This window comes from Paenibacillus sp. FSL R5-192, from assembly GCF_000517845.1.
Lineage (GTDB): Bacteria > Bacillota > Bacilli > Paenibacillales > Paenibacillaceae > Paenibacillus > Paenibacillus amylolyticus.
Window position 1 is genome coordinate 1 of the sequence record NZ_ASPR01000007.1, and the last position, 57,671, is coordinate 57,671.

General features: G+C 47.3%; 58 protein-coding genes and 1 riboswitch (1 of these 59 running past the window's edge). Of the genes, 3 read left to right on the top strand and 55 right to left on the bottom strand.

Going from position 1 to position 57,671, the window contains the following annotated elements; all coding sequences use genetic code 11:
- Nucleotides 1–252 precede the first annotated feature (252 nt).
- On the bottom strand, nt 253–804 hold the full coding sequence (locus C161_RS04320; protein WP_036668435.1) for a hypothetical protein: 552 nt from the start codon (nt 802–804) through the stop codon (nt 253–255).
- Between the two features lie 87 nt (nt 805–891).
- On the opposite strand from C161_RS04320, the gene C161_RS04325 reads away from it, so the two are divergent.
- Nucleotides 892–1,482 (top strand): TetR/AcrR family transcriptional regulator, encoded by a 591-nt coding sequence (locus tag C161_RS04325; RefSeq protein WP_036668480.1) that lies wholly within the window; start codon nt 892–894, stop codon nt 1,480–1,482.
- A gap of 86 nt (nt 1,483–1,568) precedes the next feature.
- On the opposite strand, the gene C161_RS04330 is transcribed toward C161_RS04325, so the two are convergent.
- The 38 genes from C161_RS04330 to pth all read right to left on the bottom strand — a co-directional run bounded on the left by C161_RS04330 (nt 1,569) and on the right by pth (nt 41,892).
- Nucleotides 1,569–2,906: a TrkH family potassium uptake protein gene (locus tag C161_RS04330; protein ID WP_036668437.1), complete on the bottom strand. Its 1,338-nt coding sequence runs from the start codon at nt 2,904–2,906 to the stop codon at nt 1,569–1,571.
- 204 nt (nt 2,907–3,110) lie between these two features.
- Entirely contained in the window at nt 3,111–4,622 is a 1,512-nt protein-coding gene (gene lysS, locus C161_RS04335) for a lysine--tRNA ligase (RefSeq protein WP_036606098.1), read from the bottom strand.
- A gap of 116 nt (nt 4,623–4,738) precedes the next feature.
- A complete protein-coding gene (greA, locus tag C161_RS04340) occupies nt 4,739–5,218 on the bottom strand; it encodes a transcription elongation factor GreA (protein WP_036606099.1) in 480 nt (159 codons plus the stop codon).
- 251 nt (nt 5,219–5,469) lie between these two features.
- A complete protein-coding gene (gene dusB / locus C161_RS04345; RefSeq protein ID WP_036606100.1) occupies nt 5,470–6,489 on the bottom strand; it encodes a tRNA dihydrouridine synthase DusB in 1,020 nt (339 codons plus the stop codon).
- Between the two features lie 96 nt (nt 6,490–6,585).
- The gene (locus C161_RS04350) at nt 6,586–6,744 is read right to left on the bottom strand and encodes a helix-turn-helix domain-containing protein (RefSeq protein WP_373865045.1); all 159 of its coding nucleotides are present in this window, start codon (nt 6,742–6,744) and stop codon (nt 6,586–6,588) included.
- Nucleotides 6,741–7,289, bottom strand: coding sequence for a 2-amino-4-hydroxy-6-hydroxymethyldihydropteridine diphosphokinase (gene folK, locus C161_RS04355; protein ID WP_036668440.1), 549 nt, complete (start codon nt 7,287–7,289; stop codon nt 6,741–6,743). The genes C161_RS04350 and folK overlap by 4 nt, the downstream gene beginning before the upstream one ends.
- Nucleotides 7,290–7,298: 9 nt before the next feature.
- The gene (gene folB, locus C161_RS04360) at nt 7,299–7,661 is read right to left on the bottom strand and encodes a dihydroneopterin aldolase (RefSeq protein ID WP_036606103.1); all 363 of its coding nucleotides are present in this window, start codon (nt 7,659–7,661) and stop codon (nt 7,299–7,301) included.
- A gap of 116 nt (nt 7,662–7,777) precedes the next feature.
- Entirely contained in the window at nt 7,778–8,641 is an 864-nt protein-coding gene (gene folP, locus C161_RS04365) for a dihydropteroate synthase (RefSeq protein WP_036668441.1), read from the bottom strand.
- Nucleotides 8,638–9,522, bottom strand: coding sequence for an aminotransferase class IV (locus C161_RS04370; RefSeq protein WP_036668443.1), 885 nt, complete (start codon nt 9,520–9,522; stop codon nt 8,638–8,640). Before C161_RS04370 ends, folP begins: the two co-directional genes overlap by 4 nt.
- 1 nt (nt 9,523) lies before the next feature.
- On the bottom strand, nt 9,524–10,099 hold the full coding sequence (gene pabA / locus C161_RS04375; protein WP_036606106.1) for an aminodeoxychorismate/anthranilate synthase component II: 576 nt from the start codon (nt 10,097–10,099) through the stop codon (nt 9,524–9,526).
- 50 nt (nt 10,100–10,149) lie between these two features.
- Complete coding sequence (locus C161_RS04380) at nt 10,150–11,763, bottom strand: anthranilate synthase component I family protein (RefSeq protein ID WP_036668446.1); 1,614 nt, start codon at nt 11,761–11,763, stop codon at nt 10,150–10,152.
- A 140-nt stretch (nt 11,764–11,903) separates the two neighbouring features.
- Entirely contained in the window at nt 11,904–12,842 is a 939-nt protein-coding gene (cysK, locus tag C161_RS04385; RefSeq protein WP_036668448.1) for a cysteine synthase A, read from the bottom strand.
- A gap of 343 nt (nt 12,843–13,185) precedes the next feature.
- The gene (locus C161_RS04390) at nt 13,186–14,136 is read right to left on the bottom strand and encodes a peptidyl-prolyl cis-trans isomerase (protein WP_036668450.1); all 951 of its coding nucleotides are present in this window, start codon (nt 14,134–14,136) and stop codon (nt 13,186–13,188) included.
- Between the two features lie 23 nt (nt 14,137–14,159).
- Nucleotides 14,160–15,050: an Hsp33 family molecular chaperone HslO gene (hslO, locus tag C161_RS04395; protein WP_036606110.1), complete on the bottom strand. Its 891-nt coding sequence runs from the start codon at nt 15,048–15,050 to the stop codon at nt 14,160–14,162.
- 103 nt (nt 15,051–15,153) lie between these two features.
- Nucleotides 15,154–15,924, bottom strand: a complete 771-nt coding sequence (locus C161_RS04400) for a type III pantothenate kinase (RefSeq protein ID WP_036606111.1) — start codon at nt 15,922–15,924, stop codon at nt 15,154–15,156.
- Nucleotides 15,925–15,930: 6 nt separating this feature from the next.
- Entirely contained in the window at nt 15,931–16,797 is an 867-nt protein-coding gene (nadC, locus tag C161_RS04405) for a carboxylating nicotinate-nucleotide diphosphorylase (protein WP_036668452.1), read from the bottom strand.
- Nucleotides 16,794–18,428: an L-aspartate oxidase gene (nadB, locus tag C161_RS04410; RefSeq protein WP_036668454.1), complete on the bottom strand. Its 1,635-nt coding sequence runs from the start codon at nt 18,426–18,428 to the stop codon at nt 16,794–16,796. The genes nadC and nadB overlap by 4 nt, the downstream gene beginning before the upstream one ends.
- 35 nt (nt 18,429–18,463) lie before the next feature.
- Nucleotides 18,464–19,402 carry a quinolinate synthase NadA gene (gene nadA / locus C161_RS04415; RefSeq protein WP_036606114.1) on the bottom strand — a complete coding sequence of 313 codons (939 nt, stop codon included), beginning with the start codon at nt 19,400–19,402 and terminating at the stop codon, nt 18,464–18,466.
- Between the two features lie 299 nt (nt 19,403–19,701).
- Nucleotides 19,702–21,747 (bottom strand): ATP-dependent zinc metalloprotease FtsH, encoded by a 2,046-nt coding sequence (ftsH, locus tag C161_RS04420; RefSeq protein WP_036606115.1) that lies wholly within the window; start codon nt 21,745–21,747, stop codon nt 19,702–19,704.
- A gap of 100 nt (nt 21,748–21,847) precedes the next feature.
- Nucleotides 21,848–22,387, bottom strand: coding sequence for a hypoxanthine phosphoribosyltransferase (gene hpt, locus C161_RS04425; RefSeq protein ID WP_017691352.1), 540 nt, complete (start codon nt 22,385–22,387; stop codon nt 21,848–21,850).
- Nucleotides 22,388–22,439: 52 nt separating this feature from the next.
- Nucleotides 22,440–23,879, bottom strand: a complete 1,440-nt coding sequence (tilS, locus tag C161_RS04430; RefSeq protein WP_036668456.1) for a tRNA lysidine(34) synthetase TilS — start codon at nt 23,877–23,879, stop codon at nt 22,440–22,442.
- A 44-nt stretch (nt 23,880–23,923) separates the two neighbouring features.
- Nucleotides 23,924–24,871 carry a serine/threonine protein kinase gene (locus C161_RS04435; protein ID WP_036668459.1) on the bottom strand — a complete coding sequence of 316 codons (948 nt, stop codon included), beginning with the start codon at nt 24,869–24,871 and terminating at the stop codon, nt 23,924–23,926.
- Entirely contained in the window at nt 24,855–25,607 is a 753-nt protein-coding gene (locus tag C161_RS04440) for a VWA domain-containing protein (protein WP_036668461.1), read from the bottom strand. The genes C161_RS04435 and C161_RS04440 overlap by 17 nt, the downstream gene beginning before the upstream one ends.
- 85 nt (nt 25,608–25,692) lie before the next feature.
- A complete protein-coding gene (spoIIE, locus tag C161_RS04445) occupies nt 25,693–28,200 on the bottom strand; it encodes a stage II sporulation protein E (RefSeq protein WP_200869394.1) in 2,508 nt (835 codons plus the stop codon).
- Between the two features lie 472 nt (nt 28,201–28,672).
- Nucleotides 28,673–29,203 carry a S1 domain-containing RNA-binding protein gene (locus C161_RS04450; RefSeq protein ID WP_017691357.1) on the bottom strand — a complete coding sequence of 177 codons (531 nt, stop codon included), beginning with the start codon at nt 29,201–29,203 and terminating at the stop codon, nt 28,673–28,675.
- A 198-nt stretch (nt 29,204–29,401) separates the two neighbouring features.
- Entirely contained in the window at nt 29,402–29,737 is a 336-nt protein-coding gene (locus tag C161_RS04455) for an FtsB family cell division protein (RefSeq protein ID WP_017691358.1), read from the bottom strand.
- Nucleotides 29,738–29,748: 11 nt separating this feature from the next.
- On the bottom strand, nt 29,749–30,318 hold the full coding sequence (yabQ, locus tag C161_RS04460; RefSeq protein WP_036668463.1) for a spore cortex biosynthesis protein YabQ: 570 nt from the start codon (nt 30,316–30,318) through the stop codon (nt 29,749–29,751).
- The gene (yabP, locus tag C161_RS04465) at nt 30,315–30,599 is read right to left on the bottom strand and encodes a sporulation protein YabP (protein ID WP_036606119.1); all 285 of its coding nucleotides are present in this window, start codon (nt 30,597–30,599) and stop codon (nt 30,315–30,317) included. The genes yabQ and yabP overlap by 4 nt, the downstream gene beginning before the upstream one ends.
- Before the next feature lie 172 nt (nt 30,600–30,771).
- On the bottom strand, nt 30,772–31,050 hold the full coding sequence (locus C161_RS04470; RefSeq protein WP_036606120.1) for an RNA-binding S4 domain-containing protein: 279 nt from the start codon (nt 31,048–31,050) through the stop codon (nt 30,772–30,774).
- On the bottom strand, nt 31,050–31,322 hold the full coding sequence (locus C161_RS04475; protein ID WP_017691362.1) for an HU family DNA-binding protein: 273 nt from the start codon (nt 31,320–31,322) through the stop codon (nt 31,050–31,052). The genes C161_RS04470 and C161_RS04475 overlap by 1 nt, the downstream gene beginning before the upstream one ends.
- Nucleotides 31,323–31,629: 307 nt before the next feature.
- Nucleotides 31,630–33,123 carry a nucleoside triphosphate pyrophosphohydrolase gene (gene mazG / locus C161_RS04480; RefSeq protein ID WP_036668465.1) on the bottom strand — a complete coding sequence of 498 codons (1,494 nt, stop codon included), beginning with the start codon at nt 33,121–33,123 and terminating at the stop codon, nt 31,630–31,632.
- Nucleotides 33,124–33,270: 147 nt separating this feature from the next.
- Entirely contained in the window at nt 33,271–35,019 is a 1,749-nt protein-coding gene (locus C161_RS04485; RefSeq protein WP_036668466.1) for a putative polysaccharide biosynthesis protein, read from the bottom strand.
- Between the two features lie 167 nt (nt 35,020–35,186).
- Nucleotides 35,187–35,729, bottom strand: a complete 543-nt coding sequence (gene spoVT / locus C161_RS04490) for a stage V sporulation protein T (RefSeq protein WP_036606123.1) — start codon at nt 35,727–35,729, stop codon at nt 35,187–35,189.
- Between the two features lie 330 nt (nt 35,730–36,059).
- Nucleotides 36,060–37,220 carry a peptidylprolyl isomerase gene (locus C161_RS04495; RefSeq protein WP_036668467.1) on the bottom strand — a complete coding sequence of 387 codons (1,161 nt, stop codon included), beginning with the start codon at nt 37,218–37,220 and terminating at the stop codon, nt 36,060–36,062.
- On the bottom strand, nt 37,204–40,731 hold the full coding sequence (gene mfd, locus C161_RS04500) for a transcription-repair coupling factor (protein ID WP_036668468.1): 3,528 nt from the start codon (nt 40,729–40,731) through the stop codon (nt 37,204–37,206). Before mfd ends, C161_RS04495 begins: the two co-directional genes overlap by 17 nt.
- Nucleotides 40,732–40,752: 21 nt before the next feature.
- Nucleotides 40,753–40,902, bottom strand: a complete 150-nt coding sequence (locus tag C161_RS32905) for a hypothetical protein (RefSeq protein WP_235193733.1) — start codon at nt 40,900–40,902, stop codon at nt 40,753–40,755.
- A 101-nt stretch (nt 40,903–41,003) separates the two neighbouring features.
- Complete coding sequence (locus C161_RS04505) at nt 41,004–41,234, bottom strand: anti-sigma-F factor Fin family protein (protein ID WP_017691368.1); 231 nt, start codon at nt 41,232–41,234, stop codon at nt 41,004–41,006.
- Between the two features lie 97 nt (nt 41,235–41,331).
- A complete protein-coding gene (pth, locus tag C161_RS04510) occupies nt 41,332–41,892 on the bottom strand; it encodes an aminoacyl-tRNA hydrolase (RefSeq protein ID WP_036668469.1) in 561 nt (186 codons plus the stop codon).
- Between the two features lie 139 nt (nt 41,893–42,031).
- Between pth and C161_RS31900 the strand changes: the two genes are divergently transcribed.
- On the top strand, nt 42,032–42,232 hold the full coding sequence (locus C161_RS31900; RefSeq protein ID WP_024633712.1) for a hypothetical protein: 201 nt from the start codon (nt 42,032–42,034) through the stop codon (nt 42,230–42,232).
- Between the two features lie 105 nt (nt 42,233–42,337).
- Here C161_RS31900 and C161_RS04515 read toward each other — a convergent pair whose 3' ends face one another.
- From C161_RS04515 to C161_RS04580, 14 genes are all read right to left on the bottom strand, one after another.
- Nucleotides 42,338–43,291 carry a ribose-phosphate diphosphokinase gene (locus tag C161_RS04515; protein WP_017691370.1) on the bottom strand — a complete coding sequence of 318 codons (954 nt, stop codon included), beginning with the start codon at nt 43,289–43,291 and terminating at the stop codon, nt 42,338–42,340.
- A 101-nt stretch (nt 43,292–43,392) separates the two neighbouring features.
- Entirely contained in the window at nt 43,393–44,784 is a 1,392-nt protein-coding gene (glmU, locus tag C161_RS04520) for a bifunctional UDP-N-acetylglucosamine diphosphorylase/glucosamine-1-phosphate N-acetyltransferase GlmU (protein WP_442789424.1), read from the bottom strand.
- 77 nt (nt 44,785–44,861) lie between these two features.
- A complete protein-coding gene (locus tag C161_RS04525) occupies nt 44,862–45,056 on the bottom strand; it encodes a hypothetical protein (RefSeq protein WP_124118801.1) in 195 nt (64 codons plus the stop codon).
- An 83-nt stretch (nt 45,057–45,139) separates the two neighbouring features.
- Entirely contained in the window at nt 45,140–45,424 is a 285-nt protein-coding gene (gene spoVG, locus C161_RS04530) for a septation regulator SpoVG (RefSeq protein ID WP_017691372.1), read from the bottom strand.
- Between the two features lie 188 nt (nt 45,425–45,612).
- The gene (gene purR, locus C161_RS04535; RefSeq protein WP_017691373.1) at nt 45,613–46,440 is read right to left on the bottom strand and encodes a pur operon repressor; all 828 of its coding nucleotides are present in this window, start codon (nt 46,438–46,440) and stop codon (nt 45,613–45,615) included.
- Between the two features lie 97 nt (nt 46,441–46,537).
- Nucleotides 46,538–47,392, bottom strand: a complete 855-nt coding sequence (ispE, locus tag C161_RS04540) for a 4-(cytidine 5'-diphospho)-2-C-methyl-D-erythritol kinase (protein WP_036668482.1) — start codon at nt 47,390–47,392, stop codon at nt 46,538–46,540.
- 149 nt (nt 47,393–47,541) lie between these two features.
- On the bottom strand, nt 47,542–47,718 hold the full coding sequence (locus C161_RS04545) for a small, acid-soluble spore protein, alpha/beta type (RefSeq protein WP_017691375.1): 177 nt from the start codon (nt 47,716–47,718) through the stop codon (nt 47,542–47,544).
- A 257-nt stretch (nt 47,719–47,975) separates the two neighbouring features.
- Nucleotides 47,976–48,251: a biofilm formation stimulator Veg gene (gene veg, locus C161_RS04550; protein ID WP_017691376.1), complete on the bottom strand. Its 276-nt coding sequence runs from the start codon at nt 48,249–48,251 to the stop codon at nt 47,976–47,978.
- Nucleotides 48,252–48,404: 153 nt separating this feature from the next.
- Complete coding sequence (gene yabG / locus C161_RS04555; RefSeq protein ID WP_017691377.1) at nt 48,405–49,301, bottom strand: sporulation peptidase YabG; 897 nt, start codon at nt 49,299–49,301, stop codon at nt 48,405–48,407.
- Nucleotides 49,302–49,360: 59 nt separating this feature from the next.
- Nucleotides 49,361–50,263 carry a 16S rRNA (adenine(1518)-N(6)/adenine(1519)-N(6))-dimethyltransferase RsmA gene (gene rsmA / locus C161_RS04560; RefSeq protein WP_100528122.1) on the bottom strand — a complete coding sequence of 301 codons (903 nt, stop codon included), beginning with the start codon at nt 50,261–50,263 and terminating at the stop codon, nt 49,361–49,363.
- A 4-nt stretch (nt 50,264–50,267) separates the two neighbouring features.
- Nucleotides 50,268–50,813 carry a ribonuclease M5 gene (gene rnmV, locus C161_RS04565; protein ID WP_036668473.1) on the bottom strand — a complete coding sequence of 182 codons (546 nt, stop codon included), beginning with the start codon at nt 50,811–50,813 and terminating at the stop codon, nt 50,268–50,270.
- A gap of 155 nt (nt 50,814–50,968) precedes the next feature.
- Nucleotides 50,969–52,153: a 3D domain-containing protein gene (locus C161_RS04570; RefSeq protein ID WP_036606128.1), complete on the bottom strand. Its 1,185-nt coding sequence runs from the start codon at nt 52,151–52,153 to the stop codon at nt 50,969–50,971.
- A 273-nt stretch (nt 52,154–52,426) separates the two neighbouring features.
- Nucleotides 52,427–52,680: riboswitch (cyclic di-AMP (ydaO/yuaA leader) on the bottom strand.
- Between the two features lie 241 nt (nt 52,681–52,921).
- A complete protein-coding gene (locus C161_RS04575; RefSeq protein WP_179087975.1) occupies nt 52,922–53,692 on the bottom strand; it encodes a TatD family hydrolase in 771 nt (256 codons plus the stop codon).
- Nucleotides 53,693–54,024: 332 nt separating this feature from the next.
- Nucleotides 54,025–55,302, bottom strand: a complete 1,278-nt coding sequence (locus C161_RS04580; protein WP_036606129.1) for an HD domain-containing protein — start codon at nt 55,300–55,302, stop codon at nt 54,025–54,027.
- A gap of 317 nt (nt 55,303–55,619) precedes the next feature.
- On the opposite strand from C161_RS04580, the gene C161_RS04585 reads away from it, so the two are divergent.
- Nucleotides 55,620–55,874: an AbrB/MazE/SpoVT family DNA-binding domain-containing protein gene (locus C161_RS04585; protein ID WP_024633700.1), complete on the top strand. Its 255-nt coding sequence runs from the start codon at nt 55,620–55,622 to the stop codon at nt 55,872–55,874.
- Nucleotides 55,875–56,156: 282 nt separating this feature from the next.
- On the opposite strand, the gene rsmI is transcribed toward C161_RS04585, so the two are convergent.
- Both rsmI and C161_RS04595 read right to left on the bottom strand, forming a co-directional pair.
- On the bottom strand, nt 56,157–57,041 hold the full coding sequence (gene rsmI / locus C161_RS04590) for a 16S rRNA (cytidine(1402)-2'-O)-methyltransferase (protein WP_036668474.1): 885 nt from the start codon (nt 57,039–57,041) through the stop codon (nt 56,157–56,159).
- A protein-coding gene (locus C161_RS04595; protein WP_036668475.1) for a tRNA1(Val) (adenine(37)-N6)-methyltransferase crosses the window boundary here: on the bottom strand, nt 57,042–57,671 show its 3' portion. It continues 150 nt past the right edge of the window; the window shows 630 of its 780 coding nt (coding positions 151–780); its start codon lies off the right edge, out of view; it ends in the stop codon at nt 57,042–57,044.

Genomic DNA, 57,671 nt, shown 5'->3' on the forward strand with positions numbered 1-57,671 from the left:
GCAACTTTTATATCTTATCACATCCGAACCAACTTTGCAAGCTCTTTTTTTTAAGTTTCTTTCGAAGCTTATTTCATTTGCTTGCCGCACCGTGTAAACCATGTTTTCTTGGCCGGAATTAGAATATACCATGTACAGATATTGAATGCAAGTCTTTTTTTGAAACTATATTAACAATCGGATTGATCTAATACGGACGTACATATGGTATTCTCCCAACTTAGCAAGTTCATACGCACGTCCATTTTCACTTTAACGTTTAACATTCCTAGCAGGAACCTTTCTTGGCCATAAACTGTAACTAAAACTTATCAGAAAATCGATACCGAGTATCAATCCCCACACTCTGATCAAATTATTGAAGACAGCTGTACGTTCAGCATCTCCAATCCACCATATCATGGCCAATAAAAAAGCACTTCCTATAGCCCAAGCCAATAGATGTCTAAACCATCCACTACGCTCACGACTCGCATGTTCTCTACCATATAACTTGTTACTACGAGGGTTTTCTCCACCTTTGAACCAATATAGGAAATATCGATCCGCCCAAGCGATCATCTGGTGACCATAGGCAATGCTTACTCCTATATACACCGCAGCTATACCATGAATCATACTTGCTGTAGCTCCTCGCTGTAGATCCATAACTGTAGCTACCAGCAATACCAGATCGATAACCGGCGTCGCCATTAACAAACCGATGCCTATTCGCTTCATGCCAAGGAGATACCTGACACTCAGACCTGCGAACACAAACACCCAAAAGGCAATCTCACAACCTATAATGAAATAACCAATCATTTCAGCCTCTCCTTTTTTTGATACAAATGTATTAAATATAATTTAGCACGTGTGTACTATAATAATCAACAGTGATATAATATGCCTATGCCTAAACTTGTTGATCACGATAAACAGCGCGTGCTCGTGGCCGAGGCAGCTTGGCGTATTATACGAAGAGATGGCATGGAACAGGCCTCTGTTCGGAATATTGCTGAAGAAGCTGGAGTTTCGGTTGGTTCGATGCGTCACTACTTTTCTACTCAATCGGAACTACTACGATATGCCATGAATTTGGTATCTGAACGGGTGTCTCGTCGAGTCCAAAAAATGTCCTTTACCGGCTCTCCCATGGACAATATGAAATGCCTATTGCTCGAATTCTTACCAAACACGGAAGAAAAACTGGCCGAAATGGAGGTGTGGTACGCTTTTACAGCCAGAGCGAATACCGATCCTACACTCAAAGAACTTGCTAATACCGTATATGATGAACTCAGACAAGCTGTAGGTTCTGTTATCAACTACCTGATAAAGCACGACCTCTCCAGACCCGATCTGGACAAAGAACTGGAGATCGAGAGATTGTATGCACTGGTAGATGGCTTAGGCATACATACCGTGCTTAGACCGGATCAGATGAATGCCAAGCTCATGGACGATGTTCTCACTTTGCATCTTGCTTCCTTGTGCCGTTAAACCAAAAAAAACCGCAGCACATTCGTTGTGACTAAGGCCCGTTACGATAACAGGAGTTAGTTCTGAATGTCTGACGGTTTTTCTTTTTATCCGATAATGATCCGGCCCTCCGGATGACGATACAGTTTCTTCTCTTTGCGCGGACGAAGGGCATACGCGATGGTTAATGGCCCGATCCGACCTACAAACATTGTAAAGGTAATGATGATTTTTCCCCAATTGGTCAACTCATCAGTCACTCCCACAGAAAGACCCACGGTACCGATTGCGGATGCAGCTTCAAACATCAGTGAAAGGAATGGCGCATCCTCTGTCGTAAGCAGAAGCATCACCACGATCATGAATATGATCAGAGAAACCATAATAATGGTCAACGCCCTCATCAGCAGTTCTTTCGGAACACGCTGGCGGAAAAACACAATATCCTTATTTCCCCGAATCATGGCATACACCGCACCAATCATGATCAGGAATGTAGTCGTCTTGATTCCGCCCCCGGTCGATCCTGGGGAAGCCCCGATAAACATCAGCAGAATGAAGAAGAATTGGGTAGCCTGCCTCATCTCCGTGATATCGATTGTGCTCGTTCCCGACGAACGTGTAGAGACAGACTGGAAGAAGGACGCATAGATCTTCTCGCTCCATGTGAGTGAAGCCAGTGTATGTCCATTGGTGAATTCGAAAACAAACAACACAATCGCTCCTATACCGATTAGCGCTCCGGATACAGACAGCACCAGTTTGGACTGAAGAGACAAACGGCGGCGTTTGCGATACTCGAACAGATCATTTAATACAACAAAACCCAGTCCACCAGAGACAACGAGCACAGAAGCAGTCACATTGAATATCCAGTCTCCGGTGTAGTATTGAAAGCTGTTGCCGAACAAATCAAAGCCGCCATTATTAAACAATGAAACGGAATGAAATATTCCATAGTATACGGCCTGCCCCAATGGCATCTCCGTTGCCCAGCGCAGCGCAAGTATGACAGCAGCCACCCCTTCAATGGTAAAGGAGAAAATCAACACCTTGCGTATAATGCGTACTATCCCTTCCATACTGTCCGCATTAATGGCTTCTTTGAGTAATAACCTGTCCTTGAGTGAGATACGCTTGCCCAATACAAGTGCAAAGAGAGTAGCCATGGTCATGAATCCGAGTCCACCAAGCTGCATTAATACCATAATGACGACCTGACCAAACAAATTAAACGTTGTCCCTACATCCACAACGACAAGTCCAGTCACACATGCGGCAGAGGTTGATGTAAAGAGCGCGTCAATAAACGCCAAATGCATACCGCTTTGGTTGGAGATTGGCAACATGAGAAGCACCGTTCCAATCGCAATGATAAGCAGAAAACCACCGACCAGAATTAACGGGGGAGATAAGAATTTGGCAAAGTGAAGCCTGAACTTCATGAAGGGCACCTCTTTTAACAAAAATACGAACAGGTTAATCTAACAATTTCAAGACGCGGTGTTACCCTTATGGTGTGCTGTGAGCAAGGGCCTTCTGACAAACTTTATTTTTAGCGTCTATGTAAACCTAAAGAGGAACTTGCCCCAGCATGATACTGAACGGCAGGTTCCTCTTCTATTATGAACGTATCCTACGTTCCTTATTTAATCTTGCGTACGAGGACGCATGTGCGGGAAGAGCAGTACGTCACGAATCGACGGGGAGTTGGTAAGCAGCATGATCAGACGATCAACCCCGATTCCCAATCCGCCTGTTGGTGGCATACCATATTCGAGCGCACGGATGAAGTCGTCATCCATCTCATGAGCTTCGTCGTTCCCATGTTCTTTCTCCAGCATCTGTGCTTCAAAGCGCTGACGCTGATCGATTGGATCATTCAGCTCTGTGAAGGCATTGGCATGCTCACGTCCAACGATGAACAATTCGAAGCGATCCGTGAAGCGCGGATCTACATCATTTTTCTTCGCCAGTGGTGAGATCTCAAGAGGATGTCCCATAATGAATGTCGGTTGAATCAACGTCTCTTCTACAAATTCTTCAAAGAACGCGTTCAGAATATGACCAAATGTCATATGTTTTTCAACCGGAACCTTATGTTCCTTCGCCAAGTTGTGTGCTTCCTCATCCGTCATGTGTACGGAGAAGTCTACGCCTACAACTTCCTTAACTGCATCCACCATCGTAACACGTCGCCACTGCGGCGTAAGATCTACTTCATAATCTCCATACTGGATCACTTGCGTACCCAGTACTTCCTGTGCAATATGAGCAACCAGGTTCTCCGTCAATTGCATAATATCCTTGTAGTCGGCATATGCCTCATACAATTCAATCATGGTGAACTCCGGATTGTGACGTGTGGACATACCTTCATTCCGATATACACGGCCGATCTCATATACCTTCTCCAGCCCGCCAACAATCAGACGTTTCAGGTGAAGTTCAATCGCAATCCGCATGTACAGTTCCATATCCAGCGCATTGTGATGTGTGATGAACGGACGTGCTGCCGCTCCTCCTGCGATCGTATGCAACGTAGGTGTTTCCACTTCCAGATATCCAAGGGAATCCAGGTAACGACGCATCGATTGAATGATTTTGGAACGTGCGATAAAGGTCTGTTGTACGTCCGGGCTCATAATCAGGTCAACATAACGCTGGCGGTAACGCAGCTCTACGTCAGTGAGACCATGGAATTTATCCGGAAGCGGATAGAGCGATTTGGACAGCACTTCAATATCTTTCACTTTGACAGAAGTTTCACCTGTTTTGGTCTTAAAGATCACACCCGTTACCCCAACGATATCGCCAAGGTCCAGCAGGCTAAATGCCGCATACTTGTCTTCAGGCACGCTATCCTGACGAACATAGATCTGGATTCTGCCGCTCAGGTCCTGAATATGTGCGAAGCTTGCTTTACCCATTCCCCGCTTCGCCATAATCCGTCCGGCAATACTGACTTCGATGTGCTTCTCTTCCAGCTCTTCCTTGGTCAGTTCTTCATACTTCTTCAGAATGGAGCCGGCTTCTTCGGTACGTACGTATTTTTGGCCAAAAGGGTCGATTCCCAATTTGCGGAGCTCGTCCAATTTGTCACGGCGAATTTGTAAAAGCTCGCTAAGTTCGGTTTCCTGATTCAAGACTTCATCCGTCATGATCTGTATTCATCTCCTTATTTACATTGCAGGCATCGCGAGAGGACGTTTTTCCTCTAATGTTGAAAAAGCTTCCCTAAGGAAGCTTTTGTTTACCGCGCCCAACTGCTTCGTTGCTATAGCTTTTTAATGTCCATAATTTTATATTGAATTACGCCAGCAGGCACACTTACATCAACAACTGTACCTTTTTTCTTGCCGAGAATCGCTTTACCTACAGGGCTCTCGTTCGATATCTTGTTCTGAAGCGGGTCTGCCTCCGCAGTACCTACAATCGTATATTCCGTGATGTCGCCAAACTCCAGATCTTCTACAGTGACGGTTGCACCCACGCTTACAGCATCGGTATCGATCTCGTCGCTGTTAATAATCCGCGCGTTACGAAGCAATTTCTCCAACGTGATTACACGTCCTTCGATGAAAGCTTGCTCATTCTTCGCGTCTTCGTATTCAGAGTTTTCACTGATATCTCCATACCCGATGGCTACCTTAATCCGTTCAGCCACTTCGCGGCGCTTCACTGATTTCAATGTTTCCAATTCTTCTTCCAGCTTCTTGAGTCCTTCTGGTGTAAGGATAACTTCCTTGTCGCTCATCTCAACCGATTCTCCTGTCATGGGAATAAATTTGATTGTACGGCAACGGAATCAGTGCTTGTTACAGAGCTCCGCTCGCATACATCTTCAAAACTATATGAAGTTCTCCAGAGGAATAGAATATTCCTCCTGATGCTATATCCTTATTAACGCACATGGCGAATTTATACTGAGAAATTATAGGGGAACGATCTCGAAAAGTCAATGTTACGTCCCCTATAGGTGTAAACGTTTTACAGATGCGTTTATAATTAAGATGCATTTCCGGCAATTACCGGTTCTGACTCCAAATTACCTTCGCTTTTCAGCTGACTCACAAAGTTCTCCAGAATCTGTACCATCTCGTCCCGCTTGGTTCCTTCCATAATAACATCCTTGATGCGGGCAGATCCTTTCAAACCTTTCAAATACCAAGCCAGATGTTTACGCATCTCGCGTACGGCAACTGTCTCATTCTTCAATGCGATCAGGCGATCCATATGCAGGATGGCAACACGGATCTTCTCTTCGCCATTCGGGTCAGGAAGCAATTCCCCCGTGCTTAAGTATTGAATGGTACGATACAGCATCCATGGGTTACCCAGGGCAGCACGACCGATCATAACTCCGTCACAACCCGTTTCATCCAGCATACGGCGTGCATCCTCTGGTGTATGGACATCACCATTGCCGATCACTGGGATAGAGACAGCTTCTTTTACATCTTTGATGTGTGACCAGTCAGCTGTGCCTGTATAGAGTTGCTCACGCGTGCGGCCGTGTACACTTACCGCCTGTCCGCCAGCACGTTCAACCGCGAGCGCATTCTCCACCGCGAAGATATGCTCGTTATCCCAGCCGATACGCATCTTGACGGTCACCGGCTTCTCCACCGCGTCCACAACAGCGGATACCATCTCATAGATTTTGTTCGGATCAAGCAACCAACGTGCACCGGCATCACATTTCGTTACCTTTGGCACAGGGCATCCCATGTTAATATCGATGATGTCTGCATTGGTTTCTTTGTCCACGATTTTGGCTGCTTCTACAAGGGAATCACGATCTCCCCCAAAAATCTGAAGGCTCAGCGGTTTCTCACGCTCATCTACAAACAACATCTCACGTGTACGCTGGTTGCCATGGACAATGGCTTTGCCACTCACCATCTCCGCGCATACGAGACCTGTTCCGAATTCTTTTGCGATCAAACGAAAAGCCGGATTACATACGCCAGCCATCGGCGCAAGTACGACCTGGTTTTTCATTTCAATGCCACCAATGTTAAGCACGGTAGTCGTTCCACTCCTTTTTTAATTCTGTATATATCACGATATAAAGTTTGATCGGTGTCTTGGTTGTTGTAACATGGCGAAACCGAAACGGTCCTAGTTGCCCCGCAGCTCCTCGATACTGATTGCCAGCACACCAGCAATTCGATCGAGTTCTTGCTGTGATACCTTACGGTTTCCCCGTTCAATGGTTCCCAGAATGGCCAGCGAGATGCCGGTCTCGGCCGCAAGTTCATGTTGTGTTAAACCTTTCAACTTCCGGAATGCCCGGATTCGGTTGGCCAATTGCATGTTTTCCAAAGCTGTATTCCATCCTTTCCATCCAGTACAGACAACGATGAGTGTACAAAGGTATACAAACCTGCAATCTCGCCCTCCGGTACGATATCCGACAGTGGGACCAGCACAAAAGCCCGTTCTCCCATACGAGGATGAGGCAATTGAAGCAATTCGGTATCTCGCGTCTCACCTTGCATCCAGAGCAGATCCAGATCAACGGTGCGCGGTCCCCAGCGAATATCACGAACACGGCCAAGCCGATTCTCGATATCCAGTAATTCCGTGAGCAACTGCTCTGGTGTCAGCATCACCTGTACAGCGACTGCCATATTCAGAAATGCAGGCTGATCTACATATCCTACAGGCTCCGTCTCATATAGTGCAGAACAACGCAGAACGGATATATGAGGGTGTTCATCCAGCAAAGACAATGCTTCAAACAGCGTCTGTTCCCGGTCACCCAAATTGGCCCCTAAAGCAATATAAGCCTCTGAAGATTCAGAGGTCGAATGTGCAATCATGATCGGTTCTCACTTTCTTGTGCGGCGAAGCTCTACCGTTACGCCCTCAAAATGAATATCAAATGGCGGATGTGGCTTCGTCACCTTGACTGTCAATGCATTGATAATAGTATAAGTGTCTAGTAAAGAAGATGCAATATGTTCGCCCAAAGCTTCAATTAACTGGAATGATTTATTCTCTACAATCTGTTTTACCAGCTCATGGATCTCCGCATAATTAATCGTTTTGGTCAGATCATCGTTACGTCCGGCCTCACCCAGGTCCATATCAATCTCCAGATCAATATAGTACCGCTGCCCAAGCTTCCGTTCTTCTGCAAAAACACCATGATATCCGTAATACTCCATACGATGCAATACCATTCTATCCATACGATCCGCCTGCCCTCTATATATATTGAAATTTTAATCTATTTGAAGTCATGCCTTAGCTTCGCCTTTGAAAAACGCTGCGCTTCCACTGGACGGGTCACCAGGGACCCGCCACATTATTTCCTCCGTATACCCGGAGAAGCATACAACATGGCATCACACATGTCTGCCGTCCGCCGAATCGGCTTCACATCGTGAACCCGAACCATCTGGCAGCCTTGGGCAATGCCAAATGCAACGGTGGCAGCCGTTCCTTCCAGCGCATCATCCGCCCCGACATTCAGGGTGTTCTGGATGAATCTTTTGCGTGAGGTGGCTAGCAGAACGGGATATCCCATTTCATTGAGCAAACCGAGCGATGACATGAGCTTCAGATTTTCTCCGAGATCCTTCACAAAACCAATGCCCGGGTCCAGGATAATTTGGTCTGCTTTCACGCCGGCTGTTAATGCAATCTGTATGCTCTCCTGCAAATCGCTGACGACATCACTCAGATAATCGGTGTAATTCCGATCCTGCCGATTATGCATCAGAACGATGGGACACCCCAATTCGGCTGCCGTGCGGGCCATATCTGGATCTGCCTTGGCACCCCACACATCATTAATAATATGGGCACCGGCCAGAATAGCCTGACGTGCAACCTCGGCTTTATACGTGTCTACCGATATCGGAATGTGCGGGGCTTGCTGATGCAATGCTTCAATAACCGGAATAATCCGGCTGAGCTCTTCATCGGCGCCCACGACATCTGAACCTGGTCGGGTGGACTCCCCGCCGATATCAATCAGGTCCGCCCCGTCCTCCATCATCTGTTTGGCATGAGCAACCGCCCGCTCCACGTTGGTATAACGTCCACCATCCGAGAATGAGTCAGGCGTGACGTTAAGAATGCCCATAATCTGTGTTCTTGTACCCAGCTTCAATTCAGCTGGCCCCCATGCATAGTTCCGTTCATAGATGACAGGTGTAAGTGTCATGAAGTATACCCCGCTTTCTGCCGGTACATACCCAGAAGGACTGCTGTAACCGGGCCTATATGTCCGTTGCTAATTATCGTTTCGGCTCCGTCCTGATCCCGCAGAGTTGTAACCGGAACCAGTTCGGCCACCGAGCCGGTTAGAAATATTTCATCTGCTTGCAGGAGATCCTCCCAAGAGGCTAGCGTTTCTATGCAGGGAATTCCTTGCTGCGAGGCAATCTCCATTACCACAGTTCTCGTGATACCCGGCAGAATGCCGGTTGAGAGTGCTGGCGTGTAAAGCACATTTTCCCGTACCCAAAACACATTGCTAACAATACCCTCAGCCACATAACCATCACGGGTTAATTGTAGCCCTTCTGCACCCAGCACATGCTGCCCGTATCCATTAAGCTCCCGTTTCGCCAGAATGCTGTTCATGTAATGTAGCGACTTGAACCGAACTTCTCCTTCGGGCGTGTTGCGAGGTGTAGACAACCGTTGGAGCATTTTGCCGCTTTCATATAAAGAGGGAGAAGGTTCAGGTAATGCTTTTGCCAGTAAAATATGATTTGGCCTTGAATAATCACCAGAAGGTAAGCCTAGCGGTGCTTCACCGGCTGATACCGTGTATCGCACATACGCATCCCGAAGTCCGTTCGCATCCATCAAACGTTGAATCCAATCTGTCACCTCTGCGGCGGTCGTTGTAAAAGGAATGCCAAGTTCCTTACATCCCGAAGCCATGCGCTCCAGATGCCGTTCCAAAAGATATGGGACACCTCGATACGTCCGGAACGTCTCAAACAGTCCAAGTCCGTACAAAAAGCCGTGATCCGTTACAGGAACCACGGCCGCCGCCATATTGACCAACTCTCCGTTTATCGCGGCATATTGCATGTTATACCTTCACTTGTTGTGACAAAAAGTTACGAAGCATCTGATGACCATGGTCTGTAATAATGGACTCCGGGTGGAACTGAACACCTTCAATCGCATATTCTTTGTGGCGCAAACCCATAATTTCACCTTCAGCTGTCTCCGCTGTAATCTCCAGGCAGTCAGGCAAGCTGCTGCGCTCGACAATCAGGGAGTGGTAACGGGTAGCTGTAAATGGAGATGGCAATCCGGCAAATACCGATGTCCCATTGTGGTGCATCTCGGATGTTTTGCCGTGCATCATGCGCTCCGCACGAATGACATTGCCGCCAAATGCTTGTCCAATGGACTGATGCCCCAGACAAACACCAAAGATCGGAATGCTTCCCTTGAAATGATCAATGACTGCCAAGCTAATGCCTGCTTCATTCGGTGTACACGGGCCCGGAGAGATCAGAATATGATCAGGTGCCAGTGCCTCTATGCCTGCCAGATCAATCTCGTCGTTGCGGCGAACTTCCACCGTCTCGCCCAGTTCACCCAGATATTGAACCAGGTTATACGTGAAAGAATCGTAATTATCGATAACCAGTATCATATGCCTGCTCCTCCTCATCTTCCGTCAATGAAAGTGACGGTTGCTTCGTTTTATTTTTGAATAACAGCTTCTGTTCGCTCCGCTTGTTCTTGTTCAATAGCTCTGCTTGCTTCCGCCTCTTCGCTGTAATTCACAGCTCTCATCATGGCTCTTGCCTTGTTGCGGCATTCCTTGTATTCCCGATATGGATCGGAATCAATAACAATCCCTGCCCCGGCCTGTACATAACCAATACCGTCCTTAATGGCAAGTGTACGAATGACGATGTTCAATTCCATATTCCCACTGTAATCCATCCACCCGATGGAACCCGTATAAGGCCCACGCCGCACAGGCTCAAGTTCCTCGATAATCTCCATGGTACGGACTTTCGGGGCTCCTGTAATCGTTCCACCCGGGAATGTCGCAGCGATCACATCAAATACGGATAACCCTTCTGCCAGCCTGCCTTCCACCTGGGAAACGAGATGCATGACATGGGAATACTTCTCGATGGTCATCAATTCAGGCACATGAACCGAACCGTAGGCTGCAATCCGTCCGATATCATTCCGTTCCAGATCAACGAGCATAATATGCTCCGCCCGTTCCTTCTCACTGCTGAGCAGTTCATCCGCCATAGCTTTGTCCTCTGCTTCATCCCGGCCCCTTCTTCGGGTCCCTGCGATGGGACGTGCACTGACTTTGCCATTCTCCACTTTGACCAGAAGTTCGGGAGAACCACTTACCAGTTGAAAGTCTGGACTACGCAGCATACCCATATATGGTGATGGATTCACAAGGCGCAGCCATTCATAAATATGCTCAGCGCTCGAATGAAGACGCTTTTCCTGTCTTAAGGACAGATTCACCTGGAACACATCGCCCTGCCTGATATATTCCTGTACCGTACGCACAGCTTGTTCAAAGTCCTCCTGGGGAAAGGAGGTTTCCCATCCTTCCGATTCCCTTTCCGCATCTTCAGGCTGCGGGGTACGATTGACCTGCTTGTTGCGGCGTTCCAGTGCCTGTTGTTGTTCCTCAGCCTGTGCAGCCCCCATAATATGAAGCCAACGTTTCTGCATCGCTGTCGCTCGTACTTCGGCCGTTGCATATAGGCTACGGATATCCGTTTCGTTCCGGTTAGCCTCTATAGCCAGATGAACCATGCAGAAAAGCGCCTGCTGCTCATGGTCATACGCCCATATTTCTTCAAAGCGCATCCACCAATAATCCGGCAAAGCCGGGTTATCCTCAGCCAAGTCTGGGAGCTTCTCCAATGATCTTGCTACATCGTAGCTGAGATAACCCGCGTATCCACCCCCAAAGTCTGGAGCCCCATTAACCTTGAGTGCGCTATACGGGGCAGTCCATCTCTTCAATACATCAAGCGGCTTACCGCTGTCCGTCGAGGTGGTTCCTTGCGTCACATCATGAATAATCGCTTCTTGACCTTTACCGGAAATAACGGATACGGGGTCTAACCCCAGAAATGTATATCTCCCGCCTTTGCCATTCTCCAGCACAATTGCGTATGGTGATGCCTGCTCCCAGGCTGCCTCCCACGATAACGGTAAACCGCCATGATACGGTCCCTCATCCGACTTCGTGATATAGGGCATCATGGTCCAGCCTTGTTCAGCCCACTCCATCCAGTCGGCGTATGTTGTCATCAGGTGTGTCATTGCGGTGTGCCGCCCTCCATCTGTCGCTAGTTCTATTGTCTGATAGTATACTAAAGCGCCGCCCCTTTTAAAAGCATTACGCCAAAAATCCTCCATACCCGTCATACGGGCAAGGAGGATTGGTTTTGTCATTTGTAGACTTAGCCTTCGAAGTTGTACAGAGGTGTGCTGAGGTAACGTTCGCCGTTACTTGGCACGATTACGACCACGCGCTTGCCTTCACCCAACTGTTTCGCAACCTGAAGACCTGCACGGATCGCCGCACCGGAAGAAATACCAGACAGAATGCCCTCTTCCTTCGCTACCTGACGAGCCGTCTCGAATGCATCATCATTCTCAATGTGAATGATCTCATCATAGATTTCCTGATCCAGAATCTCAGGGATAAAGTTGGCACCAATCCCCTGGATCTTATGTGGTCCTGGTTTGCCGCCCGCCAGAATTGGCGAAGCTGCTGGCTCAACCGCAACAATTTTAATACCAGCAAAAGCTTCTTTCAGCACTTCGCCTGTACCTGTAATTGTTCCACCTGTACCGATTCCTGCAACGAAAGCATCTAACGTACCGCCTACAGATTGAATTGCTTCAACAATCTCAGGGCCAGTCGTTTCACGGTGGATCTTCACGTTGGCTTTATTTTTAAATTGCTCAGCCATGAAATAGGAAGGGTTTTCTTTCAGCAGTTCTTCGGCTTTTTTAACAGCACCATTCATACCTTCAGCTCCAGGTGTAAGCACAAGCTCAGCACCATACGCACGAAGCAAGTTACGACGCTCCAAGCTCATCGTCTCAGGCATTACAATAACGGACTTGTAGCCTTTGGCTGCAGCCACCATCGCGAGTCCAATTCCCGTGTTACCACTTGTTGCTTCAATAATGGTATCACCTGGTTTTAGCTTGCCTTCTTTTTCCGCTTCTTCCACAATGCTAATTGCGATACGGTCTTTCACGCTTGAACCTGGATTCTGGTACTCCAGCTTCACGAATACTTCAGCACTGCCTTCAGGTACGATACGGTTCAGACGAACAAGCGGAGTACCTCCGATGAGTTCTGTTACGTTATTAACTACTTTAGCCATATGAATGCCCTCCTTAGTGGATGAATAAAACTTGAGTCCTGTTAACCTATACTGTGCGGCCGATAGCCTCTAGCTGTTATAGAAGAACTGCGGAAATCCTGTTGATCCCATCCCTTACTGCCAAGATTTCTAGCAGGGCGGAGGTTTCCGAAAGTTTCTTTGTTCATAAATAAATCTTTTATATCCGAGTAAACGAGTAGGTATTTATTATTTTCATCTTATCAACGTTAACCCTTATTGTCAATATGAGTACTCAAAAAAAATACTCTGCCTTTGGCCCTAAGACCGCAGACAGAGTATTTTATCAAGATGCAGCAGTACGATACAATCTTCTCCATTGCATTCAGGAGGCAGGAATCTCGGACAGGATTACGGCTTCATACTTGTTACGCAGCATTTGCTCTACCTGCGGCAACGGATCAGCCTGACTCAGAGCCAGTTCCATTCGAATCTCCTCACGGACTTCTTCGGCCGATTGCACCTGGCGTTCTTCTTTATCATTAAGTCTGATAATAACATAGCCTTCTTCCACTTGAACTGGACCAGCAATATCGCCCACATCCAGCCCGGCAGCAAGTTGAAGGATTTCTTCTGACTGGAATGGATCATTACGCTCAATCCATCCCAGCCTCCCACCAGCATCACGAGAGAAGCTGTCCGTAGATTGACTGCGAGCAGCTTCTTCAAAATCTTGTCCCTTCTCCAACGCATCCAGTAAGGAATCGGCTTCCTCTTCTTCCTTCACTACGATGATGGACAAGTCATATTTCTCGGGGGAAACGTAATCCTCACGGTGTTCAGTCCAGTAATGCTCAATATCTGCATCCTTGATCTGTATGCCGATCGTTGCGATTTTCTCAAGCAGCAGCCTGTAGCCGGCTTCCAACTCAAGTTCCTGTTTCGTCAGGCCCAATTGGGACTGCATTTCGTCAAAATATGATTTCTCTGAATCGTACCCATCCATCGCGGCGGCAAGTTCTCTTGCAATCTCTTGGGGAGTGACGATCAGCTTGCGTTCAATTGCTTCGGCAAATACTGCTTTACGGTTTAACATCTGGAGTAATAACTCGCTGCCATAGCGTCTTTTCAGCGCATCGGTCCACTCTTTGTCCGTGATGACTTCTCCGTTGATCGTCGCTACGGTGCTTCCTTCTTCCGTATTGGCATCATGGGGTGCATCTGCCTCGTCTTTGCCCTGTCTGAGACCATGCATAGCCATCACACTACCCATGACCAGCATACCTAGCGTCAAGACAATTACAGCCGTCCACAACCCTTTTTCCTGTCTTGTCATTCCGCATCCCGTCCCCGCATAGATCAGTTCTTGGCTTGCTCTAGGATGGTCTCAAGTTGTTCTTTGTTAAAGTCATAGGCTTCATTACAGAATTGGCAGACCACTTCAGCCTGGCCCTCTTCTTCAATTAATTGCTCCATCTCCGTTTGGCCCAGGCTGATTAGTGTCTTCTCTACCCGCTCACGTGAACACTCACAGCTAAAATGAATATCCAATCCTTCCATCACTTGTACATCTGGCAATAATCGGCGAAGCAACTCTTCCAATTCAAGCCCCTGCTCCAGCAAAGTCGTCACTGGCGGCAACGTACTAATGGCGTTTTCGATCGCCGTGATCTCTGGATCTGTCAATCCCGGCAACAGCTGCATAATGAATCCACCTGAGACAATAACGGAATTATCCGTATCAACGAGCACACCAACGCCTACAGCAGAAGGAGTTTGCTCCGATTGCGCAAAGTAGTACGTGAAGTCTTCGCCCAGTTCTCCTGAAATAATAGGCACACTGCCACGATATGGTTCTTTCAGTCCCAAATCCTTCGTTATGTTGATGAAACCTTCCGTTCCAACCGCGCCTGCAACGTCCAGTTTCCCCACACTATTGCTTGGCAAATGTACATGCGGATTAGAAACATATCCTCGTACTTCGCCTTTCGCATTGGCATCAGCTACAATCTGTCCAATGGGCCCATCACCATTGACTTGTACCGTTAACTTCTCTTCACCTTTGAGCATTGCACCCATAATGGCTGCTGTTGTAACCGTACGCCCCATGGCAGCTGTAGCCGTGGGAAACGTATCGTGTCTTCTGCGTAGTTCCTCAACCAGTTCCGTAGTCTGGATAGCAAAGGCTCTTACCTTTCCATTCATTGCTGTACCACGAATTAACCGGTCATGCTTGTTGTTGTTTTCCAAGTCATTCAGCCTCCTTTGGCGTATCGCCATAATAGTCGTAACACAGAAAAAACGGCACAACACTTAAGCTGTAATCTCAGCCCGCTGTATGCCGTCACTATGCTCACCTTTCCCGGTTCCGCTCATATATAATACGCAGCCCTTCAAGCGTAAGCAGCGGATCAACTTCCTCTATACTACGGGTTTCTTCTGCGATAAGTGTAGCGAGACCACCCGTCGCGATAACTCGGGGCTTCGCTCCCATCTCCTCGCGAATACGTTCTACAATACCATCTACCTGCCCTGCATAGCCATATATAATACCTGCTTGCATGGCATGAATAGTATTACGGCCAATAACCTTTTTAGGTTTCTCCAGCTCTATACGAGGCAACTTGGATGCCCGCTCATAGAGCGCTTCAGTGGCGATCTGAATGCCAGGTACAATAGCTCCCCCCAGATAGTGGCCTTTCTCGTCAATACAGTCAAAAGTCGTTGCGGTACCGAAATCGACCACGACGAGAGGGCCGCCATACTTCTCAACGGCTGCCACTGCATTAACAATACGATCTGCACCCACTTCACGAGGGTTCTCGTATCGCAGATTCAAGCCAGTTTTGATACCAGGCCCAACGAGCAAAGCTTTTTTGCCTACATACTTCTCACACATCGCTTCAATTACATTTACCAGTGGCGGAACCACAGATGAGATGATGACACCTTCGATGTCACTTGCCCTGATGCCGGACATATGAAATAAATTATAAATCAATACGCCGTATTCATCCACTGTTGACTGACGTGATGTACTCAGACGAAAGTGGTGCAGCAATTCCCGGCCTTGATATACGCCGAGCACCATATTGCTGTTCCCCACGTCTACAACTAGAATCAAAGAGGTTCACCCCTCTTTCTTTTCATTTAAATCCAGACTAATATCCAGGCTCTCAAAGGAATAGGTTAACCTGCCAACCGAAATTACATCCACACCACTCTCTGCAATACCACGAATGGTCTGAAGAGACACGTTACCGGATGCCTCAACCTTCACATGAGGAGCCTGTTCACGAATAAGTTCAACCGCTTCACGCATCCACTCTGGATGCATGTTATCCAGCATAATGATATCTGCCCCGGCTTGCAAGGCTTCTCTCACCTGCTCCAGATTTTCAGTCTCCACTTCAATCGTCATCGTATGTGGGATAACGGTTCGCGCACGCTGTACCGCCTCGGTGATTCCGCCTGCACCCTTGATGTGGTTATCCTTAATCATAACAGCATCGTACAGTCCAAATCGATGATTCGCTCCGCCACCCACGCGCACTGCATATTTCTCAAGTAATCGGTGGCCCGGCGTTGTCTTACGTGTATCCACGAGCCTGGTCTCAAGACCATCCAGCACATCCACGTAGGCACGCGTACGCGTAGCTATTCCGGACATACGTTGCAGCAAGTTAAGTGCCAATCGTTCCCCCGTAAGCAGTGAATGTGTACTTCCCTCTACCTCGGCCAAAATCATGCCATGGGTAACCTTGTCTCCGTCTGTTACCTTCGGTGAAAATACAAGATCAGGATCAACGACTTGAAATACAAGTTCAGCTACGATCATGCCTGCAATAATACCATTGTCTTTGGCGTGTATAATGGCCTTGGATTGGTTGCCTGCCGGGATCGTCACACTCGTTGTAACGTCACCTGCACCAACATCTTCACGAAGCCAGTTTTTGATCGATTCGATAAGCCCTTCATTATATCCATTCAGTATCATGACATCAATTCCTCCACAATCGCTTGTTCTCGCTGTTGCAGACTATGCTTCTGCCACACGATATCATCACGTGCCGGGAAATCCTCACGATAGTGAGCCCCCCGACTCTCCTCGCGATGTAATGCACCGCTGGTAACTAACCAGGCACAGGTCAGAAGGTTGGCATACTCCAGCTCTTCCTTATGAGTGAGTGTCTGATCAAAAAATTGCAATTCCTGTTGCAGCTTGTCCATGGCCTTCTGCAGGTCCTCACCATTCCGGCGCAAGCCGACCTGACGAACCATCATTTTCTGTAATCGTAAGCGTCTTTCGGATACCGGCTTTTGCTCTTCCATGATCTTGTTAATCTTGTTATTCATGTCCACAGATGAAGGCGCAGCCCCTTGTAATAAACCAAGCGGAGGAAGAGATTGAATACGATCAACAATTCTCCGCCCAAATACAATCGCTTCTGATAAAGAGTTGCTTGCCAGGCGGTTAGCTCCATGCACTCCTGTAGAAGACACCTCGCCACAAGCAAATAATCGGGAGATACTGCTCTCTCCACTTAAATCCGTTTTCACTCCACCCATCATGTAATGGGCAGCAGGTGCAACGGGAATCCAGTCCGTTGTCATGTCCAATCCATAACGCATACAAGTCTCATATATGGTAGGGAACCGATGCTTGATCATCTCTGGCTGTTCATGTGTAATGTCCAAGTACACAAAGGTACTGTTGGTGGACTCCATCTCACTAACAATCGCTCGTGCCACGATATCGCGTGGGGCCAGTTCAAGCTGGGCATGATAACGATCCATGAAGCGCTCACCCTTCACATTGCGCAAATATGCTCCTTCGCCGCGTACGGCTTCTGACACAAGGAAACGCGGGGCCCCCGGGTAACAAAGAGAGGTGGGGTGGAATTGGATAAATTCCATGTCACGAACAATAGCTCCAGCCCGATAGGCCATGGCTACACCATCGGCAGTAGCTACATCCGGATTCGTCGTGTATCGGTACAGTTGTCCTGCCCCACCAGAGCAAAGAACGGTTGCCTGTGCCTTCACGAACACTTGCGATCCGTCATCCTTCTGAACCAGAGCGCCAATGCATTCCCCTCGATCTCGATCTGTAATCAGGTCAACAACAAAATGCTCATCCCATACTTCAATCCCAGGATGTTCATTCACTTCAACAGCAAGAGCACGTACAATCTCATATCCCGTTGCATCTCCGTTGGCATGCAAAATACGGCGGTGGCTATGCGCACCTTCCTGCGTCAACGCCAACTCGCCGTTCTCCAGATCAAATAAAGTACCCAAACGAATCAGTTCCTTCACTCCGTCCGGCCCCTCATTCACCAATACCTCTACCGCTTCGGAGCGGCATAAGCCCGCTCCTGCTACAAGTGTGTCCTGCAAGTGATAAGCAGGCGAATCATCCTCAGCAATAACCGCAGCGATGCCTCCCTGCGCATATCTGGTGTTACTTTCAAGTAATGACTTCTTCGTGATCATTAATACACGTTGTTGTTCACTTGCCTTAATGGTAGTAAACAAACCAGCAATCCCTGAGCCTATAACCAGTACATCCGTCTCTACCATGGGTAGCGCAGACAGATCGAAATCAACTAAATATTGCGGTATCATGTTATTCACCTGTCTTGGAGCAAGAGTAGCGCATCCTACTTTACCAACAACATGCGCTCTAGTGATTCTCTGGCTTTGTCGGCAACGGCCGGTGGCACATAGATTTGCGGCTTCATCGTTTCCAGGCATTTCACCAGTTTCTTCAAGTTGTTCACCTTCATGTTGGGACATACGAGGAACTTGGTAGCAAAGTGGAACTGTTTATCCGGACTATCCAAACGAAGCTGATATCCTGTACCATCTTCGGTACCTACGATAAATTCCTTCGCTGATGAATTTTTGCAATACTCCAGAATAGCTGTTGTGCTGCCTACAAAATCACCCATTTCTACAACCTCAGGGCGACACTCTGGATGGACAACAAACTCTGCATTTGGATGCTTGGCTCTCATCTCTACCACATCTTTGACTGTAAGCATATCGTGAGTGTTGCAGTAACCTTCCCAGATAATCATTTTCTTGTCTGTATGCTGCTGCACATAATGTCCCAGGTTTTTATCCGGTACCCAGATAATTTCGTCGGAATCCACCGATTGAATAACCCGGACTGCGTTCGCTGATGTACAACAGATGTCAGTCTCTGCTTTGATCTCAGCCGAGGAATTGATATACGTAACCACCTTGGCATTAGGATGTTGTGCTTTCAATTTGCGTAGTCCATCCACATTCACCATATCTGCCATTGGGCAGCCCGCACGTTCGTCCGGAATAATAACTGTTTTATTTGGCGCAAGAATTTTAGCGCTTTCACCCATAAAATGAACACCACAGAAAACGATCACATCCGCATCTGTCTGTGCTGCCTTCTGGGCTAACAGAAATGAATCTCCACGGAAGTCGGCAACCTCCTGTACTTCGTCACGTTGATAATAATGGGCAAGAATAATGGCATTACGTTCCTTTTTCAACACCATAAGCCGCTCACGCAGCTCGCGGTTCATCTCAGCCTTGCGCTCTAAAGCCAGAGCTTCCACCTGTGATCCTCTCCTTTATCGGGACAGCGTCATGCGCTGTTTCGTGGGCTAACCTAAGTCGTTATCTTCGCTTGAGAAACGAATCACAAGCGGTTTAACAACTAATTTACACAACGTTCACGACTCTGTCAATAAATGAAAAAGGCCCGGAACAGCGCTGTAACCACCTGTTTGCTAACTGGTTCGCCATCTAACTCCCGTTTATCTTTATCTATCCTCTTTTAAAATAATGGATAAAAAAAGAGAGCCCCGAGGGCTCTCTTGATTTCACCTGCTATTATAGCCAGATGTATTGTGCATTAAGACGTTGGCTTCGTTCCGCCATCATCCGGGTTATTGTTATTACCCTTTTCCAGATTCGGAGCTTCGTTTGGAATATCTCCGGCTGGTGGCTCAGGCGTTTCATCTTTACCTTGAATACGAACACGCACATCACCGATGGTGTCGATGATTGGCTCTCCGCCTTCAGTTGGTGTGCCTTCACCATCATTGTCATTCTCTGCTTTTGGAGTCAAAGAACCTGTTTCGATCAATTGCTTGATCTGATCCATTTCCAAAGTCTCAACCTCAAGCAAAGTTTGAGCGATCAGGTGCATCTCTTTTGAATGTTTAACAAGCAAGTCCTTACACTTCTCATAACAGTCATTAATAAAGCGTTGCATTTCCTGATCAATCTCGTAAGCAATGGAATCCGAGTAATTCTGTTCATGACCGATATCCCGACCAAGGAATACCTGTCCTTGTGAACTTCCGAATTGCATAGGTCCCAATTTCTCACTCATACCGTATTCCATAACCATGCTGCGAACAATACCTGTCGCTTGCTGGAAGTCACTGTATGCACCAGTACCAATTTCTCCGATGAACAATTCTTCAGCTACACGACCCCCGAGAAGTCCGGTTACTTTATCCAGCAATTCCTGCTTGGTAACCAGCATACGGTCTTCTTTTGGCAACATGATTACATATCCACCCGCACGTCCGCGCGGAATAATGGTCACTTTATGTACCATATCAGCATGTTCGAGGAAGTATCCAACAATGGTATGACCTGCTTCGTGATAAGCAACGATTCGTTTCTCGCGATCACTGATGACACGGCTTTTCTTCTCCGTACCAACGATGACACGGTCAATCGCTTCGTCAACTTCCTTCATGGAAATATCTTTACGGTTACGACGCGCTGCAAGCAATGCCGCTTCGTTCAAGAGATTTTCCAAATCCGCACCAGAGAAACCTGTTGTACGCTTCGCGATAATATCCATCTTCACATCTTTGGTCAGTGGTTTATTACGGGAATGTACTTTCAGGACAGCTTCACGACCTCTTACATCAGGGCGGTCAACCGTAATTTGACGGTCAAAACGTCCAGGACGCAGCAAGGCAGGGTCCAAAATATCTGCACGGTTCGTTGCGGCTATGATGATAATACCTTCGTTAACTCCGAATCCGTCCATCTCAACGAGCAACTGGTTGAGTGTCTGTTCACGTTCATCGTGACCACCACCGAGACCAGCACCACGCTGACGTCCTACAGCATCAATCTCATCGATAAAGATGATACATGGGGCATTTTTCTTCGCATTTTCAAACAAATCACGTACACGTGATGCACCGACACCGACAAACATTTCCACGAAGTCGGAACCTGAAATAGTGAAGAATGGTACACCCGCTTCACCGGCTACGGCACGAGCGAGCAATGTTTTACCGGTACCTGGAGGCCCTACGAGCAATACGCCCTTAGGAATCCGCGCACCTACTGCTGCGAATTTACGAGGGTCCTTGAGGAAGTCTACAACCTCAACAAGTTCCTGTTTCTCTTCGTCAGCACCCGCAACATCTTCAAATGTAACCCGCTTCTTCTCTTCGTTGTAGAGACGAGCACGGCTTTTACCAAAGTTCATTACTTTACCGCCGCCGCCTTGAGCCTGATTAAACAGGAAGAAGAACAGCAGGAACATAATGATCAAAGGAATAAAGGAAGTCAGCAACGTCAACCAGATGCTGTCACCTTTCATTGGCTCCTGATGATATTGGAAATTGTTAGTTTCACTTGCAGCTACAAGCTCACTAATTGCCTCATCCGTAGGAGGAATATACGTTGAGAAATTTTCTGATTTGGCGCCATCAGGTGCCTTCTTGTATTGACCGGTCACGAGATACGTTTGACCGTTGAATTGAACCGTCAATTCAGAGACATTGTTGGCTTTGATCGCTGCACGCAACTGATCATATCTAGGATTATCGGTGGCTTCGCCGCCATTGCTGACGAACTGGACTATCCCCACCACAACTAAAAAAAGAATCAAATAAAAACCAGAATTCCGGATGAACCGATTCATCCCCTACCTCCTCTCGAGACACTTTAATTATTTTAACATAGCCCGACATGGCTTCTCAACAGAAGCCAAGAACAGCTCAAGGCTTGGGTCGGGCAGGATATTAGCTACTATAGACTTCCGGCTTCAAAATCCCGATATAGGGCAGGTTCCGGTACTTCTCCGCAAAATCCAAACCGTAACCAACGATGAACGCGTCAGGAATGTCAAAGCCTGTGTAATGAGCTTCCAACTCAACTTTACGGCCTGAAGGCTTGTCGAACAGCGTAACCACACGCACCGACTCGGCACCGCGGTTTTCTAGCAGTTCAATCAGATAGCTGAGTGTAAGTCCGCTGTCGATAATATCTTCGACAATCAGAACTTCCCGTCCTTCAACGGATACATCCAGATCCTTAATGATTTTGACAACACCTGATGACTTGGTGGAAGCGCCGTAACTGGATACTGCCATAAAATCCATTTCAACAGGTACCGTTATGTTTTTAACCAAATCAGCCATAAATATAAACGCACCCTTGAGCACACAAATGACCAAAGGATTGCGATTTGCATATTCGGCACTTAGTGTTGCGCCTAATTCCTTGACTTTACTCTGAATTTCTTCTTCACTGATCAATACTTCCTGAATGTCGTTCTGCAACTGTGCGAACCTCCTAAGTTATACTATGAAAGCCTTACCTGAACCATAACCACTACCCCTGAATCGCTGAATCGCCTACAGTCATGTACAGGATTGCGGAAGTGCCCTCCCTGACAGGAGCCACACTGGACCGTCGAACACCCGGTAACCAGATGATATGACCTGCTCCATCACATACCACAGGAATACGTGGACGGACAGATGGGGGGATTTTCTCATCGATGAAAATATTTTTCACCTTTTTGCTTCCGTTTAATCCCATCACTTTCATGGTATCTCCAGGTAACCGTGAACGCACAACCAGCGGCATAAGCAGTTGATCCGCATCAAACGCGGCTTGATCCGCCGATTCCGGTACATGATAGTCCTCGGGACTCACCGTCATCAACCGAATATACCGGTTAATTGGGGTGAGTGAAAGCTCATAAGTTCCACTCCATTGCGCAAGACGATACTCGTAAGATTGATCCTGTACGTCCGTCCGTATGCCAAAAGAAATCAGATTATACTCCCGAGTGCAGGCGAGTGTCTGTCCTATATCCAGGCTCCAGGTCGTCACATGGGTCTCCATGACCTTGCGCCGAATGGTTTCTATACGGGTAAAGTCGACAAAATCACTGTCCAAAGGCAGATAATTCAATATTAGTTTAATCAACCTTCGTTGTAAAGCGACATGTAACTTCAAGAAGGAAGGCACCTCAAAGGTTTGCCTTCCGCCGTTCACCTGCACTAGACACCTGTATGTGTCATATGCACTCTGCTCCATGAAATCGTCTTCATCACCCACAATTTCGGCAAGCCGATTCAATGACGGCGTGAGTTGTCCATTATACTGCCCCAAAAAAGGAAGCACATCCAAGCGAATGGCATTACGCCGATATTTACGCAGGGCGTTGCTCTCATCATTGAAATACATAAAACCCTGGGTATTACAAGCTTCTACAAGGTCTGTCTTGTTTATACGAAGGCATGGACGAATAAGTTCCACATTTTTTTCTCGTCTTTTAAACTTCATTCCTGAGAGTCCCGACAAGCCGGTTCCACGAAGCAAATGAAGCATGACCGTCTCCGCCTGATCATCGGCATGATGTGCCAAAGCGATGCTTGCCGCATTATATTTGGAAGCCATTTCGTGCAAAAAGGCATATCGCTTGTTGCGGGCTGCTTCCTGTGGTCCTTGACCCGTAAGCTCCATATATGAAGGTACATCGGCCTTGGTCCATTCAAATGTAATACCAAGCTGCTGTGCCAGTTCCATCATTTTCTCCGCTTCATCATCAGATTCACTCCGGAAGCCATGATGCACGTGGGCACAGATCAATTCAAGTGGCACATGCCGCTTGCTGATCTCGTGCATGATATGCAAAAAAGCTACCGAGTCCGGCCCGCCCGATACTGCGACGACAATCCGATCCCCGGGAACCCATAACTGATGCTCTTCCGCTGCATCCAGCACGTTCTTCACCAGCATGTTCCAGCGTAAAGCCTCCATACCTGTTCCTCATTCCTTGCGTTATGTATATGCACTCTCACAGATCAGAAAAGTAGTGCATAGATGAGCACTCCAATAAGTAATATCACAGATACAGCGAATGCGTTCTTAAGCCAGCGCGGTGTTGTACTTTTGGAACGACGGCGGAGAGGCGTGGGGCGTGCCATCATTTCCTTCCACCCTTGTGCCGCATGACCTGCATCACGAAACTGACCTCGTAATGCCTGAGTCGTCCAATTGCGAAAAGGACCCAGTCGTTCACTGCGCTCCACCAGCGCTACGAGCTGATTCACACTTCGCAGTTGCGGTAATCCTTCGGCTGCCAGTGCCTTGAGCGCGTCTGCTTCAAGTACATGAATCAACAATAATGCAAATGCAAATACATCATAGGTACCATCTGCCGTACGGCTGCCTGCATTCCAGAAGCCCCGATCATACCATTCGGTGAACTGTTTGACGCTTCGACCAATAGACGTAACTCCGCCGTAGTCGATCAATTCCACCTGCCCATAGTCGGATACCAACACATTCTGAGGTTTGAGATCACCAAACACCCATCCCGCCTGATGCAATTGTGCCAGCTTCTGCAAGAGTCTAAGTCCCACCAGAAGTGTCCAGTCTGTCCCCTGACGCCGAATGAAGTGATGAAGTGCCTCACCTCTAACGTAACGCATCACATAAAAGGGAATATCCCGGCCACGAACGGCATAATCATCCACATCTTTAAGATAGGAAGGAATGCCGCTCTGCCGAAGGGCCTCATGATTACGCTGTAGTTGAAAAGATTTGAGCACATTAACTTCCGATTGCAGATCAACCGGATCAAATCCCATTTTTAGCGCATAGTGTTTGCCATTTTCACCCCGTTGGACAAGAAAAACGATGCCATTAGCTCCTTTGCCCAGTAGCTTCCGAATCGTGTAACGACTGCGATTCCATTTCCCTGTAACCACTGTTCCTGGTGGGAAAGAGGCGTCAGACAACGTTGTCACCGAGCATCCCTTCTCTTTCAATGCGATAGTTCCCTTCTATTTCCTGCTGTTTCTCCAGTGTACCATAACGGTAAAAATCAATCACCTTCTGAATTGCAGGACCTGTCGGCGTTGCACCCTTCATCTGCAACCTTCCAAACAAGGACCGAACACGGCCTGGATCCGTTGTCCAGTCAATATCCATTACCGCATCTTCTCCGCTGTGTCGTCCGGGAAAATGGAATACGGAAAGCTTGCTCTGACCTATACGCGCCTGCAAACTTAACATTAAATCACGAATGCCTTCTTCTACCGCAGCCAGTTTGGGCTTCATGCTGGCACTGACGTCTATTAGCAATATAACCTGTAAGGCTGTAGTTTCAGCCATATCATCCATCACTTCAACGACCCGGGCGCGTTGTGCAGGCTCCAGATCGGTTACCGTTTTGGGCTCCTTCTCTCCCAAAATTTGTGTTAACTCTCTATTAACCGCCTGTTGAATGGTCTGAACCACCGTTTTCCTTGTCATCATCTGCATCGTATGGGCAAGCTGACGTGTACCTACAATTTGGCTGATTCCACCTCCAGCTCTGGCAATATCCTCAATCTCCCGGCTACCCAACTCACCAATGGTTCCATAATCAATCACGCCAACCACATTAACCGTAATCCCCTCTTCCAGCGCTTCGGCCGCTGCCAGCACTGGACTTGGTCCTACATTGGAACAACCGTCGGTGATCAATAAGATTTGCTTCATCCGATATCCCTCCGTTATTCGTTACTCTCCAACTCTATGACTAGCATTGCCAGAATGAAGAGACTTCAAACAGAAGAATATGCAATTAACTGACAGTCCGTGGACGCTCCATCCGGTTGATGCCAGGCACACGCAGTGTGGCCCATTCAGGGCGGAAATGCTCTACTTTTCCAACAACGACGGTCATATCATCCAAGATCTCATGCTGCTGATATCTTATGACACTTTCAAGCAGGCAATCGGCCAAATCTTGCGGATCATCTGTATCAATCTCTTGAATGAGCCGTTTCATCCATAACTCTTTGTTCACCGCATACCCCGGTGCATCATAGATGCCATCCGTCATCATAATGAGGATATCCCCCGGCTGAAGCTGTACCGTCACCAGATCCACTTCAATATCCTTAATAATACCGATTGGCAAATTGCTGGCCGAAACCTGAATAACCTCCTGTCCTCGTTTGATAAAACTTGGCGTCGATCCGATTTTCATAAACGTGGTCTCTGCCGTATATTCATCAATCAGTGCCATATCCACAGTGGCATACATCTCTTCAGGGGAGCGCAGCATCAGAACGGAGTTCACGGATTTGATCGCCAGTTTCTCGTCCATGCCGGACTGTAACAACTGTTCCAGTATGTTCAGCGCCGCGCTGCTCTCCATGCGTGCCCGTTCTCCATTGCCCATTCCATCACTGAGCGCCACTGCAAATGTACCATTGCCTAACTCAACCGTACTGAAGCTGTCGCCTGACATCACATCTCCCCCTTTTGCGGCGGCAGCAACACCCGTGGTTACCTCGAACGTTTTGGCCGAACCAAACGTGACGGTTGCCAGTCCCTGACGGGGATCGGTCAAGGTCTCATGCAAGACTGCAATATGCTCGTCCAGTACATCCGAAATCAGCGGAGCAATCATTTTTCGGCACTCATCGAATCCACGTGTATATGCATGTACAATCTCAATCTCTACATTGCCCGCTTCCAGATTGATGATCTCAATGGAGTGAATGGACAAGCCCAGTGACTCCAGTGCGTCCCGAATCTGCTCCTCCTGCTGTACCATCTCATCACTTTCCCGCTGAATTTCTTTGGCCAGGTCCTCCATGACTTGAGATACACCGGACAATTGCTCTGCAACCAGCTGCCGGCTATCGATAATTTGACGCTTCCATTGCATGTTATGTTGATGCAGTCCATACTGGGCACGCATGACTTCAAGAACCTCTTCCGGTTTCGCACACACCCTGTTCCAGTCCACTGGAATCTGCTTGCCTGAGATCTCCGGGTTTCCTTCAATCGTACTCATCACGTCCGTCATATATTTGTAGGTTTGAATAAACTTCGCATCCCAGCATTGTGTACGCTTGAAGCAGCTTGCACATGTGCCCTCGGCAACCGCATTCATGAAATGGTCCATTCCACCTTCTTTCTGTACCTGCTCCCCTGCACCGGACATCTGATCGAAGCTGCGTGACAATTGACGGAATACCTGTGAGAACCGGGTTACCCGTTCTGCCGTGATATCCCGTATCCGTTTGGCATACTCATGCTGGGATTTCGTATGATCCTGCGTACCCGGTACATATTTGGATATCGCCGTCATCAGGCTTTTAGGTGTTAACATGAATAGTACGATAGCTGCACACGTCTCCCATAATGAATTCATCACATCGCCCGGTCCTCCCAGATATATGGATAGAATGGACGAACCCAGCAGCATGCCCAGTGCAACCGCTGCACGTTTACCCTCTCGAAGCATACCCGCCAGCATCCCGGCAAAAGCAAGCAGGCTCATCTGATACACCGCTGACATGTCAGCCAGACTCAGAATCAAGCCGGTAATGACCCCAACTGAGGCTCCGAGGGGGGCTCCGCCCACTAGAGCAAAGATTAATATGAGATAACGGGAGAGCATATGCTCGACGGATAAGGACTGAATGGTCCACCCTACGGCTCCCGTCATAACGGAAGCGAGCAATATGATCAGGCAGAGGATCTCCTCGTTCTTTAGGCTGAACTTTTTTTTGCGGTAGGTGAAGATCGGTATGGCTTGTATAAAAACAAGGGTGAGCACGAAACTTAGTACGGAATCCATCGTGAGCATCAGCATCGCGTACCAGCTGAAGGATGGTCCAATCACAACCGCGAATAACTTGACCATAAATGTAGTCGTAAACACCATCGTTGGTGCATAAGATAATTCAGCACGATCATATGACTCCAGACCGCGGAAGAGCAGATAAAAGATGGCGATCTCCGATGCAACAATGAGTGGTACCGGAAACGGTGCAAAGAGACTGCCTGCGAGAAGTGCAGCGCCTACCGGAATGATGTAATCCCTGCGCATGAAAGCAATTACGGCGAAGTAAGCAATGGCAAAGGGAGATAACTCATTCAGGATCATTGCCTTTCCGAGCAGGAACCCCATAAACGTAAGCAGCAGTACCCATTTGCGGGAAGCAACCATCTGGACAGCCTTGCGGGAGCCAAGCCATTGTTTCAGACGTACCGACAGCTCCTCCCGAGCTTCCGTACCTCCTTTACCTGCTTTCATTCCCGGAAATTGAATGACATTCCACTTTTCCATCATCCTCAAGGCACCCCATTCGATTAATTTGAATTTTCGTGTTTCGTTCTCGATGGTTCTGATTATAGATAGATTAGAAGACGTAGTTTGTCAGAATAGGTGGGCAGGGTCCAAAAAGTTTACGACAAAAGAAACAAGCTTGGCGCGGTGGAGCGAAACCCCGGCCTTATTGTGGTTTCATTCAATCTCCTACTTGATTCCGACAATCGGAATGTCTGATTTTGAACCGGATATGGTTTGGTCTCGCCACCATTTGAGCAGGATAACTGTGGAATGCCACGGAAACCTGTCGGTAAAAAATGGTAGACGACAAATGTTCTTATGGTTTCATTTTGCCGTGCAGAAAAACTGGGGATATGGAGCTTCACCTTACAAAAAAAGCTATTCAACTACTTATCTGTGAAAGAAACGCAAAAAAACCGTTAGCCCATGGGCTAACGGTTTTACTTATATGTTTAGATCAGGTTGTGACAGATTACACACGCTTAGCTCCACGGCCTCCGCGTTTGCCTTCTGTGTTCTTCTTAAGCGAAGAGATCCGCTCTTCACTATCTTTCAGGAAGCGTGACATTTTATCCTCAAATGAAGGTTTGCCTGCTGCGGGCTTGAAAGAACGGCCTCCGCGGTCACCACGGTTAAATCCACCGCCGCCACCACCACGACCTTGGCCACCACTTGGGCCTCCGCCGCTGAATCGTTCGCGATCTCCTCCACTGCGTTCCGGTCTAGGAGCTCTCGGGGGTCTAGATTGGGTTTGTTGCTCAACCGGTTTGTCAACAGCTTGCTTAATGGAAAGTCCGATCTTGCCATCCTTGTCAACGTTGATAACCTTCACTGTAACGAGGTCATTCAGCTTCAGGTGGTCGTTGACATCTTTGACATAATTGTCGGCGATTTCCGAGATGTGAACGAGACCCGTGACACCTCCTGACAGATCCACAAATGCTCCAAAATGCGTGATTCCTGTCACCTTGCCCTCTAACTTGGTGCCCACTTCAATTGCCATAGAATAAAATGATCCTCCCTTAAAAATATACAACCCGATTTTTTGAATGCCAAAATCAATGCTGCGCTAATGTAATTATACCTTATGCCATAAACCAAGGTCAACTGAACACTACCCCATCAGAGAGCCTATTTTTTCCGGTTTAACGGCTTCAGACACACGGATAACAAACCTAGCTCGGTAATAGACCGAATTCCATCAGTTCCCTGACTCTTCAACCTGGATCGGCGTTTCCTCAGGAAGATAATATCCTTTTTTCCGTGCCAGCTGTCCTATGTATTCAGGGTCATTCAACCGGCTGACTTCGTACTTCAACTGTTCCAGCTTCTTCAACGTATCTTCCTTTGAAGCTTGCTGAGTGGCCAGATGAGAACTCTTGTCCGAAATTTGTGCAGTCTGCACAAGGAATGTATATCCTGCCCATATTACAAATACAATCATAAACGTCATCCAAAGCATGAGGCGCCTTTTTGCACCGGCAGATTTTCCTTGGTTAGTTGGAGCCTTTGATCTGCCCACAGGTGTTTTACCCATTACGGACCTCCTTAAAACCAGCGTTTCCACATCGCTGCAATTCTTGTACCCACACGGATCATGAAGCGTGGCGTTACCCAATGTTTCAGGAGCGGCCTAAACATCCAGCGGAACAACTTGCCGAAAGGTACCAAACATTGCAGCACCAGCCTGCTCAGGAATAATAGTATCGCAATTACAAAACCGATTAATACGCGAATTAACTTATAAATTCCTTTAGCCGGCATAACGATCAGGATGTTAAGGATATGTCCACACCAATGAATCAGCGTTCTTGCGAGTTTAATTAACATTACCACAAAACGCTGGGTTGTAACACTTAAAAGCCAAAAATAGAAGCAAACCCCTATAATCAGCCCCAAAAAGACATAAAACCGCAACTGTCCGTGGTTTCCGGCGTATAGCATCCGAAAAACGAACAGCGCGGAAGCAACCCAGTACAACAGATCGAGCGTGTGTATACTCCATCTCGGAAACCGCAGCTGTCCGGACAGTACCCGGTAACTGTCGTAGGCCATTCCCATCACGACCCCCGAGGTAAGCATCCACATCAATGTGATCCATTGAGTATCCGGACTCATCGGAACATCTTGCCAAACAGGCCTTTACCATTTTTGGACTGGGAACCGGGGTCCAGATATTGGAGCGAACTGACTGTGCCTTCAATGGATAACAGACCTTCCTCCAGGCTCAGGTTTTTGATATGTAAATTGTGCCCCCGGATGGTCAGATGCCCAAGTTCAGTCTGCAGCAAAAATTCCTCACTGTCGAAGCTCTCCACGTTGGAGACACCCGTCAGATCCAGCAGTTTCCGATTCTGCATGCTCAGATGATGCTGTTTGGCCTTACCGTGCTCAACCATGGCATGTACCCCTCCTTCTTACACCTAGCTTATGGGTGTGGAGGTTGGAATAGAACCAGCGTTGTTGAACAAATAACCCGGCATCCAGTAAAAACAAAAACGCCCTTCCCTGTTACAGGAGGACGTTTCGATTCAACTTGCATTGAATGAATATTTAATACCAGATGTACTGTTACCAGTTCATCCCGTTATCCTTGGCGATCGGCTCTTCCTTCACCAAGGTGTAGAGGCTGCTCGCCTCATCCTTCTTGGTACTCTCGGCAATTCGTTCCACCTTCACAGTGACCAGTTTCTGACCGAACTGAACCGTCAGCTCATCGCCCACTTTGACAGCGGCGCTGGGCTTAGCTTCACGTCCGTTCACCAGAACACGTCCCTGTTCAGAGACGTCCTTGGCCACAGTGCGGCGTTTGATTAGCCGGGAGACCTTCAGGAATTTATCAAGACGCATTATTTTACGGCTTCTTTAAGTTTGTTGCCTGCTTTGAATGCAGGAACAGTGGACTCAGGAATCACGATTTCATTCCCTGTTTGTGGGTTACGTCCGGTACGACCGGAACGTTTGCGGGTCTCAAAAGTGCCAAAGCCGATCAATTGTACTTTGTCTCCGCTGGCAAGTGCATCTGTAATTTCTCCCAAAAAGCCGTTCAATACGGACTCAACGTCTTTTTTAGTCAAACCACTTTTGGTTGAAATGTTGTTAATCAGATCTGTTTTGTTCATTTTTAAAAGCCTCCCAAATTGAAAAAAAAGTATCTGCGATTCCTGACAATACATCGATTGCCGCTGATTCGCGTTAGGTCACTACACATGTATTCTGGCTTGGCATCTGAAATCCTGCCTTAGTCCGCGACTTTTTTTAGCTTTTTGTCGATGGTCCGCAGGCAACAGTCTAAGACCAGTACCCGAAACCATCCGTCGCTAAACACCTATCCCAGTCAACACAGATGAACACATGTTCGTATATCATAACACACTGCATAACATGATGGAATAAGGTTTATCGGTATTTCCCAGAAAATTGAACCCGTTATAATCCTGCCTTCTTCGCATCCTGCCAGAATTGCTCCATCTCTTCTACATTGCTATCTGCTGGTGTTCTTCCCTGTTCACGCAAACGCTCTTCGATGTACTGGAACCGCCCAACGAACTTGCGGTTGGTCGCAGCAAGCGCCTCTTCCGGGTCCGTATCGATGAATCTTGCAACGTTTGCGGCTGCGAATAATAAATCACCCAGTTCGAGCTTCCGTTCTTCCGCAGACTGGCCTTGTTGCACCGCTTCTTTCAACTCCGCCAGTTCTTCCTCGATCTTGGCAAACACACCTTCAACATCATCCCAGTCAAAGCCTACTTTGGCTGCTTTCTTCTGTAACTTGTATCCCTTCATCAATGCAGGCAAGTCACGCGGTATACCATCCAGCACGGAAACCTTCTGCTGATCCTGGCCTTTGCGCTTCTTCTCCTCTGCCTTCATCTGTTCCCAGTTCTGAAGAGCTTCATTCGCATCTTCTGCCTGATTATCGCCAAACACATGTGGATGGCGGAAGATCAGCTTATCATTCAAACCTTCGATGACATCATACACATTAAATGTACCCACTTCTTCTTCCATCTGGGAGTGCAATAAAATCTGCAGCAGCAAATCACCCAGCTCTTCTTTCATATGGTCGGGGTCATCCTCATCGATCGTCTCAATGACCTCATAGGTCTCTTCAATCAGGTTTTTGCGAATGGATTGATGCGTCTGCTCCTGATCCCATGGACAGCCACCCGGACTGCGAAGAATATTGACGATCTCATGCAAACGCGCAAAGGATCTGCGACGCAAGGCATCATCGGTGTTCTTCGGTACATAGATCAGTGACAGATTGCCGTACCCTTCGATCCGGTCCAGTTCGTGCAATGGAATCTTGTGAATGACCTCCTGACCCTCCACACCCAACGCATGACCCACAAATACCGGATAATCATCCGGGTAAACCTCCATCAGGCATAGCTTCACATCGGAAGCAGTGAACACATCGTAGACTTGTCCGATCAACGTATGTAGCTGTGGTTGTACCAGTTCCGTGTTCAGGCTGCTGGCATCCAGAAGTTGAAAACCTTCGATTGGATCGAATCCAAGTCGTATAAAAGCTTCATCTAGGAAGCTCTCCCCGCCCATCACACGCAGTGAAATACCCATCTGCGGACAACGCTCTTTGAGTAGGCGCACACTTGCTTCTGCCACCATGGGATGACCCGGAACGGCATACACAACTTCGGTTCCGGCCTCACCCTTACGAGCAGCCTCTATCAGTTGGTTTGCGATCTCATCATACACCTCGGGGAAGGAGGACTTCGCCTCATAGATGGCATCAAATGAGGTCATTACCAGTCCCTCTTGCTTCAGATCATTCAAAACGGGATGATCCAGGGTACGTACATACAGCGTAGCTGCATGTTTCATTTTTTTGATAATACCTACGGTCAGTTGGTCTGCATCTCCAGATCCAAGACCCACTACGGTTAAAGCTGCACTCATTACGTAAACCTCCATCCGGACTATCCTGTCCAGTCTCATAATCATCGTGTCTGAACAGGACTAATGACACGTATTATACCAGAATCATTCGATATCCTATAATTGCATATTAGCTGTGCTGGGTGTAGAAGCACCGTGTGCATGAAGCTAGCGCAGCACACGCAGTCTGCGCAGAAGCTTGGCAAGGCGAGGCCCCAACTTGGGCACAGCCGCCAGCTCCGCGGCGGTCAGTAGCCCTGTCCGGGCCGCCGCCAGCAAGAACACGGCCGAGCCTATGGCAATGCCCAGCAGGCTCACGCCCATCGCGGCCAGCCGGCGGTCGGCCGCGACACCCATGCCGCCGAGCACGGCTTCGGCGGCCCAGGCCGTGCCTAACGCCGCCAGACTCATGGCGGCGATCACCAGCGCCGGCTTCGCCAGGACGGCGCCAGGGGCAGGGCGCAGGGCGACAAGTCGCGCCAGCAGCGCCACATTCAGGCCAGCCGCCAGCATGTAGGCGACTGCGCCTGCCAGGGCCGCGCCGCTGATGCCCAGCGCCGGCACAAGCATGACGTTCAGCAGCGCCTTGACGCCTGCGGCGGCCAGCATGCTGAACGCGGGTGCACGCACGGCGCCGAGGCCTTGCAGCAGCGCCGCCGCAATAATGCTGACGGTGCTGCCCGCAGCCGTCAGCGCCATGTACCGCAGTGCTTCGGTGCCTGCGGCATCTCCGTACAGCATGCGGTTAATCGGCTCCGCCAGCACCGCAAGACCCGCGGATGCCGCCAGGCCGATCAACCAGAACCAGCGCAGCGCGAGGCCTGCTTGCTGCCGGACGGCTTCTGGCCCGCCCTTTAACCGTGCTTCCGCCATCGCCGGAATAAACAGCACAGATAGTGACGTGGCAAGCATCGTCACCAGTTGAACCAGCGGCAATCCACGGTTGTAGATGCCGAAGGAAACCATCGACTGAAGCTCGTCCAGTCCTTCTCCCCGCAGCAATCGGGGTACAGTGAAGGTATCCACCAGATTCATCAGTGGCACAGCCAGCGACCCGAGACAGACGGGAATGGCGTACATGAGTAGCGTCTTGATCCACTCCCCATTGGATCGTGATCTTTCTGCCAGAGCCGGGTTAATAGCACTCACCGTTTTCTTCAGCGGCGTAACCGGTGTATTCTCCTGACGCTCATGACGATCTGATCCAACCTCTCCACTGTTACTGCTCCATTCCGAATTCAACTGCCCGTTGACCACTTCCCTGCCTTTTCGCCGGTGACGGACCATGTATCCTAACATGGTTAACAGCCCAACCATTCCACCAGCAACGGAGCCTATCATGGCACCAGCAGCAATAGTCTCAAGCGAAGCGTCCCGTCTCATCAACCACAGAAGCAGAACAATCATGACGGTGACACGTATCGTCTGCTCCACCACTTGTGATACCGCTGTTGGAACCATCTGCTGTAATCCCTGAAAATATCCCCGCAGCCCTGTCATCACCGGTACGAACAATAACGCCGATGAAGCTGCACGAATCGATGGAACTACATGGCGGTTGCCAATCATGTCAGCGATCAGTGGCGCACCTGCATACATCAAGAGCGCCATTATAATTCCAATTCCCCCGAGCAGTAGGGAAGATAGTCGAATAATTCTTCTGCTCTCGTCTGGTCTTCCGAGTGCGTTCTGTTCTGCTACGAATTTGGATACGGCCAGCGGCAGCCCTGCAGTAGCAAGCGTGATAATGAGCATATATAACGGATATACCGTATTGTAGATGCCAAATACACCGTCTCCCCCCAGATTCTGCAGCGGAATCTTCTGAAAAGCACCAATAATTTTAGAGATAATGGCGGCAAGCCCAAGTATAAATGCACCCTGTAGCAGCCTTGAGCCTGTAGACGGCTGTTTCATAATTCCCTCCCTGCGTAATCCTTTTAAGCATACCTTGCTATTATAACTGCCTGAAGGCACACAGACTAACCCTCCCCCATCACAATCATCCGGACTAACTTCGTTGTCCCTTAAAATGCAAAAACTCCCGTATGCCCAAGACAGGGCACCAGGAGTTGATCTGCGGTCTATTGTTCCATTTGCTTGCCAAGGAAACCAGCAGCTGTCTCGGACATCTTCACTTCCATCTGAGACATCTTAACTGATTCGTCCTTATTAAACAGGATAACCGTTCCGATGGGGTCACCACCTGAAATAATCGGCGCAATAACAAAAGAGGATAACGTCTCGTCATGATCTTTGCTAAGTTCATAAGAACCATTGTTTGTTTCCAGAATGGTCTTCCTGTTTTCCATACATCCCTCTAACAGCTGACCTACCTGCTTGTCCAAATATTCTTTCTTGGAGCCGCCTGCCACCGTGATAATGGTATCCCGGTCAGAAATCATCGTTACATGTCCTGTACTCTCATACAGGGATTCTGCATATTCTTTGGCAAAATCACCAAGTTCGCCAATTGGCGAATATTTTTTAAGGATAACTTCTCCATCACGATCCACGAAAATTTCCAGTGGATCACCTTCACGAATACGTAACGTACGGCGGATTTCTTTTGGAATGACCACACGACCAAGGTCATCTATACGGCGGACAATACCAGTAGCTTTCATTTCACATGTTGCCCCACTTTCTCGAGAAGATTTTTCAACTACTGTTCCTTAATGGGTAGAGGAAAGTCCCAGAACGTTTAGTGTGATATCTTGACCATAGTATTCATCTGTTCCCATTTCCTTATACATGCTTCGGAGAATATAGTTGTGTAACTTTCGAAGAAGGCGACCATGTACCCATACGACTTGAATATATAAAAGAAGAAGCAAGAAGGAGGTCCTAAGTCCTCCCCTTGCTTCTCTGTATGGTTGTCCATATTTACGTAGTACAAGGCATTCATTCGGGCGAATTCAACCCTGAACGTATGCTAACACAGCAATTTTACCAGCTTACTTGCTGCTTGTACCTTCATCTGTAGTTGCATCTTTGTCTGTTCCAGTCGTACCTTGGTCAGTCTTGGTATCTGTACCTGTGGAGTCATCCGTTTTTGGTTCGGTTGTTTTTTCTCCTTCAGTTCCTGTACCCGTAGTGCCTTCAGTTGTGCCTTCAGTCTTACCTTCTTCAGCTTTTTCTGTTTTTGGCAGTTTAACTTCTTTTACGATTTTGTCCAATTCATTTTGCATGAACGTATCGATTTCGGCTGCAGCCAATTGGCTCTTCAGACTTTCTTTTTGTTCAGCCGTCAATTTGGCAAAGTCAGCTTCAGTACGAGCTTCCACTTTCATGACGTGGTAACCGTACTCTGTCTCTACTGGATCACTGATCTTATTCAGTGGCAATGTTTTTGCAGCTTCCTTAAATGCTTCCACCCAGCTACCTACAGGTGTATTTTCATACAGTCCACCCTTTTCAGCAGAACCTGGATCTTCGGAATATTTTTTTGCAATTTCAGCAAAATCAGCTCCGCCATCCAGCTTGGTTTTTACTTCTTTTGCAATTTTAAGTGCATCTTCTTTTTTACGCTCTTTTTGCGTTTTTGGATCTGTGAAGTTAATCAGCACGTGACGAACGGAAGCCGTTGTGAACTGATCTTTGTTTTTCTCAAACTCAGCCTTGATTGCATCGTCCGTAACGCCTGTTTCTTTATCTTTGATTACTGTCATGATCCGAGTCATGTAGTCTTTAATGTTGTCGTCAGTCAGTTTCTGAGCTTTGAGCATTTCTGTCCATTGATCTGCCTGAACAGAAGCTTTCATTTTATCGAATTGCTCAGTTGCCGCTTTTGTACCTGCTGTTTTGGCTTCTTCACTTGCTTTGCCACTCAGATATTCATAAGCAACTTCCTGTTTCACCAGATACTCTTTGAAATCGTCCATATCCATCATTTGTGCATACTCCGGATAGAGGAATTTCATGACACGTTGCTCCATATCGAATTCATTGGCTGTAATAGTACCACCATCATACGTAGCGACTACAGCACTTGTATCCGTCGATTCCGGTGTTTTTGCTTCTTCCTTCTTGCCACATGCAGCAAGCAGTGATAAGGATAGTACTGCGACCATGCTCACAGACAGTACTTTTCCTACTTTTTTATACTTTGGTAACATCCTTTAGTTCCCCCTTTGATTTAAAAGCAGTTTTCATGGACTCCAGAATTTTCTCTACCAGCTCCATCAGTTGCTTATCCCCAAGCCCCTTGCCTTTAGCGTGAATCAGCATATGGGGTCCTTGTTCAAATTGTACACGTCTTTCGAACTGATTTCCAATGTGCGCGATTTTCGAGAGTTCAAAGGCATGTTCACGCCCTTCATAGAACTTCACGGTAATGTCCTCACCACGTTGGGAAATGGACTCAATACCGTAGATTTTGCCGTATACTTTCATCCGCGCAACAGCCAGCAAGTTAATGACGGCTTCCGGAAGATCACCGAATCGGTCAACCAATTCGTCTTCCAACTCCATCGCATCGTCGAAGGATGCAATGACCGCCACTTTTTTGTAGATCTCAATCTTCTGAATACTGTCATAGATATAATCGGACGGCAAGTAGGCATCGATACTGAGATCCAGGGTTGTGTTCCACTGGTCTGAAGGTACCGGCTCTTCGCCAAGCATCGTAACTTTGCGTTTGTTGATCTCCTCTGCAAGCATCTGGGAATACAGATCAAACCCGACGGAAGCGATGAAACCATGCTGCTCCGCTCCTAGCAGATTTCCCGCACCACGAATCGACAAGTCACGCATGGCAATTTTGAATCCTGAACCCAGTTCGGTAAATTCTTTGATTGATTGCAGACGTTTCTCAGCAACTTCAGTAAGCACTTTATCCCGTTGGTACGTAAAATAGGCATACGCAATACGGTTGGAACGACCCACACGTCCGCGCAGTTGATACAGCTGGGAGAGTCCCATTTTATCCGCATCATGTACGATCAGTGTATTTACGTTCGGAATATCTACCCCGGTCTCGATGATACTTGTGCTCACAAGCACGTCATATTCACCATCCAGGAAGTCCAGAATCGTTTTCTCCAGCTCTGTTTCCGACATCTGACCATGTCCTACACCAACTTTGGCTTCAGGCACAAGTTCAGAAATTTCGGCTGCCATCTCCTGGATTCCCTGAACACGGTTGTAGAGGTAATACACTTGCCCACCACGGGCAAGCTCACGCTCAATGGCTTCACGTACAAGCGCCTGGCTGTGTTCAACCACATAGGTCTGCACCGGGAAACGATTCTCTGGTGGAGTCTCGATAACGGACAGATCACGCACACCCAGCATGGACATATGAAGCGTCCGCGGAATCGGCGTTGCCGTCAGTGTCAGCACGTCCACATTGGTTTTCAGCTTCTTCAGTTTTTCCTTATGGGTTACACCAAAGCGCTGTTCTTCATCAACAATGAGCAGTCCCAGGTCCTTGAACACCAGATCCTGCGACAGCAATCGATGCGTCCCGATGACAATATCCACTGTGCCTGCCTTGATGCCTTTGGCTGTTTCATTCTGCTCTTTACGGGAACGGAACCGGCTAAGCACATGAATGTTGAACGGATAACCGGAGAAGCGCTCACGGAACGTCTCAAAATGCTGCTGTGCCAAAATGGTTGTTGGCACGAGTACAGCCACCTGTTTGCCTTCAATAGCTGCTTTAAATGCAGCCCGAATAGCCACCTCGGTTTTGCCGTAGCCAACATCCCCACACAATAAACGATCCATTGGACGGTTTTGTTCCATGTCCTTTTTGATTTCTTCGATCGCACGCACCTGATCACGTGTCTCATCGTAAGGGAACATGTCCTCAAACTCCTGCTGCTCCGCAGAATCCTTGTCGAACCCAAACCCTTTGGAGGTCTGACGCTCTGCATACAGCTTAATCAGATCATCAGCAATATCCTGTACAGATGTGCGGACTTTATTTTTAACCCGTGTCCACTCATTGCCGCCCAGCTTGTATATTTTCGGTTCTTTCTCTTCGGATCCAACATATTTTTGAATCAGATCGATCTGCTCAATAGGTACAGACAGTTTGTCTCCACCCGCATAGAGAATATGCATGTAGTCCTTATGAATACCGCCAACCTCGAGGGTGCCGATCCCCAGGTACTTACCAATCCCGTGGTTCTGATGAACGACATAATCGCCCACTTTTAGCTCGCTATAGGATTTGATCCGTTCAGCATTATCCACATTCCGAATCGGTTTGCGTACTTTACGCTGTTTTTGCGAGAACATCTCGCCCTCGGTCACAACAGCCAAATGAATGGACGGCATTTCAAATCCCGTTTGCAAATTACCGATCATCATCTCTGGCTCTAGAATATCATAGTCCATCAGTACCCGGCGCATCCGCTCGAGTCGCTCCTCACCGTTCGCCAGCATGAGCACTTTGACTCCGGCCTTCTGCCAACGCTCCATCTCTGCCTTCAGTACGTTCATCTGTCCATGGAAATCCTGCATACCACGACTGATGAAGTTCAGAATGTTTTGTGGTTGAGTGTGTGGAACTTGGCGCAAAAAGATCGACATAAACAGCGTCTGGAATGGACGCTCATACAAGAGTTCATCACCGTCTGCGGATAATGGAAGATCCGGAAGTGTTTTTCCGTTTTGCATCAAATGCAGGTTCCACTCTGATTCATCACGGTCCAGCTGTTTCGATGTCTCCGATAGTCTGGCAGGCTCATCAAGAACCAGCAGGGTATCTTCTGGCATATAGTCATAGATCGTTTTGTTCTCCGGATAGAGCGGAGAAATATATTTATACATTTCGGAGAAATACACGTGTTCCCGCAAAAGCTCGATCTCCCGGTGAATTTCCTCACGAAGACGCAGCTTCGCCTGCCGGTCCGTCATTTTCTCCAGCTGTTGCTCCAGCAAAAGAGCAGCCGCATCGGCAGCCTTTTCCATACGTTCACGATCTGCAATTAACTCCTTGCATGGTAAAACCGTAATTTCTTCAATCCGTTCAATCGAACGCTGATCCGCTGGATCAAATGTCCGAATGGAGTCGATCTCATCATCAAATAACTCCACCCGATATGCGATCGATGAAGTAACCGGATAGAAGTCGATGATACCTCCGCGTACACTCATCTCACCACGAGATTCCACGCGTTCCACACGCTCGTATCCGAGCTTTACCATCTCCAGCAGGAAGGAGTCCAGTTGAAGTGTGTTACCCTGTTTGATCAAAATTCGAGCATTGGCCATCACTTCCGGAAGCGGAACATAACGTCTTACCCCGGAAAAAGGAATAACAACAACGCCCCTGAATCCCTGGGCGCAACGGACCAACACATCAATACGCTGACCCAATGTTTCCGGGCTGGAAACAGCAGCTTCCGCAGCGACAAGTTCGTTGGCAGGATAGATCAACACCTGATCAGGTGAAAGCGCTTCCTGTAAATCTTCTGCAATTTTTTGAGCTGAAAACATATTATGTGTTACTACGAGCAATGGTCGGTTCATTTCCTGATGCAAGGCAGCCAGCATAATCTGACGCGCCGAGCCGGATAGACCCGAAACCAATTGTTCCTTCATGCCGGACTTGATTCCGGCTGTAATGGATCCGAAGTCCGGATCTTTGGAAAAAGCCTGTATAAGTGCTTGTAACAAAAGGGGCACCTCTCTTATAACTTACTTGATTATCTCACGCATACGCGTAGCATCACTATTAAAATGGATACAAATTCCTTTTTCTCCTGTTTCATCATATCGGATTACTCGCAACATTGCCACATCAGTTGATGCGGCTGAGCCTGATTTCGAGATAGCGATGGCTTTCATGCCAACTGAAAAGAAGCCTCAGCAGGCTGCCAAGGCTATATAAGGTGGAGCGTTATTACGCAACCGCCCTCAACTGTCATTCGATCCTGTACGCGCGATGTCTACTGAAGCGGACTCGCGAGCAGGCTAAGCTCCGGATTGTGCTCCAGGGCTTCCTTACAGTAATCACATGTAATCCGAACGGTAATGTCACCACCGGAATTATACGCTATTATATCCCTCCGCTCGTCGGGGGTCAAGAAATGAAAGCCGAGCTCTACTTCCGTTATCCGGGCAGAATCGATTCGTCCAATAAAGGTACGGCAATGCCTACATACGTAATTCACTGACATGTTTATGCCTCCTGAACATGGTTTATACATCCAGTATGTCCAGTATGGCTGAATCGAACCCGTCTTTATGATCATTTTACCAGTATGTCTTACAAAATTAACCGTTAAACTTCGCCATTGTTTGTTCAAACGTGTGAGTCAAGCTATGCTCCAGGGCATCACACGTTTGCTCAATGGTCTGATCCAGGGATTCTTTTTCTTTCTTCATAAATGTCGACAGTACATAATCAACAATGGCATGTCCTGGTTCAGGTCGGGATATTCCCATGCGTACGCGGTTAAACTGCTGTGTACCGGTATGCTGAATAATGGACTTGATTCCATTATGTCCGCCTGCACTACCTTGGTAACGCAATCTGACTCTGCCAATCTCTGTATCCATGTCGTCGTACACAACAATCAGATCTTCAAGACTAACTTTATAAAAGTCCATATATGCTCGAACCGATTCACCAGACAAGTTCATATAGGTCATTGGTTTGATCAGTACAGTTTTTACACCGCCAATATTGCCTTCTCCAATCAGCGCTTTACATTTATTCTGTGTAATGGAGATATTATGACGATCAGCCAACCGATCCAGTGCCATAAAACCGATATTATGACGGGTTTTGGCATAGTTCGAGCCTGGATTTCCAAGTCCGACAATCCACTTCATCTTGTTCCCTCCTTCGGATTAGCCTGAGGTGAGGCATAGACTTCGAATCTTATATTTCATATAATATCAAGAAAGTAAAGATCGATTTACTGTAGTGTTCACAGTTAATATTTTATCGACCCAGGAAGGTGAGCGGGTTTTGCGCGAAGACAATGGACAACTGACTCAACATAGCGATTTTATCTATCATCTCGAATATCACGTACCTGTACAGGTATACGACCGCGACACCCATATTGAGATTGGTCTAATCACACGTTTCGATAATCAATTCGTCGAAATTGCTGACACGCTTTTTCATCGGCGTCGTTTCCGATTTATCTCCCGCCCGGGGTATTAGCTGACCAGCGTCTGTTTCACCTTTAATAAAACGGCACGCCGACAGGGGTTACATTTTCCATTGAACCGGAAAACGTAACCCCTCTACTACTTTATGCAGACATCCTTATTCAATTTCAAATAGCTTGCTGATTGACAATTCCTCATGAACCCGGATAATCGCTTCTCCGAGCAAAGGCGCTACAGACAACACTTTGAGTTTGCTTGTCGGATTAGCATGCGTAATTGGAATGGTATCCGTTACGATGACTTCCTTCAATGGTGCATTCTCCAAACGTTCCATCGCAGGTCCGGACAATACCGGGTGAGTACAGCACGCGTATACTTCTTTTACGCCGCCTTCCATCAGAGCATTCGCTCCCAGTACAATCGTTCCCGCCGTGTCAATAATGTCATCGATCAGGATAGCTGTTTTACCCTCGATGTTACCGATAATGTTCATCACTTCGCTCACATTTGGCTCAGGACGACGTTTATCGATAATCGCCAGGGGTGCATTCAGGAAATCAGCCAGTTTACGTGCGCGCACTACGCCACCGTGGTCAGGCGACACAACAACCGGATTTTCGATCTGTTTCGACCGGAAATATTGAGCCAGAATTGGCACGCCAAGCAAATGGTCGACTGGAATGTCGAAGAATCCCTGGATCTGCATTGCATGCAAGTCCATCGCGATGACACGGGTTGCACCCGCTTTTTCAATCAGGTTAGCAACCAGTTTCGCTGTAATTGGGTCACGTGAACGTGCCTTACGATCCTGTCTTGCATAGCCATAGTAAGGAATAACGACGTTAATCGTCTTGGCAGATGCCCGTTTGAGTGCATCAATCATAACGAGCATTTCCATCAGGTTATCATTAACCGGCAAGCAAGTGGACTGCACGATATAAACGTGACAACCCCGAACACTCTCGGAGAGTTTCACTTGAATCTCGCCATCACTAAAGCTGGTTGTGTGAGATTCACCCATAGGGATCCCGATATAATCAGCAATTTGATGGGCGAGCTTGGGGTTAGAATTGCAAGTAAATATTTTTAATTTCGAATCAAAATAAGTCATAAAATAAAAACCCTCCGTGCTGGTTCATTGGAATCAATAAGCGTCTGCGACATGTCGGCACCTCCCCGATCTTCGGGAGGCAATCTTGTTATCAAAACCCCTTATTGGGGTTTGGCATTTTGTTTCTTGGCTTTGGCACGTCCGCGAATCTTCTCCGCATAACCAGGTTTATTCTCCTGACGTGGACGAGCAATGGCCAGATCATTCTCGGGAACGGAATGGGTAACGGTGGAGCCAGCAACCACATAAGCACCTTTTCCTACCGTAATTGGTGCAATCAGATTGACGTTGCTGCCTACAAAAGCATCATCTTCAATCGTTGTCACAGCTTTATTATAACCATCATAATTGACAGTTATTGCCCCGCATCCAACATTTACGTTTTTCCCTACTTTGGCATCTCCAATATAGCTGAGATGAGATACTTTGGAACCTTCATCAATTGTAGCATTTTTCACTTCAACAAAGTCACCAATTTTTACGTTGCGACCCAGTCTAGTCCCTGGACGCAAATTAGCAAATGGACCAACCGTTGCATCAGAACCAACCTCGGCATTGGATACTACCGAATGTTTAATTGTAACTCCGTCCTGAATAACGCTGTCTTCCACATCTGCCTGAGGACCAATATGACATGCTTCACCAATGGAAGTTGTGCCTTTGAGGATCGTCCCCGGATACAGAACTGTATCTGATCCAATCGTAACATCCGCTCCGATATATGTCGATGAGGGATCAATGATTGTCACACCGTTCAACATATGGCGTACGGCAAGACGTTCACGCATGAAGGCTTCGGCTTGCGAAAGTGCAAGTCGGTCGTTAACCCCGATGGATTCTGCGATGTCATCCGACATGTAAGCTTCAACCACTTCTCCATCATTGCGGAAAATGCCAACTACGTCTGTGAGATAATACTCTCCCTGAGCGTTCTGGTTCGTCACTTTTTCCAAGGCAGCGAACAATTTTGCATTATCGAAACAGTATGTGCCTGTGTTAATCTCATTCACAGCATCTTCCATCTCTGTGCAATCCTTTTGTTCCACAATCCGTTGTACAGATCCATCTTCTCCGCGAATGACGCGGCCATAACCTTTGGGATTGTCCAACTGAGCCGTAAGAACTGTGGCTGCTGCTCCGCTGCTCTCATGCAGCTTCATCAGACCTTCCAACGTCTCACTGGTCACAAGCGGTGTATCTCCACATACCACAATTGTAGAGCCTGTTTCGCCGCCAAGCAAAGATTTAACCTGCTTCACTGCATGACCTGTACCCAATTGTTCTGCCTGGAGTGCATACTCTGCTCTGGAACCCAAAAATGACTGCACCGCTTCGGCACCATGACCGACTACAACTACACTGCGTTCAACGCCTGCGCTGAGTGCTGCATCCAGCACATGTCCAACCATAGGTTTACCGCATACGGGATGCAGTACTTTGTACAATTTTGATTTCATTCGTTTTCCTTGCCCTGCGGCAAGAACGATTGCCATTCGTTTCAAAATTAACGACCTCCTGTTCTGAAAATCCCATTGAAATGCATTGCTGATATATATCCAATGAGTATCGTTCAGCCGGCTTCAAGCCGGTCCTGTTCATCGCCTGCTGTCTCTGTAATCACACGTAACAACGCGGACACCAACGAATCGTGACCTATATGTATACGCCGTGTACCTGCGAGCTTAACCGAATCCCAATGATTCCTAAGATGCCGCCCTGCCACCAAGCGCACGATGCGCTTTTTGTTCTCTGCTAATAAACTCAATACTGAATATATCTTATTCCGGTCAAAAAGAAAAGAGAGCCATAAGACATGGCTCTCTTTTCCTTCGAACCCCAATAATGTTCTCAGGCACCTTCTTCAATGACTTCTTCCTCAGTTGCCGCACGATCGTATTCAGTCAAAACTGCTGCCTGAATCTTCTCACGCGTACCGGAAGAGATCGGGTGGGCGATATCACGGAACTCTCCATCAGGAGTACGTTTGCTCGGCATAGCAACAAACATTCCGTTGTTACCATCAATGACACGAATGTCATGAACGACGAATTCGTTATCGATGGTAATGGATGCGATAGCCTTCATTCTCCCCTCCGAGTTAACACGGCGGAGTCTGACATCCGTAATTTGCATGTGTGTGTTCACCACCTTTTTCCATCAGAACTTGGTGTATAATTCCACACAGCATATACGAACTCCTTCTTTTTATAACCACAAAAATTTCCTAATTTCAGGAATTTTTTTATTTAATACACAATTCGACAACGTTAGTGCCAGGTCGATGGAAAAGACCTTTTAACGACATAACATTCGTCATCTTTCTACAGGTCAAAATAGTTGCCAGGCTTGACGGAAATCTGTCTGCTCTTGGCATCAACCGCTGTCAGTTTCGCCAGAGATACGTAATCTGTTAACAGGCGTTCTTCTGAATCTACAGAACCAGATTCCACCAGTACCCCTACCCCGGCTACTGTAGCATTAAACTCGGCCAAAAGATCGATCATTCCTTGCACCGTACCCCCGGCCTTCATGAAGTCATCCACAATAAGTACCCTGGAATGCTCACGCATCGCCCTGCGGGACAGGGACATGGTATGCAGACTTTTATGGGACCCGGATACATAATTGATACTTACGGCCGATCCTTCTGTAGCCTGATGGTCCCTGCGTACGAGCACGACAGGCAGGTTGAGCTGGGCACCGGTTGCATAAGCCAATGGAATTCCTTTGGTTTCTACCGTCATAACCACATCAATATTCATATTGCCAAAGGCCGTTGCAAAAATCTTGCCGGCTTCATTCATCAATGCGGGCTGACCAAGCAAGTCGGACATGTACAAGTATTCTCCAGGCAAGATCCGATCAGGTTGCGCGAGCTGGGTCGAGAGCCGCTCCGCAAATGCCAATGCCAGTTCTCGGGATACCTTCGGAATCCATCTTACTCCCCCGGCTGCTCCAGCCAGTGTATGCAGTTCTCCTGACCCACCTTCTTCGAACACTTCTTTGATAATCGCTAAATCTTCACTAATTGAAGACTTTGCGGCACCATAACGTTCGGCAAATGTGGTCAACGGAATAACCGTATGCGGTCTGGACAATAAGTATTGCGTCATTTCAACCAGCCTTGCGCTTCGTTTTAACTTCTTCACAGAGATCCATCCTCACGATCACGGAAACATCCAAATCCGAATAATTATTTAAGAATATAACACCTTTATACGTGTTTGTACATTATAAAAGCGAATTTTACGTTAACATACGTACAGCGTACACTTCTTTACAGAACCCACGCAGACCATTGTATATCCGGGCAACCTTGGATTCTTTGGAAACCAGACCAAATACCGTTGGACCGCTACCAGACATTAACACGCCGTCTGCACCCAATCGAATCATGGCATCCTTCAGATGCTGAACTTCCGGATACAGCTTCAACGTCACATCTTCAAGCACATTGCCCATCTGGTCACAGACTTCCGTAAATGATTGATTGCGTATAGCCTGCTCCATTTTAGTTGCACTCGGATGACGAACAATCTTGTCACTGCGGAACCTTCCGTACACATCGGCTGTAGACACATTAATCGGAGGCTTGGCCAGAATTACCCAGCATTGCGGCGGATTAGGAATGGGAGTTAACTTCTCACCACGGCCTGTAGCGAGTGCAGTCCCTCCTGTGATACAGAATGGAACATCCGACCCGAGTTCAGCTCCAAGCTCCTGCAGTTCGTGATCCGGTATATTCAACCGCCACAGACGGTTCAATCCACGCAGCGTTGCTGCTGCATCACTGCTGCCGCCGGCAAGACCAGCTGCAACTGGAATCTTTTTATCCAGATGAATATGGACGCCCGTACGCACGTTATAGCGCTCCTTAATGAGTCTGGCTGCCTGGAAAGCCAGATTCTTCTCGTCGAGCGGGATATAACCTGCCTGACTGGAGATGAAAATAGTATCTCGCGGCAGCTCCGACATTTCCAGCCGATCAGCCAGATCGACCATGGTCATGATCATTTCAACTTCATGGAATCCATCGCTTCTTTTATGTAAAACGTCCAGCATCAAATTAATTTTAGCAGGCGCTTTTTCGTAAATTTTCAAGGCGTTCACCCGTCCTCACCTTTTCCCTAAGACAACTTAACATATTATATCAAAATGGGGCTGTCAAGTCATTTGTATTCCGCATCTAAGGGGAAAAAGCGGGGTTGTTCCTGACGGATTTCCCCGCTTTTCAGTCTGCTTGAAACGGATTAAGATTTGCGCGCAGCCTGTTCAGCAAGTTGAATTGCACGTTTTACCATGTTTCCTGCATCCTTGGCTTTAATTCCGCCCCAGCCTTCCTGTTGCACCGTATCATAGAAGCCCAGATCTTTCGCGAGCTCATTCTTCAGATCCTCTGACATGACACTTCTTCTTCTGCGACTCATGAACCATCCTCCTCCAAAGTATCCTTCATAATGTGATGAGTTCGTTGTTCGTTCACGTTTTGGACATTTTGTCACCAGGCTATATTCAGTTTCCTGCATTGCTTAAGAAACTGTCCCTTCACCTGTCCATATAGTATGCCGCGACCGTTCCTCGCTCATTCCTGAGTATGTATGGGTTACGATAGAGGGTGAATTGATGTTTAAAGAAAACAAAAAAGCGATCCGCCTTGTGGGGCGAATCGCCTGTAAATCGATACTTACGTCTCCATATAGGAGCTATGCGTCTGGCTGCCCGGGTCATAAACCATGACTTCCACCGATTCCGTAAGTATATCCGCATAACTATAAGATACTCGCTTGAAGGTTTCTTGCTCCTCATCAAGCTTAACAATAAAAACAGAAGGGTACGTTTCTTCCAATACACCCGTACGCTCAATGGTCTTACGGCGGCCACCATTAGCCCGCAACATAATTTTCTGACCAATATGTGCATCGAGATTGCGTTTGATATCCAACAGCGTGTTTTTAGCCATTGTCGACGACCACCTCTTTTCTTGTCCATTATACCGGATTTTACAGTCATTGTCAAATCAAAACTAATTATTATATCAGCATCAAAAAGTTGTTGTCAATGAATTTTTTTGCAAACAAAAAAAGCCCCAAATTGGGACTTTAAATGGCCTACATCAGACTGCCGACGGGTTCACTTTTAGCGTAGATAAATCATTCAGCCCAGGCAGACCTACCCGGTAACTCCCCCGTGTCTCGACACCACCCACACCCTGGCTACCACTGATGGTATTGTGCAGAACATCACTCATGTTGACCGTATCGCGCACAGAAGTAAAGGAGGCCTTGGCTGCCACATAGACCGGATCAAGTGCATGAATGAGAATTCTGCCTGGGGAACTGGCAAAGTTCGCTCCAGCGCGCAACAGTGCCTCAAAATGGGACTGACAGGCCCCTGCAACAATAGTGAGGGCGTCCAGATGGCGTTCATATTGTCTGGCCACCTGAATGGCCGATACAAAATTTTGCGAGTTCTTGTAGCTACCAAGACTATATAAGTCATAGGGCTGACGTGTCTTTAACACCCCATCATGACCCGTAATAACTACGATATCCGGACGTACTTTGGGTAATAAGCGGTATAAGGTATCTGCCATTGCCGATTCATGGACATACTGTCCCTCTGCGGGTACACGAAGTTGCTCATAGAGATCCATACTTTTTTTCAAATAGTTCGGATCTCCATCCAGATGAAGCACCTTTCCAGGCATTTCAAAATAAGCCGGTTCCTGCTGGGCAGACCAATCCTGTACCAGACCTTCACGATTCCGCTCAGCCTGTTCCATACGATTCTGCTGCAGACGGGACAGGGTCTGATGTGCTTTAATATGCGCCTGTCTGGTCTTGGCGCTTTGTGGTTCGTAGGGAACCTGTATCAAATCGTCCACCGGGGAATCGGCAATCAGCCGGAACTCAGTCCCTTTAATGACCGCAGCATCCAACTGGAGGCCTTCCACCCGAAAAGTCACATCGCCGCCGTATGACTTCCGAACGACCAAGTCTCCGATATTCATCAACGTAATCACCTCTACCCCATCGTATGGGCAAAGACCCGGTTTGGTTCATTCAAATTTTACAGCGCTGCACGTACCCCTGCTTCCCACATTACGGTGCTGAGTGTGGCATACTCTTGCAGACTCAATGTCTCTCCACGTCGGGAAGGTTGAATACCTGCCTGCTCCAGCAGAATGTCTGCCTGTTCCCGGTTCTCCTTTGTGAAGAAACGTGCCTTCAAATTGTTTGAGATTGTTTTTCTCCGCTGGGCAAAAGAAGCCTGTACCACTTCGAAGTAGTGTGCTTCATCCGGAATCTCCACTGGTGGTTGCTCACGCACTTTCAGCTTAATGACAGCTGATTCCACATTAGGTTGCGGAATGAAGACCGTAGGAGGCACAATACACACAAGTTCCGGCATACTGTAGTACTGAACTGCGATGCTTAGACTACCGTAGTCTTTTGATCCTGGTGCAGCAGCCATGCGTTCAGCCACTTCTTTTTGGATCATGACAACAATGCTGTCTACCGGCAGCTTCTCTTCCAGCAGTTTCATCATGATTGGAGTCGTTACATAATAAGGCAGGTTAGCCACAACACTGACTTTGTCCACGGATGCAAAATCCGTATTAAACAACTCAGCCAGATCAAGCTTCAGCACATCCCCATGATGAACACGTACATTCGAATAAGGCTGCATCACTTCTCCCAGGATTGGGATTAAGCGCTGGTCAATCTCTACGGCTGTGACGGGACCGGCTACCCGAGCCAGTCGCTCCGTGAGGGCTCCAATACCCGGCCCGATCTCCAGTGCGCCCTTGGACTCGTCCAGATCGGCTGCATTAACAATTTTGTTCAGTATATTTTGATCGATCAGAAAGTTCTGACCCAGACTTTTCTTAAATGAGAATCCGTGTCTTTGAATAATCTCTTTCGTACGCTTGGGCGTTGCAATTTCAATCGTCTCTTCCATGTTCTTCATATGCTCACAATCCTTCACGTTCAATTTGCGCTAATGCTGTAGAGAACTCTTCCCGTGTAATCTGAAATACACTGAGGCGTTTGTGGAACTGCTTACCGTTACAATAACCGATGCCCAGCAGATTGCCCATCTCCATGCGACGTGCAGCAGCCTGCGGATGCACAATAAGTCCTGCCGCGATCAGGTCCTCCCAATCGATCAGGCTCGGAGCACCTTCGTATGAAGTATGTACGCGCGCCAGAGCATGACGGATCGCCTCTGGTGAGGCATTCTCCACCCCAATGTCCCCTTTGCGCGTTGCATCGGCTTCCGGAATGAAGGCATGTTTGCAGCCTGGCACCTTGTTCGCAATAATTTTTCGAATGCGTTCGCCAGCATGATCCGGATCTGTCAGTACAATGACTCCCCGTCTCTCCTGAGCAAGCGCAATCCGCTTCAGAATGCGTTGGTTGATTGCTGATCCACCTGTTTCTATGGTATCGGCTTCCACGGCCCGACGGATAGCTACCGTATCGTCACGGCCTTCCACCACAATGATTTCTTTTATCATGTTCCATTTCTTCCTTTCTAACGCAAAAAGAAGAGGAATATCCTCTTCTCTGCCAAACGGCGGGGGAGACTGAATTCAGACTCCTCCGCCGCATATTCCGCATGAATCATTCATGCAACTATTTTATAGCATTCCCATTTCAAAGTAAAACGATTTTAGTTCGCTTCCGGCTTCACCGGACCGATCACGTAGACCGTCTTGCCTTTCTTACGTCCAAAATTCAGGGCATGCTTCACACTGTCATAATACACATCAATTTTGTTGCCTTTAATGGCACCGCCTGTATCTTCCGCACGACGGAATCCCAGACCTTCGATATATACCCACCAGCCAATTGGAATGACTTTGGGATCAACCGCAATGGTGCGTCCTTCCGTTACACGAGTACCGGAAGCTGTTTTAGTTCCAATGCCAGGCTCTTCGGAAGAGTAGGCAGTCATGGATACATTTTTAAGTACTTTGGAGTATTTAAAAGAAGTCCCGGATACGGTAATCACTTTGCTGCCCGAGGCAGATGTTTTCTTCGAGTTCGTTGTTGTAGCCTTTTTGGTTGTTGACGTTTGAGCCGATACGGTCTGAATCTCAGGTTCTTTCACGACCGGTTTTGCTTTGGTGCCGACAGCGATCACTTTATCTACACGATTATTCGCGACAGATTTGCCGACCATTTTTTTGGAGACCAATTCTCCATCCTGAAATACCTTTTCGATATGCTGCACAATTGTGCCTTCTTTGCCGTTCACAACGACACGGTTATCCCCTTTGTATAAGCTAGGGTCAGCCGTTTTAATGACTTTGTAAGCGATCGGTTGCTCTACTTCCACTGTACGCTTTGTTACGCGCACTACACGGATCTTCATCTCCGCTTTGATCGCAGTTCCAAGCGCCGGATACACTTTATCATTACTTTCAACTTGAATACCTGATTTTTGAATTGCATCTTCTACCGATGAATCGGTTGTATACAGAGTCTTGGTGTCTCCGTCTGCCGTAATGTTAACTGGAACGGCCCGCTCAATAACGATTCGGTCTCCATCTGTAATCGCCCCATTCATGGACATGGATACCTTATCGTGAGGGCTGACTGTGATCGACTGCTCCTCCAGCATTTCCTGAAGCATTCCTGTACGAGTCTCTACCACCTGAGCTTTGCCATCAATAACCAGCGAAATTTGTTTCCCGGCCTGACCGTAAACGACTAACAAGATCATGATTGTAAGCGCAATTGAGAAAATCGCGATCAATGCCATTTGACGCATGTTCTCATGCTTCCACCGCAACGCGAAAGACTTACTGGATGATCGTGACTCATGGGTCTCTTCTGGTTGGAATGTGCCCACTTCTCCGTCCTCCTTCATAGCCTCGCCGTCTAAAGTAATGCATGATGTCTTTGACGTGACTATACCAAATTTTCTACAGAACACAGATTGGACCAACATAATCCGATTCTGCACCATGAATCAATCTTCGCAACATGATGTCATCCTCCTGAATACCTACCGTATGATGACAATATTTCTTTTATTCAAAAACAAAAAAGCCAAAGAAAGAGTGTAAGAGGAACTCTTCCGTGGCTTCCGAATGATTCTGAATATCGGAAATTCATGCACGAGGTTGCCTCTCTTTTTCCGCTTGCGAGGTTAGCTGTCGGGTTCGGGCGAAAGAGAGCCGCCCTATCTTGGGTCACCCGCTCATGGCGGACGCCCTTGAATTCACCCCGAGACCCAAAGAAGAAATCAAATACGGCTTCGCAGTTCCCTTCGCTGCTTTTGGGTCAGCGAACGTTGCGCATCGGCCAAATACACCGATGTTTAAGCCCTATTGGTTCCCCCGCTCTCCGATAACGGAGACTCAGCGAGACTGATTCATGAAAGTAATGTTGTTTCATCGGAAAGTGTCCCTTTGTTCATCCCCCGAACATCTGTCCAATTTTCCGCACAACAATTCACTGAAAAGATGATATCCTGTTTTGATGCATGTTGTAAAGCGTTGATCAAGTACGTTTTTCTGAATATTTGGTTAAAATATTGTAATATTCTTGATTTATTTGGATCAAAGGGCAAATTACCTCCGCTTACCTGCCTTTTTCACCTCATTTGCTCGTTTTTTTAACGAATCCCAAATCGTTCCATGGCATTTTTGGTTGTTATTGCAGCAATTTCCTCCACCGAAATGCCTTTAATTTCCGCAGCTGCCTCTGCAACCAGACGTACATGCGCTGTCTCATTTCGCTTCCCACGATAAGGGTGAGGTGTCAAATATGGAGCATCTGTTTCAATGAAAAAACGGTCCATAGGAACCTTCTCCAGCACCTCTTTGGGCTGCTTTGCATTTTTGAATGTGATCGGTCCTCCGAAGGAGAGATGGAAGCCCATATCGAGACAACTTTTTGCTGTTTCCCAGCTGCCTGAGAACGAGTGCATCACACCACCAACTTCACCCGCTTTCTCTTCACGCAAAATTCTTATGATATCCTCATGTGCATCCCGATTATGGATGACAATTGGCATGTTCACTTCACGCGCCAAAGCAATTTGTTGTCGTAATACGCGATGCTGTATTTCTTTTGGTGAAGTATCCCAGTGATAATCCAATCCAATCTCACCGATCGCAACCACTTTTTCATGCTTGCATAAAGATGCAATCCACTCCAAATCGCCCTCCTGCATTGTGATCGCATCTACGGGATGCCACCCTACAGCTGCATATATAAAGTCATATGTTTCAGCGAGTTTCATTGTGGTTGGAATTGTCTCCCGGTTAAAGCCAATGTTGATCATGCGACCAACTCCTGCATCCACAGCACGCTGAATCATGTCCTCGCGGTCCTCGTCGAATTGTGGTGCATCCAGATGTGTATGTGTGTCGAACAGCATCATGTCTGTATCTCCCTTCATGTCGAAATAACGACTATCTTCTTTTTCAAAATCCAATTTGTAAAATTCAATAATTCAATGACTCATACATAAAACATTTTGGGTATCTGTGTATTACATCATTACGTTTGTTTCTTCACAACTACAATATATAGAAGATATACAGATATTCTGATCTATATATTGCTAATTGTGCTCATTCTGCCTGCTTGCATTTACAAAATTATGTCGATCTACATATACTCCCCATTAAAGCAGATTACTGTATCATGAAAAATAGCTCTTTTAGAAAGTGTTTTGATATCGAAATTCTTCATCGGATTATACCCACACGATTACAAGAAATAGGGGCGTATATGTGACGGTAATTCGTGAATAATCGCATCCACCTTGTTTTGCGGGTAATACAAATGATGTTTCCCTCGGTGAAGCCCACTGATGGAACGGACAATGTCAGATACTTCTGACAACTCACGTAAATTGTCCTGTCGATCCAGAAGAAGAATCTGCTTATCTGTGGATTCATCCGGACGAAACACATCATACGGATTATCCGAAGGAAAATCAATTTCAAGATCATATTCGGGATCGAGGCCAGCCTGTACAAAAGCTTCCCGAATCTCTTCCATCATTGTCAAGTCGACCTGTTCAAGCTCTACATACTTATATAACTTGCGATCCATAAAACGTTCGCATAACTCACTCAGAACAGTATCGTCCTCCTTGCGCCACTGCGTAAATGCCGTCTGAATTAATGCTTCATCCAACTGCAAATATTCATCCACGGATAATTCTCCTTCAAATAGTTGAGGGAGTGGATCAATCATGAAGCGGAATTGAAAACCATGTTGTAGGAGTGTTTTCGCTCGCTTGAATATTTGCCGCAATATAATTTCAGAACTACGAGTTACCGGATGGAAATAAATCTGCCAATACATCTGATACCGAGACATTAGGTAATCCTCCACAGCATGCATGCCTGACTCCTTGACTACAATCCGCCCATGATAAGGACGCAGCATCCGAAGGATACGATCAAGGTCAATCGTGCCGTAATTTACACCTGTAAAATAGGCATCCCTGAGCAAATAATCCATTCGGTCTGCATCAAGCGGACTGGTCACCAAGTTCACCACAATCGGCTTTTCATACGTTTTTTGAATGACAGACGCTACTTTCTCAGGAAAATCAGGAGCATACCGTCTTAAGATCGCCCCTACTTCGGTATCACCTGTAATAATGCGACAAGTCCAATCTTCGTGATTCATGTCAAAAGCTTCCTCGATGGAGTGAGAGAATGGCCCATGCCCGAGATCATGAAGTAGAGCTGCACACAGTGCTACAATCTTTTCTTCCTTCGGCCAATCCGAATAATGACTTCTTTCAAATTGAGAGATGATCTTGCGTGTGATCTCATAAACACCTAGTGAATGTGAGAACCGACTATGCTCTGCTCCGTGAAAGGTAAGGTAAGAAGTACCTAGTTGACGAATCCGGCGTAAACGCTGAAATTCCGGGGTGTTAATTAACTGCCATATAACCGGATCTTGCACGTGGATATAATTATGTACCGGATCTTTGAATACTTTCTCTTCCGTTAAACGTTGTTCCATGTCGACTCACTCCTTTAATTTCTTTTATATTAACGCTTTGAGCTCTGCGATTCACCTAAGATTCGACACCATATGACGAACTTTGTCGAATGAAGTAGTTTTGTCGTTTTCCAAATCGACAAAGCTGACATTGAGGTTTAAATGCGAAAAATGGCTTCCAATCCCTTACCACCAGTAACCTTGTGAAAAACAGCCTTAATTTTAAGCTAATTTTAAGGTTGACTGATTTGGGAATCGTTGGTATGATGAGTATCATAAAACATAAAATAATGTCGAATAATGACAAAGATAGTTAGCTGAGAGGAGCACTGATTATAATGATGAAATCAACAGGTATTGTAAGAAAAGTGGACGAACTGGGACGGGTAGTTATTCCAATTGAATTGCGCCGTACGCTCGGTATTGGTGAAAAAGATGCTCTGGAAATCTACGTTGACGGCGAGCGCATCATGTTGAAAAAATACGAGCCTGCTTGTATCTTCTGTGGTAATGCAGAGAACGTTACTTACTTCAAAGGTAAAATTGTTTGTAACGAATGTATTTCCGAAATCCCTGCACCTGTGACAAAATAAGAAAAACCAGGTATACTGGACTTATCTAAATTGTTATTTCTAACCTTTTTAATATTCCTTAATGACCTTCCCGGTGTGAACCCCACCGCGGAAGGTATTTTTTTGCCTTGTTATGGGTTCCATTACCCAAAATGATTCTGTCACACGCGAACTGGGAGAGAACGATGAAATTTGTTCGGAATTTTTTTTAGCCACTCTGCTCTTTTTAATATTCCACTAAGGTTGGATATAAGCTTCTTTTCAGGTTATGTTCCCCACAACAGAAGATATTTGGTTAGATTACTACTCGATTAATGCATTATATACATCACGCTTCGCCAGACCGCGATCGGCAGCCGTTTTTTTCATTGCATCTTTGCGGTTATGTCCTTCACCCTCATAATGGCTGACATGATCCGCGAGTGACATGAGCTGCCACCATGCTTCGCGCTCAGCCTTACGCTCCTCTTCCTTAATGCCTTCTACCAGCAAGCAGTACTCGCCAAGAGGTGGATGTTCTTCAAGCCAGTCTATGCATTCCCTCACAGTACCCCTTGCGAATTCCTCATGACGCTTGGTTAGTTCACGAGCCAGGACAATCGAGCGATCACCCAGAATTTCTTCAAGGTGGACTAATGTTTTCCGAATACGGTGAGGCGATTCATAAAATAACAAAGTCCCGTTGGATTCGTCAAAAGCCTCCAGCACTTTTCGCATGTCCTTTTTCTCCCGCGGCAAAAAACCGCCGAATGTAAAACGCTCCGTCGGTAATCCGGACACGATCAGAGCAGACAACGCAGCATTGGGCCCCGGGATGGGAATGACCGTTATTCCGGCTTCCAATGCAAGCTGTACAAGGTCAGAACCAGGGTCCGAAATGGCTGGCAAACCGGCATCGCTGACGAGTGCCAAATTTTTTCCTTCTATTATATAGCGTATCAGTTCAGGTCCACTCGCCCCCTTATTATGCTCATGATAACTAAACAGCATCGAAGGTGTAATTTCAAAATGGGTAAGCAGCTTTCGGGTCTGGCGTGTATCTTCTGCTGCAATGATGTCACAACTCTGCAATGTCTTGATGGCACGGAAGGTCATATCCTCCAGATTACCAATGGGTGTTCCAACCAGATAGAGCTTGCCTGATCCTTCAGGCTGCTCCGCATAGCTTTTTTGAATATGCAAAGTCATCTAAAGCCCTCCTTTCGTAGTACGCTCAGCATGTTGCTGACCATAGTAAATATCCATAATCTCTTCGCAGTATTTCCCCTCTTCATTGTAGACAATGAGTGGAGGAAGCATCCTAACTTCGGGTTTACCATCTTTCATTCCTTCAATTAACACCATGTTGGCTTCCAGATGAGCACGGGGATGTACCATCCGAATCCGTTTTGGTTCCAGCTTATATTCGCGCATGAGCGAGATAATCTCTGCAAGGCGCTGCGGACGATGAACCATCGATACTTTGCCGCCATTACGTACAAGTCGACTGCACGCCTGAATCACTTCTTCCAGGGTACATCCGATCTCATGACGTGCCATTGCCTGATGTGTGTTCATCTTGAGATCACTGCCATTCAGAGGCATGTATGGAGGATTAACCGTTATTGCATCGTATACAGCATGTCCTGTTTCTTTCACGAGTTCTCGCAAATCACCTTCACGAATCAGAATCGATTCATCCAATGCATTTAATTGCACACTGCGACGCGCCATATCAGCCAAACGTGGCTGAATCTCGATCCCTTCCAGACTAGCCTGCGTACGCGTTGTAAGCAGAATGGGAACCACCCCGTTACCCGTACACAAATCAAGTACACG

Bases quoted from the DNA above. Each gene is read 5' to 3' on its own strand.
- folB (WP_036606103.1), bottom strand. From the start codon at position 7,661: ATGGATAGAATGGTATTGCATCGTATGGAGTATTACGGATATCATGGT.
- C161_RS04455 (WP_017691358.1), bottom strand. From the start codon at position 29,737: ATGGGTAAAACACCTGTGGGCAGATCAAAGGCTCCAACTAACCAAGGA.
- C161_RS04320 (WP_036668435.1), bottom strand. From the start codon at position 804: ATGATTGGTTATTTCATTATAGGTTGTGAGATTGCCTTTTGGGTGTTT.
- lysS (WP_036606098.1), bottom strand. From the start codon at position 4,622: ATGACGGATGAAGTCTTGAATCAGGAAACCGAACTTAGCGAGCTTTTA.
- yabG (WP_017691377.1), bottom strand. From the start codon at position 49,301: ATGAATATCGGAGACTTGGTCGTTCGGAAGTCATACGGCGGCGATGTG.
- nadC (WP_036668452.1), bottom strand. From the start codon at position 16,797: ATGATACTGAATGGATATAATGAAGGGCTTATCGAATCGATCAAAAAC.
- C161_RS32905 (WP_235193733.1), bottom strand. From the start codon at position 40,902: ATGAAAGCCATCGCTATCTCGAAATCAGGCTCAGCCGCATCAACTGAT.
- pth (WP_036668469.1), bottom strand. From the start codon at position 41,892: ATGAAGTGGATTGTCGGACTTGGAAATCCAGGCTCGAACTATGCCAAA.
- veg (WP_017691376.1), bottom strand. From the start codon at position 48,251: ATGGCTAAAAACACGCTGTTGGATATCAAACGCAATCTCGATGCACAT.
- C161_RS04370 (WP_036668443.1), bottom strand. From the start codon at position 9,522: ATGCAATATGCCGCGATAAACGGAGAGTTGGTCAATATGGCGGCGGCC.
- C161_RS04390 (WP_036668450.1), bottom strand. From the start codon at position 14,136: ATGACAAGACAGGAAAAAGGGTTGTGGACGGCTGTAATTGTCTTGACG.
- cysK (WP_036668448.1), bottom strand. From the start codon at position 12,842: ATGGCTAAAGTAGTTAATAACGTAACAGAACTCATCGGAGGTACTCCG.
- folP (WP_036668441.1), bottom strand. From the start codon at position 8,641: ATGACACTTACACCTGTCATCTATGAACGGAACTATGCATGGGGGCCA.
- nadB (WP_036668454.1), bottom strand. From the start codon at position 18,428: ATGATACCGCAATATTTAGTTGATTTCGATCTGTCTGCGCTACCCATG.
- C161_RS04450 (WP_017691357.1), bottom strand. From the start codon at position 29,203: ATGGCAATTGAAGTGGGCACCAAGTTAGAGGGCAAGGTGACAGGAATC.
- C161_RS04440 (WP_036668461.1), bottom strand. From the start codon at position 25,607: ATGAAGCAAATCTTATTGATCACCGACGGTTGTTCCAATGTAGGACCA.
- C161_RS04485 (WP_036668466.1), bottom strand. From the start codon at position 35,019: ATGAAACAGCCGTCTACAGGCTCAAGGCTGCTACAGGGTGCATTTATA.
- C161_RS04505 (WP_017691368.1), bottom strand. From the start codon at position 41,234: ATGTCAGTGAATTACGTATGTAGGCATTGCCGTACCTTTATTGGACGA.
- C161_RS04545 (WP_017691375.1), bottom strand. From the start codon at position 47,718: ATGAGTCGCAGAAGAAGAAGTGTCATGTCAGAGGATCTGAAGAATGAG.
- spoVT (WP_036606123.1), bottom strand. From the start codon at position 35,729: ATGAAAGCTACTGGTATTGTCCGCCGTATAGATGACCTTGGTCGTGTG.
- ftsH (WP_036606115.1), bottom strand. From the start codon at position 21,747: ATGAATCGGTTCATCCGGAATTCTGGTTTTTATTTGATTCTTTTTTTA.
- yabP (WP_036606119.1), bottom strand. From the start codon at position 30,599: ATGGTTGAGCACGGTAAGGCCAAACAGCATCATCTGAGCATGCAGAAT.
- C161_RS04325 (WP_036668480.1), top strand. From the start codon at position 892: ATGCCTAAACTTGTTGATCACGATAAACAGCGCGTGCTCGTGGCCGAG.
- glmU (WP_442789424.1), bottom strand. From the start codon at position 44,784: ATGGCAATCGTTCTTGCCGCAGGGCAAGGAAAACGAATGAAATCAAAA.
- rsmA (WP_100528122.1), bottom strand. From the start codon at position 50,263: ATGAAGAACATGGAAGAGACGATTGAAATTGCAACGCCCAAGCGTACG.
- spoIIE (WP_200869394.1), bottom strand. From the start codon at position 28,200: ATGATGGAAAAGTGGAATGTCATTCAATTTCCGGGAATGAAAGCAGGT.
- C161_RS04580 (WP_036606129.1), bottom strand. From the start codon at position 55,302: ATGGAACAACGTTTAACGGAAGAGAAAGTATTCAAAGATCCGGTACAT.
- C161_RS04470 (WP_036606120.1), bottom strand. From the start codon at position 31,050: ATGCGTCTTGATAAATTCCTGAAGGTCTCCCGGCTAATCAAACGCCGC.
- C161_RS04515 (WP_017691370.1), bottom strand. From the start codon at position 43,291: ATGACTTATTTTGATTCGAAATTAAAAATATTTACTTGCAATTCTAAC.
- spoVG (WP_017691372.1), bottom strand. From the start codon at position 45,424: ATGCAAATTACGGATGTCAGACTCCGCCGTGTTAACTCGGAGGGGAGA.
- rsmI (WP_036668474.1), bottom strand. From the start codon at position 57,041: ATGACTTTGCATATTCAAAAAAGCTATGCGGAGCAGCCTGAAGGATCA.
- C161_RS04495 (WP_036668467.1), bottom strand. From the start codon at position 37,220: ATGTTACCAAAGTATAAAAAAGTAGGAAAAGTACTGTCTGTGAGCATG.
- C161_RS04585 (WP_024633700.1), top strand. From the start codon at position 55,620: ATGATGAAATCAACAGGTATTGTAAGAAAAGTGGACGAACTGGGACGG.
- pabA (WP_036606106.1), bottom strand. From the start codon at position 10,099: ATGATACTGGTTATCGATAATTACGATTCTTTCACGTATAACCTGGTT.
- C161_RS04575 (WP_179087975.1), bottom strand. From the start codon at position 53,692: ATGATGCTGTTCGACACACATACACATCTGGATGCACCACAATTCGAC.
- C161_RS04330 (WP_036668437.1), bottom strand. From the start codon at position 2,906: ATGAAGTTCAGGCTTCACTTTGCCAAATTCTTATCTCCCCCGTTAATT.
- C161_RS04475 (WP_017691362.1), bottom strand. From the start codon at position 31,322: ATGAACAAAACAGATCTGATTAACAACATTTCAACCAAAAGTGGTTTG.
- C161_RS04380 (WP_036668446.1), bottom strand. From the start codon at position 11,763: ATGACACACCTGATGACAACATACGCCGACTGGATGGAGTGGGCTGAA.
- rnmV (WP_036668473.1), bottom strand. From the start codon at position 50,813: ATGATAAAAGAAATCATTGTGGTGGAAGGCCGTGACGATACGGTAGCT.
- yabQ (WP_036668463.1), bottom strand. From the start codon at position 30,318: ATGAGTCCGGATACTCAATGGATCACATTGATGTGGATGCTTACCTCG.
- tilS (WP_036668456.1), bottom strand. From the start codon at position 23,879: ATGGAGGCTTTACGCTGGAACATGCTGGTGAAGAACGTGCTGGATGCA.
- mazG (WP_036668465.1), bottom strand. From the start codon at position 33,123: ATGAGTGCAGCTTTAACCGTAGTGGGTCTTGGATCTGGAGATGCAGAC.
- folK (WP_036668440.1), bottom strand. From the start codon at position 7,289: ATGATTGCACATTCGACCTCTGAATCTTCAGAGGCTTATATTGCTTTA.
- greA (WP_036606099.1), bottom strand. From the start codon at position 5,218: ATGAGCGACAAGGAAGTTATCCTTACACCAGAAGGACTCAAGAAGCTG.